The sequence below is a fragment of the Rhodoblastus acidophilus genome, from assembly GCF_025961575.1.
GTDB classification, from domain to species: Bacteria; Pseudomonadota; Alphaproteobacteria; order Rhizobiales; family Beijerinckiaceae; genus Rhodoblastus; species Rhodoblastus acidophilus_C.
This window is the reverse complement of record NZ_JAOQNX010000035.1, coordinates 1-51,078: the sequence shown is the minus strand read 5'-3', so window position 1 is coordinate 51,078 and position 51,078 is coordinate 1. Positions and strand designations below refer to the sequence as shown.

Here is a 51,078-nt window from a genome sequence, read left to right as displayed (position 1 = left end):
TGGGATTCCTCCCTCGCAATCACGAAGAAAGAATCGCATTGTTCAAGCCAGTTGGGAATCCCCCATTGAATCTGAAGCCGCCGAACGCGCTCTAAATGGTTTTCAAGACCGCCCGTGACGGGAGAGGTAGGACTCGCCCCCCCCACCAGACCGTTATGAGCGGCCGGCTTTGGCGTTGCGCGGTCGAGAGAGCGCATCCTTCACACGGGTTGGGCATAAGTTAGAACTGGCGAGAGGGGTAGGACTCGAACGCGCAACAGGAGTGCGATCGGCGCGCCGCTGGTTTCGCCTTGATCCGCTTGTTCTCCGTCCGTCACGGCGCTCTGCGCGGGCTTGGACACGAAAAACCCCGCGATCGGTCTTCACCGTGCGGGGCCTCTGCTCCCTGGCGTCTGTACATCCGAGCTCGCCTTGGAATTGGGAACTTGATGACCGAAGGCTGTGTCAAACTTGTGGCGGTGTTGAAGGGGTTGGCCAACCGTGCGTCACGCCGGACTGGCTGGCGCATAACGCGTCGAGAATGGAGGAATCTTCATTTCCAGCGACCCGGCCGCCTTCTTCAGATGCTCTGGCGAAAATTTCGCATAGACGCGCTTCGTGATCGTCGAGTCAGAATGCCCCAGGTATGAGGCGATCTCCTCCATGTCGACGCCGTCCTCAGCCATCCATACAGCGGCGGTGTGGCGGAACACATGCGGCGTGACGCCCGCGACCTTCGCCCGGCGCGCCGCTTCCTTCACGCCCTTCTTGATGGTCGCGATCTTCTCCCCGCCATGCTCGATCACATAATCGGACATCTTGCCTTCCTTGGCGGACGAGAGCGCGGCGCGCGCCGTCTGCGTCATCGGGACGGTCGCCCTGCCCTTTTGTCTCGCCGTGCGGTCGAGGCTCCCCAGGACGATCAGCCCGCGCGCGAAGTCCACGCGATCCCAAGTCAGCTCCAGCAATGCCGACATGCGGGCCGCCGTCGAGAGCGCCAGGATGATGAACAGGCGCACATGCGGCGCGCTGGCTCCTAGGATGACGCGCTCGGCTTCCCTGCGCGTCAGGTGGCGTTCCTTCGGCGGTGGCAGTTCCGGCCGCTCGATATAGGGCAGCTCTGCGATCATCTTGGAGTTCTTCGCCAATTTCAGCGCGCAGCGCAGGTGTCCACGCTCCGTGCAGATCGTGCCGTTCTGGCGGCCCGCGGCGCAGCGCGCTTTTGCGTATTCGCGGCAGTCCTCCGTGGTGATCGAGGCCGGCTTTTTGGCGCCGAAAAACAGCAGGATGGCCTTGCCGCTCCACTCCATGTTTTCGGAGATGCGCCGGCCTGCGCGATCCTGACGATAGGCAGTCCAGATTTCAGAGACGTCGGGGTCTACGGGCTTGCGGGCGATGGCGACCGCTTCCGCGAATTCGACTGCCGCATCTGCCGCATCGCTCGATCTAAGCTGTCTGCGACTGACTCTCTTGCCGTTTTCATAGCCGGCGATGGCCCAGCCTCCCCTGAGGCGCTGGAGCTTGTATTCGATGGACATATCAAGGCCTCGAGATCGGCAGCGCGGATGCGGATCAGCTTACCCCCAAGCCGGAAAAACGGAAGTCGCCCGGCATTGCACATGGCGCGGACGTGCGCGGGGCTGCACTGCAGGATTTCAGCGACCTGCTCCGGGGTATAGACGCGTGGCCGGTCCATGGCGGTTCCCTCTCGTCTGCCGACCAGGCAAAGATACTCCGCAACGGCGCGAAGCCTGTCTCAACTTGGCGTGAGCGGGAGATGATCACGCAGCGAGATGGCTGGAGCGAATTACGCGCTCATTATATAATTATTCACATCTAAATTTTATCTCTTTCAAAAGACAGCAGATAAAGGTGTTATATTTATGAGAGTCCCTGATATAAATGATAAAAAATTGCTGCAGCTCTTAAAGCTACTAGGAAATCTTACTGCAGTGAAGGTTCCCGTGAATTTGGGAGATGAGAGATTTTTGATTGGGCGTTGTTGGTACAATGTGTGGGCAGCCTCACAAGAAGGTCGCGGGGATATCGTGCACGGTTGGTCCCTTTGGTCGATCGAAAAAGGAATTTTGGGCCAACATCATTCTGTTCTACGGGACAAATCAGGAACACTTTTAGATGTAACACCGAATAAAATCGGATCTCAATATATATTATTTGCAGAATCTGAAAAACATGGATTTGATTATGAAAATTTAAAGTCTTGGCTTAATGTTAAATGCGAAGATAAAGATGCAAAAACATTTATTCAACTGAACAGGGAAGGTAAACCGGTCCGCAATGATATTCTAGATGTCGTCAGGACGAGGATGAGGTTTTCAGACGATGATGAATGCCAACAAATCAGGCAGCTAGTCCCCTTTGCGGGCAAAGGGAATTAAGGCGACTGATCGGTAGTGCGCGACAGACCGCAATAGGATGCGCCCTTTCTGGTGGGAGCCACCGCCGCTGAAGGAGCGATTGACACATCATTTGGCGTCGAATTGCTTTTGCCCGGGCGCGTCATCGATGTACCAATTCAACGTGGTGTGCTCAGAGTGCTCGCAAAGCGCATATGCCGAATTTTTCGGCGCTTGGACCCAACGAACCCTGTGCGTCCCACGATCGATGAAAATCGAGAGGCTGGAGCAACCCACGCCAAGGCCGTCGTACTCGGCAACGATTTCGGTCGCTGTCCATCGCGCAACCGGGATGAATGCTGGTTCGCTGATGCTGCCCACATGATTGAGGCCGATTTGCTCAACGGTTGTGACGACGCACTCATTCCGCGCTCGATAGCATGAGATCCGAGCCGAGTTGTTCGGATATCCGACGCCGTCGCCAGAAATGGTACCAATTACGCTGACCGCATCGCCGACATCCAGAAACGCCTTCTTGGCGAACAAAACTTCATTGTCTGCAGCCATAGCGGAGCCAAAGAGAACGGCAATCGCCGGAAGGAAACGTCCCAGGCTAAACATCTTGCCCCACAGGAATGTCGCGCACACCATCGCATGGTTCTTCAGGGCTGAAAAGGATTCCCGCCTGCGGCCCTCACGGACAGATGGAGCTCGTCACGCCGGCGGGATTGCCACTGCGAAAATGCTTGCGGCGGAGAAGGACGCGCGGCGTACAGCCTTATCGTGGCAAGCGGCTTCCTCGGCGCTGAGCGGGCTATCGAATAGTGTCGCATGGGCCCGATCGATCGCATCCCCTTCCATAAAAGGATCCGCTTGAGCGCGTGGATTTGCGTTAAATCGCGGCGATGAGAGGTGATGACCTCAAGGCCGCGCAAAGCCGCCGCTTCGATGATTTCCTTGTCGGTCGCGCGTTGCTCTTGCGAACCTTCCTGCGAACCGTCGCTGCGAACCAGCTTTTCGCGAACCGTCTCGCGAACCTTGTCCGCAAGAGCGCGCGTCCAGTCATGCGCCTTGGCGCGCTTGCGAATAGCTGTGTCGGTAACGCCGAACTTCGAAGCGATGGCGCGAATGGAAAGCTGACCGGCGCGAAACTCGCGCTCAATCGCTTCCCAGTCAACCGACTTACGATCGTCCGCCATCACCCACCATGCTCAAGCCAAACCCGCCCGGGTTCGCCGAAAAGCTCGCGGGCTTCATCCCTGGCGACATCATCGGCAGCCCTGCGCGGCTCATCTCGGGCAAGGTGGGCGTGTAGACTAGATTTCATCTCGCGCCACCTGCAGTTATCGGAAGCGGTCGAGCGCAGCCGCGAACCCTCCGTCGCCCCGTGGTAGGGCTCCCGCGTCGACGAATTTTCTGAGCTCGGAAGCCATATCCGTGGCCTTGCCATAGTCCACAGCCTTCAGGCCGCCGAATTCGGTGACCGCATCGGGATATTTCTTCTCAATCTCCTGCGCCATGACGCCGATATGGGGCGTCCCGTCGCCCTTGTAGTTGTAGCGATAGACCTGCGTCCCGTCGTAAAGCTCGCCGACCGGGGAAACGTTCTCCTTCAGACGCTCATCAGAGAAGATCGGGCTGAGGCCGCCACCCGTCATAAGCTTGAAAGCGCCCGTGCCAAGCCCGCCCACGAGGCTCTTGCCCATGCTCCCGCCCCAGCCCGAGGAACTGCCGAAGCCCAAAGCTCCGAACAGCGCGCCGAGCCCCATGCCTTGATTGGCAAGATCAGCGCTGGCCTGTGCGTTCCCAATCCCGGTGTAGGCGCCGACGTTCAGGTTCGCCAACGTGTTCTGGTTGGCGTTGAGCATGTTGCCGAGGCCCTTATAGGTGTCCCCGATGCCAGACGCGGCGGTCGCGCTGGCGGTCAAATACGGCTGCAACTGGCTGACATAGTTCGAATAATTCGTATTTGCCGCCTGCTGCCCAAACTTCTGCAACGCCAGCGCCTGGTTGCCGCTGCCCAGCGTCCCGTTGGCCGCCGCCGCCGCGTTGATCGCGTTGTTGCCCTGGCCAACGGTGAACGAATAGCCCGGCATGGCCGTAAGCGCGGCCTGGGCGTTCTGGCTGCCGGCGGCGCCGTTGAGCCCAAGCAGGTCGCCCAGTTTCGAAACGCCTTGCTGCGCGGTTGAATAGTTCTGCAGGTAGGGCTGCAGCGCGGCGGCGTAATTGGTGTTCAGCGCGGAGTCGCCAGCCGCGATATTGCCCTTGGCCGCGCCCAAGCCTTGCTGGATCGCGTTGATCTGGTCCTGAGCGGCCTTGTCCGCCCCGCCGAAAAGACTGTCGAAGAACCCCATAGCTCGCCCCTTCAAGTGTCGGCGCGCAAGGCCGCCCGCACCGCTGCGTCGCGTCGGTCCTTGCTCACGATTTCGATTGCGCCGCCTAATTGGTGCTCGTGCTTATCGCGCCAAACATCGCCGCGGCGGTTCTTGAGCCAGTTCATCGCTGCCCCCGGATCAGGCGGAACATGCTCGACCGTTGGGGCCCGAATGACTTGCCCAGCATGTTGAAAAACCTTCTCGCTCTCGAACGAGTACCCAACAGCGCGCTCGAACAGCGAGCGCTCGACACGGTCGTCGGCCGAAGATTTTCCCACGACGAGTGCGGCCGAAAATTCGGAGTGTAAGGCCGCCCATCTCTTGATCGTCGACGAAGAGACATTGAAGAAGGTTGCGAGGTCGAACGTCGTCGCCCCGAGCGCGCAGAGTTTCTTCGCTTGCGCGACAAATTCCGGTTTGAAATCGGTCGGACGCCCAACTCCCCTGGGGCGACCTGATCCTGCTCGTTTTCCGCCTCTCGGCATTTGAAATACTCCTGCGGAAATCAAAGAGAGGGGCGCGACGGACGCGGGGCTGGATCATTCCGGCCGCAGTCTTCGCCGCCCTCAGCAGGACGGATTTTCTCCACGATGGCGAGGCGCAAAAGCTCGGGCGCCGTCACGCCGGTTTGCTCGGCAGCGCGCTCGATTGCGGCGCGCGCGCCCTTCGGCAGGTACACGCTGACTTTTTCCGGGAAGCGCGGGGCGGCATTTCGAAATGCGGCAGCAAGCATGTGGGCGGATCCTCGAAACCGAACGATTTGCACATTTTGTCCGAGGCCGAGGCGGCGTCTACGGAGAAGCTGCTGAAGTTGCGGACTTTGGAGATTCTGCGGAATTAAATGGACCCTGCGCACGGCAACACCATGCCGGCGAAGTTCACCGCCGCCTTGCGCGCGTTGGTCAGGTGGGCTTGAGTCGCGTCCAGCAACCGGATGAGCTGCGCCGCGTCGCTTGCGTCCTGAACCTGAACAAGCAGGCCGAGGGCGTTCCCCAAACTCGAGACGGCCAGCGCCGATTGGCCGTAACAAATGCGAACTTGACCATCGAGCGTGCGCGGGTCGGGAGGCGGCAGCATTTCAAGCGATCCTCTGCATGGTGGTGGTCAGCATGTCGGCCAGGCCGCATCGCTCGAAATAGGCCGCGACGCTCGGCGAGGCGCGGTCCCCGGCTAGGTAGGCGGCGAGGGCTTTTCCGTCGCCGTCCAGCAGCATGCGCAGCGCCGGCGCCGAAACCTGCCAGGGGCCATTGGCGACACGCCGGCCGATGTCGTGAACGGCGCACCAGCTGCGCACCGTGGATTCGGACTTTCCGGAGATCTCCGCAGCCCGGCGCAGCGACAGCGCCTCGCGCCGATCGTATGGCCGGAGAACGTGCGGCCCGGCGTCGTCACGGGTTTCGAATAGCGTCATTGCACGCTCCTGATGGCAGCGCCGCGCAATTGACGCGGGAAGCGCTCCTGCTCTTTGAACGCGTCGGGGATGGCGTCGTAAACGATGCCCAGGGCTTCCCTGGTCGCCGGCAATTTGAGCCATGCATTCAGCTCGCGCCCGTTGCGCGGCTCGCCGCCTGCGTCAACAGACAGCTGCTCGAGGTCCTGCGCAAACCCATGCAGCATCTGGCGGGTCAGCTCAGTGTCGGAGAGAGCGCTAAAATCTCGCTGGCCTTTTTGTTGGCCGGGAGCGCCGGTGGCGGCCGTGTCGCAGGGCGCGCCATAGTCGGCGAGGAAGTGAAAGGCGACGATCGCCAAGATCGGCTCGAACAGCACCGCGGTTTCAGGGTCGAGCCCCGCGGCGTGCTGCGCGTATTCGATGCGCTTCAGGCGCGCAACAATCTGCTTCATGGTCATTGCCCCTTCCCTTGCTCCTCAAGCGCGGCCAAGCGCCGCTCGAATTCCTGCGTTTCAATGGCCCGCCGGCGGGCCTCGAGCACACTGGCCGCCGCAGTCGCCTCTTCCGGCGTGATGGCGCCGTCCGCCATGGCGCTGATGATCGCCGCCATAGCCGCAGCGACGTCGTCGGCGGTTTCAACCTTGGGCAGCTTCAACTGGATCGGCCGGCCTTTCCGAACCGGCGCAATGCGGTCGACCACGATGCGCGCCGCGGTCATGTCGCCCTCTTTGGCCTTGTCGACGACGGCGCGAATGACGGCCTCGGCCTCATCCTCCATCAGCTTTTCCGCCAAGATGGTGACCTTGTGGCGCGCCCCCTTCGGCTTGCCCTTGGGGTTGCCGGACTGGCCCTTCTTGAACGGCGCGCCGCGCTGTTTTCCCGCTGCATTTTCAGCCATTGAGCGCCTCCTTGGGCGTCGACTGGCCGTAGCGCGCCGCAAACATCTGTCCGCCGCGCTGGACAGATCGCGCCACGGCGCCCAAGCCCATTGAGGCCCTGACCTTGCCCACCGTGGTCGGCGAGCATCCCAGTTCCCGGGCAACGGACCGATCAGAGCGGGAAGGATCAGCAGCGATTGCCGCCTCTATCTGTCCACGCTGGACAGTTGCGGGGATGCTGCCGGCGGCAGAGACAGAAGTTTGCGCGCATGTGTCCTCGCTGGACACATTGGCGGCGGCTTCCATCACGATCCGCTCGAGATCGTTGAAGATGGCGGTTTCGGCCTTGCGATCGTGACATTCACGCGCCCGATAGAACCGGAAGCGAGCGAGCACGTCGGCCGCGTCCTTGGCGACCAGTTCGAATTCGATGAGCCGTTCAACGGTCCGCGCCCGCCAGCAGGCTGCGAGGTCCAGTTCCTCGCCTGAGCGATCCGTGTTCCAGGCATCAGCCAGTTCCAGTCCCCGCGCCTCCCAGTAATCATGCTCGGCGAGCGCCTCAGCGAAAGTCATCGGCAGCGGGTAGGCACAGCGAATGGCCGCATCGATGTGCGCCGGCGGATTGGACCAAGCGTCGCTCCATCCATCCAGCGCATCCGTCCATCTTTCATACGGCGGCTTGCGAACGGTTCGCCACGGCTTCACAGCATCGAGGATGAGACGCTCGCGCTCGCATGGCGCCGTAATCGCCTCCTCCGAGTCGAAGCGCTCGAGCAGCACCTTCCGGCGTGCAACCCGGGCGGCGATCTTTTCCGAGCGTTCCCTGGCGCGGCGCGCTTTGTATCCCGGCTCCCGCGCTTCCATGAAATCGTCGAAGCCATGGAGAACGTTCACGCCATCGGCCGTGCCTGCATTCCGTTCGGCCTCGTCCTGGCTGATAGCCTCTTCGACCGTCATGCCGACTTGAGCCGCGAGGGTCTCAATCCTCGCCCGGGCAGATTGGCGTTCTCCCTCGTGCTCCGTCCCGCGCCACAGGGCGATGACTTTCACGAGTTTGGGGTCGAGCCTTTTCATCGCCCACCCCCATCGAAATGGCGATCACCACGCCCCGAAAAGCGAGACGCCGAGAAGCCAAAAATCAGGGCGCAAGCCGCCCATAGGCGGCGCATTGCGCCTATAGGGGTATGGGGGGACTGAAGCACTACCGGGAAGCAACCATGAACCTCAACAAATTCAACATGATCTGCATAACCAAGAAGACCGTGAAGCGCCAACCGTGAAGACCGGCCGCAATGCCTAGAAGAATATGGTGTTTTTGCCACTTCATGGTTGGAACCGTGAAGAACCGTGAAGCCAACCGTGAAGGGGGTGAAATCAGGCATTGGCGATGTACCTCCGACGTCTGGACGGGGGACCATCTTCGACGACTTTGATTTGCCCCACGGCAAACAGCCGCTCCATGGCCAGCTTGAAATCCTGCCTCTTGTAGCCCTGGCGATCAGGCTGGAGAGCGAACTCCTTCGGCGCGTAATTGCTCGCATGGGCGTTGTCCGAGACGAGGCGATTTTGCTTTGTCAGCGCATCGAGCAGGCTGAGAAAGACCTCGCTCGCGGACGCGCGAAAGCTGCTGCCAATGGCGTCGTTCGGCCGGTTCACGCGGAATGCGCCGTTGCTCCAGACGAGCGGGATTTGATCGTTGCGCGCCGCGTAATTCGCCTTCTTGCGCGCCAGCACGCGCTCATCGTCGGGCGGAACGCCTTCGCACTCTGGCATGGACAGATAGAGCCGCGACCGGAAGGAGTTTGACCAGCCGGTTGAGCCGCCGTCGCCAGTGCCGGACGATATGCCGGATCGGGAGGGATGCGCGCACAACAGCACGGCGCCGTCGATTGCCTCGGCGATGCTGCCGAGCGCGACGGCGATAAACTGGCGCACCTGCCCCCGGTCGTTTTCGTTACCGGCGAAGAAATCCGCCGCGGTGTCGAACACGGCGAGGCGGGCGCCGAAGTCCTTCGACTGTTCCACCATCTGCTTGTGCAGCGGCGTCAGCTCGCCTTTGCCGCTCTTGCTGAACGTCATCAGGATGTTGTCCTGATGGACGCGGGAGACGAATTGGACGTTTGCGAGGTCGGCGGCCTCAAGGTTCATCGCCGCCGTGATGTTCTCCTGGCGGCGAAGCAGCTCGTCCGTGTCGTCCTCGCAATAGAAGCCGATGGACCTGCAATACTCGGCGACCTGGCCAACCCATTCGCCCCCGCAGGCGCACGCTGACTGCAACTGTTGGGCCAGCAGGGATTTACCGAGGCCGCCATCGCCATAAAGGCCGGTGACGACGCCGCAGGGAATCCAATCGCGCACGATCCATCGGCGCGACGGTATGATGTGGCCGAAGTAGTCGGCGGGATTGATGATTTGGAGCGGCGGAAGTGGCCGCTCAACCGACTCGCCTGGCGGAGCATAGCCGTCATTCGGCGACAGCTCCCATTTTGTAACCGTCACGCGGTCGTTGTCCTTGGCGTAGGGCGTCGGATAGGTCGTCATCCAGCCCTCCGCATCAGCAGCGCGTCGTTCATGTCGCCACCGATTTCCGGCGTCACCACGAAGACCTCTCGGTCAGCGGCCCGCCACCTCGCGCCGGTCGCGGCGATCGCGCGCGCATTGGCGCCGCTATCGTCGGTCTCCGCGAAGATGGTGACGGCGTCGACGCCGGCCAGGAGCGGCAGGCTTTCAATCGCGCCAGCTGATCCCAGCGCCCACGCCGGCTTGAAGCCCATCTGACGGCCGGCCATGCAGGTCTCGACGCCCTCGCCGCAGAAAAAGCCGTGCGCGACGCTGGCGTGATCGTCCAGCATCACGGCCGCGCCGCCCACCGGCCCCTTGAACATGCGCCCGGTCTTCTTGCCTTCGCGGTCGAGGAAAATGCGCGTGATCGCCTGCGGCTCACCGGTGTGCAGGTTGCGGAAGAGCGCGACCAAGGCGCCAATGTGCGCATTCCACCGCAGGACGGACCCAGCGAGGTCGTCAGACAAGTCCAGGCCGCGCGACTCAAGATAGGTCTGCGCCAGCGTTCCGCGCGGATCGGTGGAAGCGCGCCAGATCGCCAGGGCGTCCCGCGTGCGCTTGGCGTCGTCTTCAGTGGGTGGTGCTCTCAGGTCAGAAACGCGCCCTGCCGTGGGTCTCTGTTCCCTGTATTTCCAGTCATCTCGCGAAAGTCCGAGGTGGTGCCGCACATGGTCGCGGCAGGTGCGCCAGTCGTCGCCGCAATGCGAGTGGACGAGGAAGCCGTCTGGATCGGTCGCCGACGGTCGGACCGCAAGGGAGCGGTCTCGCTTGCTGTGGCCTGGGCCGGGCGCGAGCACCTGGCCGTTGACCACCTCGCCGCCAAGGGCGCGTGCGATGGTGCGGAGATCGAACATCAGCGCACCTCTTTCGCCATGCCGGCCAAGGCGATCAAGCAAGCCTCGGCTCTATCGATGTCAGATTTGCGGGCAAAAAGTTCGGCCTGGGCGGGCCAACGGGCGATGGCGCGGGCGCGAGCAACGTCCTTGTGTTCCTTGCCAGCCGGGACGCCTGCATGGCGCTTCCAAACGGGCGGCGCGATCATGACGACGGAGACGCCGCAGGCAGCGAGCACGCCCTCAATGGCGCCGCGGCTCCGGCCGAAACCGAAGGCGCCGGCCACGCCATCTGTGGGGCGCGGGCCGATGAGTTCGCAGAACGCGCGATCAGCTCCGGTCTTCCGGATCAAAGCGGCGAGCAGCGGGCAGTTGATGGTGCTGCGGCCCTTGAAGCCGTCCGAGGTCACGGGCAGGTCATGGAGGTTCAGGAGACTGCCAGCCTCGTCCAGGACGGAGACGGCGCCATTCACACCGGGGTCAATGCCGATGATCGTTTTCATGGGCGTGCCTCCAGCAGGTCGAGAACAGCGCCGACGAGCCCGGCCGCCTCGCCGGTGGCCTCCCTGGTGACGGCGCTGCGGAGCGCATCAGAGGGAACGCCATGCTGCAGAGCAATCGACACACAAACCGCCGCATCGCGCGCAATCGCGGTCATCTGCGAGGATTTGGCGGGATCGATGAACACTTCGGCGAGCGCGCCATCGTCGAACCGGCCGACGCCGAGGGTGAAATGCTGGCCCTGAAATTCCAGATCGTGGATCTCGTGGAGCCGGCGATTGGGGAGGCGGATGCGGCTCATCGGGCGCCTCCTACGATTCGAGCGCGCGGCGGCATGCGATCCGCGCCAAGGGTCGCGACGATGTTGGGGCTGAGGGCCGCATAGCGTTCGAGGCGCGGCATCAGGTCAGCGCCGGCTTCGATTTCCCGGAAAGGTTCGAACAACGGGCGCGGGCCGAGGGCGTGGATTCGGCCTGCCAAAAACCGAAGGCGGGTTTGGGTGTGAGGATCGTGCTTCACGCGCGGGTCTCCCCAAATGCCAGTTCCGCGACGACGGCCGCGACAGCGGGGGACAAAGATGCGCGCCGGGAAATTGCCCGAAGGCGTTGAATTTTTACTGTCGAGCGGCTATCTTCCGGATTGATCGCAGCCGCCAAGCAAACGATCTTTTCCGGAACCCGGCTCGCCGCCAGCGAGGCCGGGTTCTCCTTTCTCTGGATCATTATTCGCTGACCTCCGGGCTGCTGTCGGAGGTGACAAGCGTCAGCTTCTTCTGGCTCGCCTTACGCTCGGAGGTGCTGCGCACCGGCCGCCCGATCTTGGACTGCGCCCAAGCGTCGAGTTTCTCCTCGGTGTAGAGAGGCGTGCGAGGCCCAGCATAGAAGATTTCGGGACCGCCACCGACCACCGCCAATTTGGCGAGCGTCCTGGCGGCGCCGAAGCCATAGCGCCCCTTCAGATATTCAGCCGCTTGCTGACGACGAAGATATTGAGGTGTACCCATTGAGCTTACCCCTTCGCAGGTGGAATAAGCTCATGATTTCCGATGTTTTATACCCGATATAGACGCCCGATATTAGATTGAGAAAATCATATCAGGCAGCCCGTGTGGCATTTCTGAGTTCAAAAAGAAGGGTAGTGAGGTTGTTCTCGATTGTCTTCGCTGTGATCGGCGGCGCCTCAGGATGAGTTTCCTTTAGCCATGCATGCATAAGTTTTGCGATGTCCGTTTTTTTTACGTCAGCAGGGAATCCGGCAAACCTTCTGCGCACTTCCTTTTCGATGAGCCACCATGAAGACGGCTTGCCCGCGACACCTGTCTTGTAGATGGTTTCCGACGCGGCCGATGGCGCCGAACACGATGCGGCCGACGGGACAATCTCGTGATTAGAATCAGTTGGCCAGAGCTCGATTATTTTTGCCACTGGAGCCACGAGATGTGACCAAGAAATTTGGCCGTTGCTAAGCAGAGTATCCCCCTTGCACTCTGGCCAGTTTTCATAATCTCCGAACTCCATAATAATTGGTGCTGGCTCAACGGGTTTAAAGGAGCGATCGAACAATTCGGAATCGCTCTCCATTCCCGAGACTTTGATAAAGCAGTCGTCAAACCATTCCAGAGGAACCGCTTGAGCGGGCCCTCCTTCTCTATTTATTCCGTATACAGCTAATGCACCATTCTGGATGGCAGTCATAAGTTCTTTGCTCGCGACCCTCATCCTTTCGATCAGTTCTGCAGGCAGAGCTTCGACGTAATCATCGTCTCCTTGCTCAGTTTCAAAGGTCCCGACCTCGATGCTCTTCTGAGCAGTCGCTGCGTGGGATTGGATGGATCCTCGCTCCATGATCCACTGCACCACAATCCCTAATGGAGCCTTCGGGCGCTTCCACAAATTAGAGAACGAAGGGGCTTCTGTCATTTGGGTACCGCAATTGGATCAATGATTTGAGCGCGCGTGTGATTTGCGCTTGGGTCACGCGCGAACCACACGCCAGATTTTACTTCTGTTCGCTGTCCTTTTCCTCATCTTTCTTCGGCTTATCCGACGTTGATTTCATCGGCGACGCAAATGGCGGCACCGCAGTCGTCTAATTGCCTTTTAGAGTCGCCGAGACTCTTGGCTTGTCCAGCTTCACGACTTTGGCCGCGGCGCTGCGGTTCATTGCAGCGGTGATGGTCGAACCGATCGTCTCCACCGCCCGGTGCATCGGATCGGCGTCCAAGTGCGCGTAACGGTGCGTCGTCGCGGCCTGGCTGTGCCCAAGCAACTTGCCGATGATCGGCAGACCAAGGGACGCGCCGGCGCCGAACGACGCGAAGCTGTGGCGCAAGTCATGAACGCGCAAGCCGTCCAAGCCAGCAGCGCGCGTGACAGCCGCCCAAGGCTTTTTGAGGTCGACGCGGGACGCGCCCTCTTTCTCGCCGGGGATAACATGCGGGTTGCCCTCGATCCGAGGGAGCTTGTTCAGGGCGTCGAGCGCGGCGGCCGAAAGATAGATCGGCTTCGCGCCGGTCTTGCTGTCGGGCAGATGGATAATCCCACGCTCGAAGTCGACATGCTCCCATCTGGCGCCAAGGATTTCACGCAGGCGCGCGCCGGTCAGGATCAAGAGGCGGATCGCGCCAGCGGCGTGCGGATCGATCTTCGTCCGCTGGTTCTCCTTCGGCGTGTGCTTGGCGCCTTTCTTTTTGGCGTCGATTTCCCACGGAACGCCGACCTCTTCGGCCTCGCGCAGTGCGTCGCCAAGGCGGGACAATTCCTCGCTGTTCAGGAACCGTTCGCGTTTGCGCTCGGCGTTGCGCTCGATGCCCTTGGCGGGATTGTCGCCAAATTCGACTTCATCTCGCTTCGCCGCCCAATTCCAAATCGCTGAGAGCAGCGCCAACGCCCGATTGGCCGCGTAAGGCGACGACGCCGACACCTTGCTGTGCAGTCGCGCGACTTCCGAGCGGGTCAGGTCGACCATGCGGCGCGCGCCGATGCTTCGAAGCAAATGGAGGTCGAGGAGGCGCTGATATTCCTCTTGCGTGCGGCCTTTGCGCTTGGTCGCGACGTGCTCCTTCATGAAGCGGTCAGAGGTTTCACGAAACGTCTCCTTCGCGCGCTCCGCCCTCCGGTCCTGCACAGGATCAGAGCCGGTTTCGACCTGGCCAAGAAGCACCTTCGCCTGCGACCGCGCCTCATCCGGCGTCAGCCGCCCATGCTCGCCGATCGAAATGCGGCGCGAACGGCCATGCTGGCGGTACTGCGCGACATAAATCTTCTTGCCCGTCGGGAAGGCGCCGACGCCGAAGCCCGCAAGCTGATCGTCCCATAGGAATTCACGGTCCTTCCCCGCCGGACAAGTCAGGGCGTCAACCGATCGTTTTGAGATGCGGCCTTGGGGCATTGTTGGGGCCTCCTGACTTTTTGGCCCGGTAAGCGCGGTAAGCACCCGGTAAGCAGAAAAAGGATAACTCAGGAAATCCCCGGTAAGCAAGAGCGAACTTCCCTCCGCTCAATGCCAACGTTTTCAGGCAATTCATGATGCAAAAAGTCAGGAGGAAATCTGCAGAAATTTTCGACCTCCAGACTACGAATCTGGGGGGCAGAGGTTCGAATCCTTTCGGGCGCGCCATTAAAATTCAAACACTTGCGACAAAGACGAAGCCGGTCTAAGCGTTCGTTTTCAGTCGGCTATCATCAGGGGTAACGCTCCCTCCTTCCCCTCAATCCTGAGGGAAATCCTCAAGCCCTCCAAATCTTCAAAGGTTGCGTCCGCCGCGCGGCCGTCGGCTCCAGGTGCTTGCCCGGGGCAAACCTACAAGGCTGGATCGTCGCGAATTGGCCGGCGAAGCTTGCGCGCGGTTGGCGGCTAAGCTTCTTCTCCGCGCTGCAGATGACGGCGCTCGGCGCGCTCTTGACGCTGGCGCCCCACACCCTGTTTTCCTTGCATGTGCTCAGCGCATCAGCCTGGGGCCTGACGCCGCTTGAGGACCAGCAACTCGGCGGGCTCATCATGTGGGTCCGGATGCCTCGTCTTCGTCGCGCACAGCCTGGCGGGCTCCATGACGCCTGCATGGGTCCCGCGCGCAATCGCGCAACAAAAGCTTGAAAACCTCGCAAGCGTAACGGCGCCCACCCGCCCGAACGCCGGTTCGGGCTTGATTTCCCGGAGGCGTTCCGTCGTCCCGTTCGCGCGGCGGTATATTGTCGTTTCTTGACAAATGTTTCACCATGAAATGCTTCAATGTCGCGCAGATGTCGGTCCGAGTTTTCCATGTGTTTGTTTCGCCTCAGCCTTGGTCTGAAATGCGTTCTGGCTGCGGCTTTGCTCTTGCCTGCGGCCACGGGCGGCCCGGCGCGCGCTGACGGTTTTTTCGGACTGTTTGGGGGCGAAGCGCCCCCGCTGGCGCCCCGCGCCGGCGCTTTGACCTATCAAGTGGAGTTCCACCCGCTCGACGATTCGCTGACCGACCCCCTGAAGGATGTCGCCAACAGCTGGCGGCTGAGGCAGGAGCCGGTGGACAATGGCGAAAGTCTTGCCCGGCGCGTCGCGGCAGACCTGCCGCGCATGGTCGACGCCCTCTGGGCCGAGGGTTATTATGATGCGACGGTCACCGCCGAGGTCGAGGGTCGGCCCATCGCGCTGGACGGCGCTGGGGTCGAGGCGGCGGCAAGCGCGGCCAACCGCGCCATGGGCCTGCAAATCGCACGCGTGGTCTTCGAGGTCGCGCCGGGCCCGCAATATAAGATCGGCGACATCCTCATCGTCGACGCCAGGACCGGCGCCCCGCTCGACGATCCCGGCCTGAGCCCGAGCCGGCTGAAGCTCGAAACCGGCGATCCCGCCCGCGCCAGCGCCGTGCGCGCCCTGCAGACCCGTGTGGTCAATGTCTTGCGCTCGGAGGCGCGGGCGCTGGCCAGGATCGAGAAAGCCGAAGCGATCGTGCGCCATGCGACGCAGCGCGTCGACATCGAGGTGCGTGTGGTCCCCGGTCCCAAGGTCGGCTTCGGCGCCGTCGCCGTCAAGCACGACGGCGGCATCGACCCCGAGGTGATCCGCTCCTTCATCTATATCGAGGAGGGCGACCCGTTCTCGCCGGAGCGCATCGCCGCCATGCGCCGCTCCATCGGCCAGATCGAGGCGATCGGCTCGACCCGCATTCTCGAATCCGACCATCTCGACGCCGACGGCAATTTGCCGCTCACCGTCGAAACCTCGGAACGCAAGGCCCATGCGGTCAGCCTCGCCGCGCAATATTCCACCGTCGACGGCCCGTCCGTGCGCGGCGACTGGACGTTCCGCAACCTGTTCGGCGATGGCGAGCGTCTGCGGCTCAGCGCCGTCGCCGGCGTCACGCCGGACAATGGCGGCGAAAACAACGTCAGGCTGCTCGACCCGCAACATCTCGTCGGCCGCTTCAACGCCAGTTTCATCAAGCCGGCCTTGTACGGTAGCCACTTCGACTATCTCGCCGACTTCACCCTGGCCCGCGAGGTGACCAAGAGCTATTCGGCGGAATATCTCAACACCACGCAGGCGCTGCGCTATCGCTTCAATGAGACGCTCTCGGTGACCGGCGGCGTCGAGGTCGAGCGCGGAGGCTCCTCCGACCCGTTCGGCAACACCAATTACCTGCTGGTCGGCCTGACCGCCGGCGTGCATTACGACACCACCGACAGCCTGCTCGACCCGAGAAGCGGCGTGCGCGTGCTCGCCTCGGGCGGCGCCTATCCGACCTTCCTGGGCTCCAGCCTCGATTTCTACCAGGGCAAGGCGCAGGTCTCGACCTATTACGCCCTCGACGACGACCAGGACTATGTGCTCGCGGGCCGCATTGGCCTGGGCGCCTCGGGCGGCGCGGGGATTTTGAACGTGCCCGACAACAGGCGCTTCTTCGCCGGCGGCGGCGGCTCCGTGCGCGGCTATGCCTGGCGCTCGCTTTCGCCCATGGGCTACGTTCCGGGCCAGGGCGAGGTCGCGATGGGCGGCGCCAGCCTGTTCGAGGCCTCGGTGGAAGGCCGCATCAAGGTCACCGACGACATCGGCGTCGTGCCCTTCATCGACGCCGGCTCCGCCTTCTCGACCGCTCTGCCCAATTTCGTGGGCGGCGTGCGTTTCGCCGGCGGGCTGGGCCTGCGCTATTACACCGGCTTCGGGCCGATCCGCCTCGACGTCGCCGCCCCGATCAACCCGCAGCCCGGCGATCCCACGGTCGCCGTCTATGTCGGCATAGGACAGGCGTTCTGATGAAGCATTGGCGTCGCATCCTTCTCGCCCTCGCGCTGGTCTTGGTCGCCTCTGGTCTCGGCCTCTACGGGGCGTTGCTGCATTACGCCGGCCCGCGCGCGCCGCTGACGGCGGGGGAAGACCAGAAGGGCCTGCTCGCCTCGGTGATCGAAAACACCCTGTCGTCGCCCGACATGCAGATCCAGATCGAGGCCGTGGACGGCGCGCTGACATCGGACGCCACCATTCGCGGCGTCACCCTGTCGGACAAGCAGGGGCCCTGGCTCAAGCTCGACCAGGCGCGGCTGGTGTGGACCCGCTCGGCGCTGCTCACCGGCAGATTGCTGGTGGACAGGCTGGAGGTGGGCAGGCTGGAGCTTTTGCGGCCGCCCGTGGGCGAGACGAAAAAATCCGAACCCTCGTCCTTCGCCGATTGGCTGAATTTCCAATTGCCGGTGACCGTCGTCCTGCGCGATTTCTCTTTCGCGCAATTCGATCTGGGCGAGCCGGTGATCGGCGTCGCCGCGCGCCTATCGGGCTCCGGCCACGCCACGCTAGGAAGCCTCGGCGATGCGCTCGATCTCGGTTTTGACGCGCGCCGCCAGGATGCGGCGGGCGCGCTGGCGCTGCGGCTGAACTACGATCCGCGCGCGAAGCAGGTTTTCGCCGCCTTTTCCGCGCATGAGCCGGCTGGCGGCCTGATCGCCCATGCCGCCGATCTCGACGGCCTGCCGCCGGTCGATTTCGACCTGAACGGCGCCGGGCCTGTCGACCAGTTCGACGCCAAGGTTTTGTTCAAGGCGGGGCCGCTGGCGACCATTCAGGGCGAGGCGCGCATGGAGCCGCGCGCCGGCGCCCGCGCCCTGCGGCTTGACGTTCGCGGCGCGCTGGAAAAAATCCTGCCCCCCTGGATCGCCCCGGTGTTCTCGGGCGAGACCGCGCTGTCCGGCGCCTTCGTCGTCGCCGATGACGGCGCCAAGAGCGTCGAGCATCTTCAGATCGCGGCGCGCGAAGCCGTGCTCGATCTCGACGGGCGGCTGGCGGCGGACGAGGCTCTGGAGGGGCGTTTGCGGCTGCAATCGCGCGGCGACGACGGCGTGGCCCGCGCCGGCGGCGTCGAGATCGGCGCCTTGGAGCTGCGGCTCGACGCCGCAGGGGCGTTGAAGGCGCCGAAACTGGATTTCAACCTGCACGTCGCCGAGGCGGCTTTGCCCGAGGCGCGGCTCAAGCGGCTCGACGCGCATCTGACCACCCTGCCGAACGGCCTCGTCACCGACCCCGCCACCCGCGTCGACCTGAAAGCCGACGCGTCCGGCGAGGGCCTGCATGTCTCCGATCCGGCGCTGGCGCGCGCCCTTGGACAGGCTTTCTCCCTGACCCTGCGCGGCCGCGCCGCTCCGAATGGCGCGACCGATATTTCGCTGGCCGAATTCAAGTCGGGCAAGGATTCGCTTTCGGCGAAGGGCCTGTTCGGTCCGCGCGCGGTCAAAGGGCGGGTCGATCTCGACCTTGCCGACCTCCAGCGCTTCGCCGCTCTCGCCAAGACCGAGCTGCGCGGCGCGTTCAAGGGACAGGTGGAATTGAGCGGCGATCCCGCCGCGCGCCTCGACGCCAGACTGGCGTTGCGCAGCGACGGGCTGGCGAGCGGCTTTGAACTCCTGGACGGGCTGATCGGCGGCAAGACCGAAATCCGCGGCGGACTCAGCAAGCTCGCAAGCGGGTTCGCCTTCTCCGACCTGACGCTTGCAGGGCGGCAGATTTCGGCGCGCATCGACGGCGCCGCCGACGATGACAAGGCCGATGTGACCTTCAAAATTGAAGCGCCCGATCTTTCGCAGGCGGCCAAGGATTTGGCCGGGCGCGTCGCGGCGCAGGGGCGCCTGACCGGCTCGCTCGCCCATCCCGATCTCGTCGCGGCGGTCGATGTCGAAAATCTTCGCTCGATGGGCCACGCTGTCGCGCGGCTGAAGCTCGATCTGGAGGGACGCGATCTGATCGCCGCGCCGAGCGCGCGTGTGAAACTTGCGGGCGAGGCCGAGGGCAAGCCGGCCTCGGGCCTGGCGGAATTTTCACGTGGGACCGATGGCGTCAGCCGGATCGTCGCGCGGGACATTCGCTTCGGCTCGCTGGCGCTGAACGGCGCGGGCGCCCTGGACACGGCGCAACGGCTGGAGGGCGATGTCGATGTCGTCGCGGGCAATCTCGATGACCTCTCCGTCTTCCTCCGCGAGCGATTGGCCGGGCGACTGTCCGCGAAGATCACCTTGCGCGCGGAGGGCGGCCAGCAGGATGCGGCGGTCAAGCTCGACGCCTCCGGCCTGCGTTTCGGCGCGCATGCGCTCGCCCTGCTGGCCGTCGATGCGCGCGCGCAAAACCTGTTCGGCGCGCCGCGCGTCGAGGGGACCGCGACCCTGGACCGGGCAGAGATTTTGGGCGAGTCCATCCCCAGATTGCGGCTGACGTCCCGGGCGAGCGCGGACGGCAGCGAATTTGCGCTTGTGACGGAAGCGCGCGGCATTGCGCTGGAGGCGCGCGGAAAGCTCGCCGCCGGCGCGCCGGTCAAACTCGATCTGAACGCATTCGAGGCGCGGCGCGGCGCGCAAAGGATTTCGCTGGCCGGCCCGGCTTCGTTCGGGTTTCCGTCCGGCGGCGTGACCATTGGCGGGCTGGCGCTGAAAGCCGGCGCGGGGCGGCTCGACCTCTCCGGTTCAGCCGGCGAAAAGCTCGATCTCACCGTCGCAGCCAGGGCGCTTCCGCTCGACATCGCCAGAATGTTCGCGCCCGATGCCCCGGTCTCCGGCGCGCTGGATTTTTCCGCGCGCGTCACCGGATCGGCCTCGGCGCCGGAGGGGGCGTGGCGGGCGGAGGTGAAAAAACTGACCGCGCCGCAGATGCGCGCGGCGGGCGTGGCGTCGGCGGAGCTGCGCGCCAACGGCGTCCTGCAGGGCCGGCGCACCAGTCTCGACCTGCGGGTCGAGCTGCCGCGCGGCGGAAATCTCACCGTGCAGGGGCAGGCGCCGCTGTCGGCGGATGGGTCGCTCGATCTCGCCTTGCGCGGCGCGCTCGACGCGGCGCTGGCCAACACCATGCTCGCGGACGGAGGCCAGCGCGTCGCCGGAAGGCTGACGCTTGACGCCCGGGCGCAAGGGTCGGCGGCCCGCCCGGCTTTGTCCGGGACGGTCACGCTCGCCAACGGCCTGTTCGAGGACCCGCTCAGCGGCGTGAAGGTCGAGGCCGTCAATGCGGTGCTGCGGGGGCGCGGCGAGGAGATCGTGGTCGAGCGCTTCAACGCCCGCGCCGGCGACGGCAATGTGGACATCAGCGGGGTCGTGCGGCTCGGCGACGGATTTCCCGCCAATCTGCGCATCGGCGGGCGCAACGCGCGTCTCGCCGCCAACGACATCGTGACGCTGGTCGCCGATCTCGGCCTCGATGTGAGCGGTCCGCTGGCGCGACACCCGCGCATCGGCGGCAAGGTCACGTTTTCCACCATCGACGTGCGCGTGCCGGACCGCCTGCCCTCGGCCAGTCGCCCGCTCGACAACACAAGCCACGTCCAGCCGACCGCAGCGGCGCGCGCTCGAATCGCGCTCGACGCCAAGAAGCCGCGCAGGAAGGCGAAGGGCCCCGCCTTCAATGCCGATCTCGACGTCGCCGTGAGCGCGCCCTCGCGCATTTTCATCCACGGGCGCGGCATGGACGCGGAACTCGGCGGAAACATTCGCGTCGTCGGTTCGCTCGAACGGCCCGTGGCGCAGGGCGCGTTCGAATTGCGGCGCGGCCTGATTTCGCTCGCCGGCAAGCAGCTGCAATTCACGCGCGGCAACATCGTCTTCAACGGCGACGTGATCCCGGACCTGGATTTCGCCGCCACCAGCAGCGTCGGCGACATCACCGCGCAACTCACGGTCAGCGGTCCGGCGGAGCAGCCGCGTTTCGCCTTCTCCTCCACGCCGGACCTGCCGCAGGACGAGGTGCTGTCTCGGCTGCTGTTCAACACCGCGTCCAGCAGCTTGAGCCCGATTCAGGCGCTGCAGCTGGCGCAGACCGTCGCCATGCTCTCCGGCCAAGGCGGCGACGCGGTCGACAAGATGCGCCGCGCGCTCGGGGTGGATTCGCTCGACGTGCAGTTCAGCCCCGACGGCAGCCCGAGGGTCGGCTCGTCGCGCTATATCCTGCCGAACGTGTCGGTCGGCGTGCGCACTGGAACCAAGCCGGAGGACAGCGCGGCCACCGTCAGCGTCGACGTCACCAAGCGCCTGCGGGTTCAAGGCGAGGCCGGCGCCGACGGCTCCACCAGCGCGGGCGTCGGCGCGCAATGGGAGTATTGACGCGATAACTCGGTCCACGGAGTCGGCATGCTCCGGCGCGCAGGCCGCTGACGGGCATTCAGCGGCCATTAAAGCTGCTTTCTGAGTCCCGCCACAATCAAGAGCTGCGCTTTTTTGGCGCTTTACGCAATGCGGATGTGTGTCTCCGCGATGTTGGGCGCCTTCCGCTCAACGCCCAGCCTGTCCCGAACGATATTGACGAAGATCGCAGCGCCCAGCGGCAGGATGGAATCATCGAACGCGTAAGCCGGATGATGAATCATCTCGCCGCCCTGGCCGAGCAGGAAATAGCAGCCGGGCCGCGCCTGCAGCATGGTGGCGAAATCCTCCGATCCCATCAGAATCGGCATGTCCGTGATGACCTGCGCCCCCGCTGCGCGCGCCGCCCGCACCAGCGCCGCCGTCGGCGCCTCCGCATTGACGGTCGGCGGACAGCCCATGTCGATGGTGAAGTCGATCGACACGCCCTGGGCCGCGGCGACGCCGGCGCAAATCTCCCGGATGCGCCGACAGATGGTTTCGCGCGCGACGCTGCTCGCCGCGCGGGCGGTTCCGCGCAGGACGACATGTTCCGGAATGACGTTCGCGCTGTTTCCACCCGAGATCATGCCTATGGTGAGAACCCCGCTCTCTGTCGGATCGAGCGAGCGACTCACCACCGTCTGGAGACTCGTCACAAGCTGCGCCGCGGCGACGATGGGATCGGCGCCGAAATGGGGAAGCGCGGCATGAGCGCCCTTTCCGAGCACGAAAATGGTGAAATCATCGCAGGCCGCGAGAATGGCGCCGGTCCGGACCGCCACATTTCCGACGCCGAGCGTGGGCGCGTTGTGCAGGGCGTAGATTTCGTCGCAGGGGAATTGTTCGAACAGGCCGGCGTCGATCATCTCCTGCGCGCCATTCAGCGCTTCCTCGGCCGGCTGGAAAATGAAATGCACGGTCCCCTTGAAATCGGGATCGCGGGCGAGCGCCGTCGCCGCGCCGAGCAGGATGGCCATATGGCCGTCATGGCCGCAGGCGTGGAATATGCCGGGGGTCTGCGACCGAAAAGGCAGTTCTGCCCGCTCCTCGATGGGCAACGCGTCCATCTCGGCGCGCAAGCCGATGGCGCCTCCACGACCGTAGCGACCCCGGAGCGAACCGACCACGCCCGTTCCCGCCAATCCGGTCCACACCTCCATGCCGAGGGATTTTAGAACGCCGGCGACCTTGCCCGAGGTCCGCGCCTCCTGGCGCCCAAGTTCGGGGAAGCGATGAAGGTCGTGGCGCCAGTCCATCATTGCCGCCGCAATGTCGTCCGAGATTCGCACGTCGATCGTCACCGCGCCTGTCTCCGTCGCGGCGCAAAGGGATCAAGCCGCCTCGGGAATACGCATCGGCCAGGCTTTGGTTGCGACGGCTCCGCAAAAGCGTGCGGAAATTCCCAACCGAGCCTGCGCAAGCCGGGCAAGGCGAGACGACGGCGTCTCTGCGCGCGGGCGACCGCAAGCTCAGCGCCTCCCATAGGTTTCGTCGAAGGAATAGCCCGCCCCGCGCACGGTGCGAATCGGATTGTTCTCATCGCCGATGGCGAGCGCCTTGCGCAGGCGCCCGACATGCACGTCGACGGTGCGCTCGTCGATGTCGATCGAAATCCCCCAGACATTGTCGAGCAGTTGCGCGCGCGTGAACACGCGGCCCGGCTTTTCCATCAAATATTCCAGCAGGCGAAACTCGGTCGGACCGAGATGCACCTCACGGTCCGCGCGCCGCACGCGACGCGTCTCGCGATTGAGTTCGAGATCGCCGGCGACCAGGGTCGTCGCGACGCGTTCGGGGCGCGCCCGACGCAGCAGCGCCCGCACGCGGGCCATCATCTCCGGCACCGAAAACGGCTTGACCACGTAATCGTCGGCGCCCACCGAAAGTCCGCGCACGCGCTCGGCCTCCTCGCCGCGTGCGGTGAGCATGATCACCGGCAGCGTGCGGGTGGCTTCGCGCGCGCGCAGCCGCCGGCAGAGCTCCAGCCCCGAGACGCCCGGCAGCATCCAGTCGAGCAGGACGAGATCGGGACTGCCTTCCTGCAACCGCGCTTCCGCCTCGTCGCCGCGCTCGACCCGATCCACCACGAAACCTTCGGCTTCGAGGTTATAGGCGAGCAGCAGCCCGAGCGCGGGTTCGTCCTCGACCACCAGGATGCGTGGCGCGCCATGGGCGTTCAGGGCGGTCGAGCGCGTCTCGTTCATGACCTCGCTCCCTTCATGCGGGACGGGCGAATCCGACGCCGCGCGGCCGGTCGGACGGCAGGACCTCGCCGGTGACGATGAAATAGACGGTTTCGGCGATGTTCGTGGTGTGGTCGCCGACGCGCTCGAGATTTTTCGAGCAGAACAGCAGATGCGTGCAAAAAGTGATGCTGCGCGGATCTTCCATCATATGGGTGAGGAGTTCGCGGAACACGGCGTCCTCCAGCAGGTCCAGCTCCACATCGCGCAACCACACGGCGCGGGCGCGCTCGGGGTCGCGCTGCGCATAGGCGTCGAGCACGTCGTTGAGCTGCGCCACCGCCATTTCATGCATGCCCTTCAAGCCGCCGATCGGACGGGGCACGCGGCCCTCCCCGGCGATCTTGCCGGTGCGCTTGGCGATGTTCTTGGCAAGGTCGCCGACGCGTTCAAGTTCGGTCGAAATGCGCAGCGCGCCGACGATTTCGCGCAGGTCCACAGCAACCGGCTGGCGCCGCGCGATGACCGAGACGGTTTCCTCCTCCACCGTGCGCTGCAGCGCATCGAGCCGCGTGTCGGCGGCGAGCACGAGATCGGCGAGTTCGGCGTTCATGCCGCCCAGCGCCTCCATGGCGTCGGCGAGCATCTTTTCGGCGATGCCGCCCATTTCGGAAATGTGCCGTCCCAAAAGCTCGAGTTCGGCGTCGAAGGATTTGACGGTGTGGGGTTCGACCATGGGGTCCTCCTAACCGAAGCGCCCGGTGATATAATCTTGCGTGCGGGGTTGCCTGGGGGCGGTGAAAATCTGGTCGGTCTCGCCGAACTCGACCATTTCGCCCAGGTACATGAAGGCGGTGTGCTGCGAGACGCGCACCGCCTGCTGCATGTTATGGGTGACGATGGCGATCGTATATTCGACGCGCAATTCGTCGATCAGCTCCTCGATCTTGGCGGTCGAAATCGGATCGAGCGCCGAGCAGGGCTCGTCGAACAGGATGACTTCCGGCTGGATCGCCACGGTGCGCGCGATGCACAGGCGCTGCTGCTGCCCCCCCGACAGCGACAGGCCGGAGGCGTTGAGCTTGTCCTTCACCTCGTCCCAGATCGCCGCGCCGCGCAAGGCTTTTTCGACGCGCTCGTCCATGTCGGACTTGCTGAGCTTTTCATAGAGACGCACGCCGAAGGCGATGTTCTCGTAAATGGTCATCGGGAACGGCGTCGGTTTTTGAAACACCATGCCGACGCGGGCGCGCAGCGCATTGAGATCGAGCTTGGGATCAAGCACGTTCTCGCCGTCGAGCAGCACCTCGCCCTCGGCGCGTTGGCCGGGATAGAGATCGTACATGCGGTTGAGCACGCGCAGCAGCGTGGACTTGCCGCAGCCGGACGGCCCGATGAAGGCCGTCACCTTCCTGTCGTAGAGCGGCACATTCACCGCTTTCAGCGCGCGGTTGTCGCCGTAGAAAAAGTCGAGGTTGCGCACCGACATTTTCTCGGCCTGGGCGCCGACCGCGAGCGCGGCATAGGCGCCGGAATCCGCGACCACAGGTCCGGCCGAGGGGAGATAGGTCTCGTTCATGACGGTCCCTTCACTTCGAGGTTTTTTGCGCGCCGAGAATGCGCGCGCCGATGGAGAGCGCGAGCACGGCGGCGGTGATCAGCAGGGCGCCGGCCCAGGCCAAAGATTGCCAATCCTTGTACGGCGACATCGCGAACTGGAAGATCACGACGGGCAGGCTCGCCATGGGCGCGTTGAGGTTGGTGCTGAAGAACTGGTTGTTCAAAGCGGTGAACAGCAGCGGCGCGGTCTCGCCGGAGACGCGCGCCACCGCCAGCAGCAGGCCGGTGATCAGGCCGGCGCGCGCCGCCTTGTAGGCGACATGGCGGATGATCAACGAACGCGGCAGGCCAAGCGCCGTCGCCGCCTCGCGCAGGCTGCCCGGCACGAGATTGAGCATGTCCTCGGTGGTGCGCACGACCACCGGAACCACCAGCAGCGCCAGAGCGAGCGCGCCTGAAAGCCCGGAGAAATGACCCATCTGGATCACGGTGATCTCATAGACGAACAGGCCGATGACGATGGACGGCGCCGACAGCAGGATGTCGTTGATGAAACGCACCACCGTGGTGATCCTGGAATAGCGCCCGTATTCCGACATATAGGTCCCGGCGAACAGGCCGAGCGGCGCGCCGATGGCCACGCCGAGCACGGTCATGATCAGCGAGCCGACAATGGCGTTGAGCAGACCGCCAGCCGATCCCGGCGGCGGCGTCATCTGGGTGAACACGGCCAGATTGAGGCTCGAGAAACCGTTCCACAGCAGCGCGCCGAGAATGATCGCCAGCGCGGCGATGCCGAGCACGGCCGAGCCGACGCAGGCCGACATGGCTAGGGAGGAGCGCAGTTTGCGCGCGGAGGCGAGGGACATATCAGCGTCCTTCCTGGCGCTTGATTCGGGCCAACAACAGGCGCGAGGCCGCGAGCACGAAGAAGGTGATGACGAACAGCACCAGGCCAAGCGCAATCAGCGAGGACGTGTACATGGCGCCATCGGCCTCGGTGAATTCATTGGCGATGGTCGCGGAAATGGTCGTGCCGGGCCCGAGGATCGAGGCATGGATCTTGTGGGCGTTGCCGATGACGAAGGTAACCGCCATGGTTTCGCCGAGCGCACGGCCCAAAGCCAGCATGACGCCGCCGACAAGGCCGACACCGGTGTAGGGCGCGACGATGGAGCGCATCACCTCCCATTTGGTGCAGCCGATCCCATAGGCCGCCTCCTTCAGCACCGGCGGAACCGTTTCGAAGACGTCACGCGAAATCGAGGCGATCAGCGGCAGGATCATGATGGCGAGAATGATCGAGGCCGTAAAAATGCCGATGCCATAGGGCGGGCCGGCAAACAAATCGTTCAGGACGGGGATGTCGGCGAACCCATTGATCAGCCAGGGCTGTAGCGTCGTCTGCAACACCGGCGCGAGCACGAACATGCCCCAGATGCCGTAGATGATCGAGGGAATGCCGGCGAGCAATTCGATGGCGACGCCGATCGGGCGCCGCAGCACGTGTGGGCAAAGCTCGGTGAGGAAGACCGCGATGCCAAACCCCATCGGCGCGGCGATCAGCAGCGCCAGGAAGGAGATGACCAGCGTGCCATAAATGGCCGGTCCCGCGCCGAATTTTTCCGTGACCGGGTTCCAGGCCTGCGAGGTGAGAAAGCCGAAGCCAAATTCGCCCAGGGCCGGCGCGGAGCCATGGACCAGCGAAACGATCACGCCGCCGAGCAGCAGCAGAACGGCGATGGCGGAGGATTTGGTGAGCACATGGAAGGCGACATCGCCCAGCTTGAAGCCTTTCAAGGCTCTGGCGCGGGCGTCGCCATGCGCCGCCGCGATGTGATCGGACAGAACCGCTTGAGTCATGATCGCCTCTTTCCTGCGGGACGCGCCCAGCGGACGCGTCCCCGGGTGTGGCGGGGAAGAGCCCCCGGTTTGTCAGTCGCCCTTGAAGACGAGCTTGCCGTCGACGCCCTTGATTTCGGTCGCCCAGGTGGTGCGGATCATGCCGATGACATTGTCGGGCATCGGAATGTAGTCGAGGGCTTCCGCGTCCTTCGCGCCGTTCTTGAACGCCCAGTTGAAGAACTTCAGCGCTTCGCCGACGGCGGCCGGGTCCTTCGGCTGCTTGTGCACCAGGATGAAAGTCGCGGCCGTGATCGGCCAGGATTTTGCGCCCGGCTGGTTGGTCAGGATCTGGTAATAGCCGGGCGCGTTCTCCCAGTCGGCGTTGGCGGCGGCCGCCTGAAAACTTTCCACGGTCGGCGAGACCTTGGCGCCCTCCTTGTTGACGAGGTCGGCGAAGGGGATCTTGTTCTGCTTGGCATAGGCATATTCGACGTAGCCAATAGACCCCTTGGTGTTGGCGACGGTGTTGGCGACGCCTTCATTGCCCTTGGCGGCGAGCCCGACCGGCCATTCAACCGCCGAATCGGAGCCGACCTTGGACTTCCAGTCCGCCGAGACCTTGGCGAGGTAATCGGTGAAGTTGAAGGTGGTGCCGGAGCCGTCGGAACGGTGCACGACCGCGATCGGCGTATCCGAGAGCTTGAGGGTCGGGTTCAGACTGGCGATCGCCGGATCGTTCCAGGTCTTGATTTCGCCGAGGAAAATTTTCGCCAGCGCGGGGCCGTCGAGGACCAACTGCTCGTTGCCGACGCCTTCGATGTTGATGATCGGCACGATGCCGCCCATCACCTGCGGCCATTGCACGAGACCGTTCTTTTCCAACTCCTCGACCTTGAGCGGCTTGTCGGATGCGCCGAAGGTGACGGTGTTGGCGATGATCTGCTTGATGCCGCCGCCCGAGCCGATCGACTGATAGTTCAGACCGTTGCCGGTCTGGGTTTTGTAGGCGTCGGCCCATTTGGCGTAGATCGGATAGGGAAAGGTGGCGCCGGCGCCGGAGATGTCGGCGGCGAGCGCGGGGGCGGCGCCGAGGACGGCGGCCACCAGCGTGGCGCGCAGGAACTTGTTCGACATTGCGAGACCTCTCGTGAGGTTTGGGATCCGCCAGCGCCCAAGCAGTTCGCTCGAGACGTTCAGGCGCCCTTCCTTTACGACGACGATGCGAAGCTCACGTGACACACGCTGCCGCGCGTAAATTCAGGCCGGACCCGAGCCTGTCGCAAATCCTTCAATGCCACGGATTATCTTGATTTCACCCATGCTTCGATGGGACAGGCGGAGCGTGTCTTCATGCAGAAAACAACAAGAGCCATCGTCGAACTGGCCATGATCGAGCTGTTCTACGCCAAATCCGAGATCACCCAATCCCGCGGCGGGGACGATCAGGTTTCGCGGGCCGTGGATCATATCCAGCGCGCGCTCGACACATTGGCGGCGATGTCGCCCGGTCTTGGCTCTCTGAACTTCGAGATCGAACCGCCCTCCAGCCTTCGCCAGCACTGACCAACACGCGAAACCTTTCATCAACCATGGCTTCGACGCGCCGGGCGCCCACTGCCCAGGCGAAGCTTTTATGCTATAGGGAATTTAGCCAGAAAGCACGAAAGCACGAAAGGCTTGATCGATGAAAGACAAGAAGACTCTCGGCAAAGCAGCGGTCGAGCTCGAGACGCCTGCGACCACGCCCGCCCCGACCGCCAAGACCGCCAAAACGGACAAGATCGGCAAGGTGAAGACGCAAAAACCGGCAGATGACGCCGAGAAGCCGACCGAAAAGGCCGAGGCCAAGGCGAAGGCCGACAAGCCAGCCGCCAAGGCCGCCTCCGGCGCCAAGGCGAAAACCGAAAAATCCGCTGGCAAACCCGAACCCGTCGCCAAGGCGAAGGCCGAAAAGCCCGAAAAGGCCGAAAAGCCCAAAGAGCCGAAGAAAGCGTTGAATTTCAAGGTTTCCGCCGAATTCAGGCGCGCCTTCAAGAGCTATGCCTCAGCGCATGACATGAAGCTCGGCAAGCTGCTGGAGGTCGCGTTCGAAAGCTATCGCAAGCAGAACGGCGGCTGAGCAAAAAATCCTTTCGGCGCGACAGGTCCGCCGTGTCGCGTCACGCCGCCCGGCTCGCCTCTTTCACGAGACGGTTGATCTCGGCGAGAGGCATGGGCGGCGCGAACAGAAACCCCTGGACGTCGTGAACGCCCTGGCCCGACAGGATCGCGAGCTGCTCCGGCGTCTCCACGCCTTCGACGACCAGCGTCAGATCGAGGCGGCTAGCGAGATGCGTCACCGCGCTGATCACCGCCAGCGCGTTCGGGTCGTTCAGGTTTTGGACGAAAGCGCGGTCGATCTTGATCTTGTCGAACTTGAACATGTTCAGATAGCTCAGGCTGGAATAGCCCGAGCCGAAATCGTCGAGCGAGAGCCGCACGCCCAGGCCCCTCAATTGTTCGAAGATCGCGCAGGTCGCTTCCGCGTCGCGGATCAGGACGGTTTCGGTGATTTCGACTTCCAGCCGGTGCGCCGACAGCCCGGTCGTCGCCAGGGCCCGCGCGACCAGAGCGACGACATCGCAGCGCCGGAACTGAATCGACGAAAAATTGACGGCGACGCGAATCTCCGCCGGCCACAGCGCCGCGTCGCGGCAGGCGCGCTCGAGCGCCCATTCGCCGATCTCGACGATCAGCCCGGTCTCCTCCGCCAGCGGGATGAACACGTCGGGCGAGACCTGGCCGCGCGTCGGATGGCGCCAGCGCAACAGCGCCTCGAACGTGTTGATCCGGTTGCTGCGGATGTCGACGATCGGCTGGTAGTACAATTCCAGTTCGTCATTGGCGAGGGCGGCGCGCAATTCGGTCTCCATCTCGCGCTTGAGCATCGCTTCCGCCCGCATTGACGCGTCGAAGTGACGGAAGCTGGAGCGGCCCAGCGCCTTGGCGCGGTAGAGGGCGAGATCCGCGCCATTGACCATCTCCTCGGCCGTGGCGACGTCGCCCGGAAAGGACGCCGTGCCGACGCTGGCCCCGACACAGATTTCATGGCCCTCGATGCTGAAGGGCGCGCTGACCATTTCGATCAGGCGCGCGCAGATCGCGTCGAGATCGTGGGGTTTGGCGGCGGGCGCGAGCACGACCATGAACTCGTCGCCGCCGAGGCGCGCCACCAGATCGGCGTCGCGAAAATTGGTCGTCAATCGGCGCGCGACTTCACACAAAAGCTTGTCGCCCGTGGGATGGCCGAGCGTGTCGTTGACCAATTTGAAGGCGTTGAGATCGAGGTACAACAGCGAGAACGACAGGTTTCGCGCCCGAGACTCCTCCATGGTCAGCGCCAGCCGTTCGCGGAAGCGCACGCGATTGGACAGGCCGGTCAGGGAATCGAACAGGGCCATGCGTTCGATGTCCTGCGCGGCGCGCCTTGCGGCGGTGACGTCGTCGATGACGATCAGGCTGCCCCCCGCATCCATCCGGTGACAGCGGAACTCGAAATGCCGCGCGCCGAGCGCGGCGACGAAGGAGGCCGACGACGACCCGCTGGCAAGGCTCTGGAATGTCCGAAGGAAGGCGACGCGCGCCTCGCCGTCGAGCCTGGCCGCCGCAGCGATCTCCTCGGCGAGCTGACGCACCGTGCAGCCGCTCAGCTCCAGGGCGATGTCGAACATGGTTGCGAGGCGATCGTTGACGACAGTGAGCACGCCCTGCGCGTTCGCCATGCCGACGCCGAGCGGCATATTGTTCAAGGCGACATCGTAACGGCGTTTTTGCAGGTTCGCCTTGCTGCGGCGAAACAAAGCGACGCCGACCAGGGCGCCAATGATGAGGGTCGAAGCCGGCAGAACCTGCAGCATCGCCAAACGGACCTTCCGGCCAAACGCCGCCGCGCCGCGGGTGATCTCGACCCGCGCGCGCATGTCGCGGCCCAATTGCTGGACATCCACCAGCATTTTCCGGCGGTTCCGCACGGTGGCGTCGTCATTGGCCTGAATGATCGCCGCCTGGGGCGACACCTGCAGGCAGAGTCGCGCGGTGTCCGTCTGATAGGCGATGAACTCGTCGATCCGCAGCGAAAGCTGCGTCTTCTCCGCCGGCGACATCCTTTCGCCGACCCGGGACAGGAGCGCGTTCCGGCGCTGCGCGACCTCTTGCAAATCCTCCTGCAAGGCGACCGATCGGTCGCGCGCGGCCTGCGCATCCTCCGCGACCATGACGCTCATCACCTGGGCGACGGTCTTTTCCACGTCCATGGCGAGAACGTCGGCTTCGTTGGCGACCTCGAAGGCGTCGACGATCGTTTCCGTCTGCCGCCATTCGAGATTGTTGAGATAGAGAGCAAAAGCCGACAGCGTGATCGCGATGAAGGCGGAAGCGCCGAGGACGGCGGCGATCCTGGCCCGGACGGCGACGCGCGATGACCCCATGATCGGACCCGCTTTCGTGAGGACTGGCATTCCAAGGCGATCAGGCCGCGCGGACGTCGGCAATATAGGTCGAGATGAAATCGGCGAGCGCTTCCGCCTCCTGCGCATGGGTCTGCGCGGCGGCGCGCAGCTTCTCGGCTTCGGCGTCCTGCAGGGCCGCGGCCCGGCGCATGCTGGCCATGCTGTCGCCGACGGTTTCAGCCTCCTGCGCGGCGCGTTCCGCCGATTCCGATATCTCGCGGCCGATGTCGCCTTGCGCGCTGGCGGCCTCGGCCACCTGCGCGGCGATCGCCTCCAGCCGGGCGATGGTCGCGCCATTGCTTTCGGCCGAGGCGGCGGCGCCCGCCGCGGCGGCTTCGATCGAGGCGATATGGGCGGCGATCAGACCCGTCGCCGAGGCGGTGCGGGCGGCGAGCGCCTTCACCTCATTGGCGACGACGGCGAAGCCCCTGCCATTCTCGCCTGCTCGCGCCGCCTCGATGGTGGCGTTGAGCGCGAGCAGATTGGTTTGCGCGGCGATGCTTTCGATCAAGGCGGCGGCTTCGCCGATGCCGCCCACGGCCTGCGACAGCCCGCCGACCTGGCGCAGCGCATCCTGCATGTCGTTGCGCGCTTCCGCCGAGACCGCGCTGGACGCGTGGGCGTGATCCTGGATGGCGGATGCCGAGCGCGCCAGCGCCTCGGCGGCCGCAGCCACGCGGCCGATCGCGCCGGCCGCCGCTTGCGCCGCCTCAGCGGCGGTGGCGGATTGCCGCTTTGTGTCTTCCGAGGATTTCACCAGGCTTTGCGCGCGGTCGTTCATTTCCGTCACCGACGTATTGAGCGCCGCCAGGGCGTGCTCCGCCCGGTCGCGAAAATGCGTCGTCGAGGAGTCGAGCGCCTTGGCGCGCGCCAACTCGCGTTGCGCCTTTTGTGCGCTTTCCACGTCGAGCGCGCGCTTTTGTGCAAGCGCGTCGCGGAAACTGACGACAGCGCCGGCCATTTCGCCAATCTCGTCGCGGCGCAGCGAATCCTTGAATTCGACGTCGAGTTTGCCGGCGGCGAGGTTCAGCACGCCGTTGCGCAGCCGGTCGAGCGGCCTGCGGATGTGGATTTCGCAAACATAGACGCCGAAGGCCACGCCGAGGACCACAGTGAGCAGGGAAAGGGCCGCGATGAGAACGGCCCGGCGCTGGCGCCCCGCCGAGACCGCCACACGTTCCGCGCGGGCCTCCGTCAGGGTCTGGTCGCTCAGCGTCTTGACCGTGGTCAGCATGGCCTTGCGGTTGGCGACCGTGGCGTCGTCATCGATCTGGACGATGGCGGCCTTGCGCGAGACTTTTGTGGCCAGGTTCACCGTATCGGTCTGGTAGTCGACGAATTCGGTAATCTGCGCCGAAAGCTTGGCCTTCTCGGCGTCGGACAGGCGCGCGCCGACGCTGGCGAACAGCTCCGTCTTCAGGGCCTTGATCGCCCCCAGCGCGCCCTGCAATTCGGCGATGGCCTTGCGCGACTCGGTTTCGTCTTCGGTGAGCAGCACGCCATCGACGGACGCCACGGCGCGATCGACGGATTGGGAGATATTGGCGGCGAGGACGGCGATTTCGAAGGCGTTGTCGATCCGCGCCTCCTGGTCGCGGTCGATCCAGCCCTGGACGAATGAAAAGCCCGAGACCAGCACCAGCAACAGCGCGAACACGCCAATGATGGCCGCAATTTTCGTGATGAGCCGCATCGAAATGTCTGCAGTTGTTTCGGATGAAAAACGTGTATCTGCAGCAGGTTGCCTATTGATTAAGTCCACTGACATGAAAATGTCACATCAGATAATTTTGGTCGCGCAACGCAATGGGAGACGAAACTTACTTTACGTCACATGCGGGCGCCCGCAAGCCTGCCGGTCTGTTGAACGCTGCGCAAAAAAAGATCATGTTCGGGTGAACACGCGAATTTCGCTCGGAGTCCTCAAATCGCCTGCAATCGGCGCGTGGATATTGCGCCGCACAATCCGGCGCGTCTTGTCCGCCCGCGCGCGCGGGCGTCGAGAACTTCACCAAACGACAATCAAGACGCCAGCCATGAAGGCGAAAGCCGCGAAGACGGAGACGAATTCGATTTGCGCAGCGGTCGGCATGAACGGACCCTTTCCTGAAAAGACTTTCGCGCCGAGGGAGCTTATCGAGGGGCCGTATCCCAGCCCCTCGTCCTCGGCGCGAAATCGCTGCGGCGACGCGCGGCGGCGATCAGAAGTTGATCGTCGAGCGCAGGCCGAACACCGCGGCGTCGCGCACGCGCGCGCCATTGGCGTCGGCCACGCCGCCGCCGGGGCTGACGATGTATTGGAAGTCAGGCTGCAGGCTCCAGCCCGAGACGATCTGCGCCTGGTAGGTCACCTCCAGCGCCGCCTCCGAGCGCCGCAGCACCGGCGCGTTGGAGTCGAAATCGAAGCCGCGCGCATAGTCGGAGACGCGGGCATAGGCAAAGCCCACGCCGAAGGAATCATCCGGGCGCCCGGGCATGACCCCGGCGAAGGTCACGCCGCCGTCGATATAGAAATTGACGGTGTTGCGATCCTGCGGCGCCGCGCCGGCGCGCAGGAACACGCCCGCGCTCTGGCCCGCGTCCTTCCAGACCTGCTGGTCGACAACGCCGTAAAAGCCCCAGTCGCCCTTCAGCACCGCGGGAACGCCATTGCTGGAGGCGCCGCCCAGCGCCGCGCCGACGGTGTCGTAACGCAGATTGGCGAAATTGCCGTAATTCTGGAACGCGCCGAGCTTGACCGTCCCCGCCAAGCCGTCGTCCTTGCCCAGCTTGTAGCGATATTGCACTTCCTCCATGGCGAGCGGCGGATCCTGCAGGCGGAAATTGGTGCCGTAGCGATTGCAGATCTGCGGGTCCTGTCCGCACTGGCCCGCCGGGTCGCCGTCGAACACGGCGGCCAGAATATTGAGGGGATCGCTGTCGGAGCCGAGTTTGACGCGCACGCCGGGGGTGGCGAAGGGATAGCCCGGGCCGCCGCTCGGCAGGTTGACGCCCGTAAAAGCCGGCCAGCCGAAGGTGCCGTTGATGAACAGCGCGCCATATTTGCTGACGAAGAATTCGGTGTCGGCGGCGATCTGGCCGACTTTCACGCCCAGCCGGTCGTCGAAGGCCTTTTGTTCGTACCACAATTCATAGAGACGCACCGTCGGCAGCGCCTCGATATTGCTGACCGTCAGAATGTTGCCCGTATAGACGCGCGACAGGCCCGTACCCTGAATCCAGTAGCCGTTGGCGTGGAACAGGCCGCCCTTCCAACCCGCGATCTTCTCCATGTCGGCGTCGATGGCGAGCTCCACGCGCCCGTCATAGACGACACCCTGGCGCTGGCCGCCGACCGGATTGCCGAGCACTTCGCCAATATAGTTGAGCTGGAGAATGACGCCCTTGTCCGCCAGCTGTTTTTTGGCGTCGGCGATGGGGGCCAGAGCCGGCAGGCTGGTGAGGACCGAGGGCAGCTCCGCGGCGGGGGCGGCCTCCTCCGGCTTGGCGTCCTCGGCCGCGAGGGCGGGGTTGGCGGCGATCAGGGCGAGCAGGCTCGCGCCGACAGCCCAGGTCCATTTGGTCTTGTCGCGCAGTCTTGTCATGATGTGACTCCGGTTTGGTCTTGCCCGGCGCTTCGACTGGCCTGCGCGCACGGCGCCACAAAAATCGTCGGAAACACCTGTTATTGCTGACAAAATCAAGACACGGTTTCGCTCAAGCCCGCAATGGATTTCTCACCACTTGGAATAAATCTAAATTGGCCACGCCAAATTCCCGCCGGGGCTGCGCCCCGGCGGTTCCATCGAAACGTCAATTCAGACGCGCGCACCGGCGCGAGATTGCCCCGGCCCGGCGCTGGCGCTTACCTTATCGGTTCAGGCACTGGTCGTAGCGGATCAGGCATTGCGCGCGCTGCGAGGGATAGCGGGTGTAGGGTCCCACATTCTCCAAACAGTCGGATTTGGTCTGCGCGCAGTAAGCGACCTGTTGCGCGCGCGACGCACGTCCTCCATTTCCCATTGGAACGCCGCTCTCCAGGGCGAAGGCCTGGGAGGCGCTCCCGAAGAGCAGGACAGAAAGAAGCAAGCGCGCGCGCATGGGGTCTCCAAAGATGTGAAGGCACGAGAGAAGCTCGTGGCGTCGCCGTGGCGACACAGACGTGTTAAAAGATGCTGGCTGTCGAAATTCTGTCAGAGTTGAAATTTTGCGACCCTGCGCGCGGACAGCCGCCCTGTCGACCTCGGACCCACCGCAAAATCACCCGTTCTGCGCGGACACGCTGCGGAACCGCCAGACGCTCAGGATGAGAAAAAAGCCGCCGATCGCCCCCATGGCCAAAAAACGCTCCCAGATCAGATCGAAGCCGGCGCCGCGATAGAGCACCGCCTGCGCCACGGCGACAAAATGGGTGGAGGGCGACAGCAGCATGGCGTTGCGCAACAGCGCCGGCATGGATTCCAGCGGCGTATTGGCGCCCGACAGCAGGTTAAGCGGCACGGCGACCAGCAGGTAGAGCAGCCCAAGCTGCGGCATGGTGCGGGCGATGGTGGCGAGAAACACGCCGACGGACGTGGCGAAGAACAGGTAGAGCGCGGCGCCGAGCAGGAACAAAGGCACGGAGCCGTTGATGGGAATGGCCAGCAGGCGCTGCACGACAAAAGTCAGCGACAGCGCGACCGCGCCCAGAATGATCAGGCCGTTCGCCCAGATTTTCGCCATGGCGATCTCGAACGGGGTGACCGGCATCACCAACAAATGCTCGACCGTGCCATGCTCGCGCTCGCGCACCACCGCCGCGCCCGCGAGAATGATGGCGAGCATGGTGGTGGAGGAAATGATGCCCATCACGCTCGAAAACCAGGAGGTGATCAGGTTGGGATTGAAGGCGATCCGCACGGTCTGGCCGATGGATGCGGGAGCCGGATTGTCCTGCCGCGTCGCAAATTTGGCCAGTTCAGCCGTGAGAATCTGTTCGATATAGCCGGCGCCGACGCCCGCCTGCATCATGGCGGTGGCGTCGACATTGACCTGCACGGTCGGGCGCCGCCCGGCCAAAAAATCGCGCTCGAAATTGGGGGGAATGTCGAGGATGAAGGTGAAGGCGCCGACATCCATGAGCCGGTCGATGTCGCCCGCCGACACCTGTTTTGCCGGCAGAAAGTAAGGCGGCAGAAAGGCCCGCGCCAGCCGGCGCGACAATTCGGAATGGTCCTCGTCGGCGACGGCGATGGCGGCGTTGTGCAATTCCTGGGCATGGCTTTGCGCCTGGGCGAGAATGGCCAGGGAAAAGGAATAGAGCACCAGGCCGAGCAGCACGAAATCGCGGAAAAAACTGCGCAGCTCCTTGGCGCCCAACCAGAAGATGTTGCGCAGGGTCTGCATCACTTCTCCTGTTTGCGCAGCAGCAGCAGGCTCAGGCCCACCAGCGCGGGAAAGAACAGGCACAAGCGCGCGAGATGGCCGGCGAGATCGTCAAAATTCAGCCCCTTGGTGAAGGCGCCGACCGAGATCGGCAAAAAATAGGTCATGGGAAAAATCTGCCCCAAAAACCGGCCGAAGCCGGTGATCGAGGCCGCCGGCGTGGACATGCCGGAAAACATGGTCGCGGGCAGAATGGTGAGGATGGTCGCGCCGAACAGAGCGGCGATCTGCGTGCGGGTGAAGGCGGAAATCACCATACCGTAACCGGTGGAAGCGGCGACATAGGCCAGAGCCCCCAGCGCCAGAACGCCAAAGCCCCCCTTGAGCGGCACCGCGAAAATATACAGCGCCATCAGCAGCATGACGAAGAAATCGACGAAGGCCAGCCCGATATAGGGCAATTGCTTGCCCAGCAAGAATTCCAGCCGCGTCACCGGCGTGACATAGAGATTGGTGATCGAGCCCAGCTCCTTTTCGCGCACGATGGCGAGCGCCATCAGGATCGCCGGCATCAGCGCGAGTTGCAAAGCGATGGCGCCGGGAACCATGGCATAAATGGAGTCAAAACTCTGGTTGTAGCGGAAGCGGGTCTCGATATTGGCGGGCAGCGGCGGCGCCGGCTCCATGCCGCGAATGGCGGGATCGCTAACGAATTTCTGATGCGCCGCGCTGAGATAGCCATGGATGGTCTCGGCGCGAAACGGCATGGCGCCGTCGATCCACACCGACACCTCCGTCGGCTCGCCTTTCTTGATGTCGCGGCCGAAGCCCGGCGGAATTTCGATCGTGGCGCTGACCCCGCCGCTTTTCATCCGGTCGATCAGATCGCGGGAATCGGTAATCGGCGGCTGCTCGACGAAATAGGAGGAGCCGCGCACCTCGCTCAGATAGGCGCGGCTATAGAAGGAATTGTCGCGGTCGAGCGCGGCGAAGGCGAGCGAATCCACATCCGTGGTGATGCCGAAGCCGAGCAGCAGCAACAACAGCGCCGGGCCCAGAATCGCATAGGAAAGACGGATGGTGTCGCGCGACAATTCCTGCGCCTCGCGAATGGCGTAAGCCATCATGCGGCGCAGACTGAAGGCGGGATTTTTCGACCGCCCTGCCGGCGAGGCCGCCACCGGCGCGAAGGGCGCGCGCGCCGCCCCCGCCTCCTCGAGACAGGCGATAAAAACCTCCTCCAGATTGGCGGCGCCGCGCGCGGCGACGAGATCGGCGGGCGCGCCCGTCGCCAAAATCCTTCCCGAATCCATCAACGAAATCCGGTCGCAGCGCGCCGCCTCGTTCATGAAATGGGTGGAGAGAAAAATGGTCACGCCCTGCGCGCGCGACAATTCGATCAGCAGCGCCCAAAATTCGTCGCGGGCGATGGGATCGACGCCGGAAGTAGGTTCGTCGAGGATCAGCAAGTCGGGGGCATGCACCAAAGCGACGGCGAGCGACAGCCGCTGGCGCAGGCCGAGCGGCAGATCGGCGGCGAGAGCGTCGACAAAATCGTCGAGCCCGAACCGCTCCAGCAGCGCGCCGATTCTTTCGCGCGCGACCTTCGGCTCGAGGCCAAACAATCTTGCGTGCAGGTCGAGGTTTTGCCGCACCGTCAATTCGCTATAGAGCGAAAAGCCCTGCGACATATAGCCGACCCGCCGCCGCGCATCGACCCCGCTCGCCTGCGCGGTCTCGCCGAACAGCAGGGCCTCGCCGCGGCTCGCTTCGAGCAAGCCGGTGAGCATTTTCATCGTCGTCGTCTTGCCGCAGCCGTTCGACCCCAAAAACCCGAAGATTTCGCCGCGCGCGATCTCGAGATCGACGTGATCGACGGCGGTGAAATCCCCGAATTTTTTGGTGAGCCCCCGGGCCATGATCACCGGCGGCCCGCCGTCGCGCGCGAGCGGCGGAATCGTCAGCTTGGGCCGCGCCGCGCCCTCGGGCAGCAGCGCGACAAAAGCGTCCTCGACGGTTTCGGCGCCGGTCGCCGCCATGATGTCGCGCGGCGCGCCGGTCGCGAGCACCCGTCCCTCATTCATGACGATCAGGAAATCGAAGCGCTCCGCCTCCTCCATATAGGCCGTCGCCACAATGACGCTCATCTCGCGTTCCGAGCGCTGGCGCATGGCGTCGACCAGCTCCCAGAACTGGCGCCGCGACAGCGGATCGACGCCGGTGGTGGGCTCGTCGAGGATGAGCAGGTCGGGATCGTGGATCAGGGCGCAGCACAGGCCGAGTTTTTGTTTCATGCCGCCCGACAGCCGCCGGCACAAACGCCCGGCGAACGGGGCGAGGCCGATGTCCTGCATCAATCCCGAAATGCGCGCCGCGCCCTCCGCCGCACTCTGGCCGTAGAGCCTTGAGAAGAAGGCGATGTTCTCCTCGACGGTGAGATCGGGATAGAGATGTTTGCCTAAGCCCTGCGGCATATAGGCGATGCGCAGGCAGATTTCGTTGCGCCAGCGCTTTTTGGCGATATCGCCGCCCAAAACCTCGACGCCGCCGTCCTGCAAGATTTTCGACCCCGCGATCAGCGCCAGCAGCGTCGACTTGCCGACCCCGTCCGGCCCGACCAGCCCAACCATGCAGCCAGCGGGAATGTCGAGCGACAGCCCGTCCAGCGCCCGCGTCCGGCCATAGGCATGGCGAAGGTCACGCAGGCGCACGACGGGGAGCTCTGTCATGGCCGCGCGCCTCCCCTTCTCCCCTGGCGGGAGAAGGTGGCTCGCGCCGAAGGCGCGAGACGGATGAGGGGTCGCCTGTCCAGATGAACGAACCCCTCATCCGGCGCGCTTCGCGCGCCACCTTCTCCCGCAAGGGGAGAAGGAAGCGTCCCCCCTGCTCCGGGCCAATTCATTTGACCGTCCCCTGCAACGCCTCCGGCCAATTCTGCGCGTCATCGAGTTTCACATAAGCGACGCCGGGCAGCCCACTGCGGACCTCGTCGGCGCGCGCCCGCGCCAGCGTCGGATCGACCCGCACCCGCACGCGGAACATCAGGCGTTCGCGGTCGCTCTTGGTCTCCACCATTTTCGGCGTGAACTGAGCTTTGTCCGCAACAAAACTCACTTTCGCCGGGATGGGCGTATCGGGAAAAGCGTCGAGCACGATGCGCGCGGGATCGCCGAGCTTCACCTGCCCGGCCTGCCGCGCCGGCAGATAAATGTCCATGTAGACATAGGACGTGTCCAGCATCGTAAAGACCTTGCCGCCCACGCCCAGGATCTCGCCGACGTTGGCGAGCCGGTAATGAATGCGCCCGTCGCGCGGCGCGACCAGCGCATTGTCGGCGATGTTCACCCGCACCAGTTCGGCGTCATGTTCGGCCGCGGTCAGCGCCTTCTCGGCCTCGGCGACGCGATGCTCCGCCGCGCTTTGCAGGGCTTTCGCGGCGTCCAACGCCTGCTGGCGCTGGTCGAGCAGTTCGCGGGTGGCGTAGCCGCTCTTGGACAGTTTTTCGGTGCGTTCGAGTTCCCGCTCCGCCAGCTTCGCAGAACTCTCCATCTGTGTGCGTGTCGCCATGGTCTGCTCGACAACGCGCTTGGCCTGTTCGACTTGCGCCTCGCTGCGCTTCAGGCTTTGTTGGAGGTCGCGCGTGTCCATCAACGCGACCACCTGCCCCGCGCTCACCTTGTCGCCCTCGTCAGCGCGCAGCTCCGCGATGCGGCCGGCGAATTTTGTCGCAATGTCGATCGGATCGGCCTCCAGGCGGCCATTGCCCATGGCGATCCAGACCGGAAGGGGCGCGATGCGATGCGCCCGCCAGTAAAGGCCGCCGGCGCCGCCCACAACCAGCGCAAGGACCAGCAATCGCCGCGTCCACACCCGCACACGACTGGGAGGATGATGTTCGATGACCGGCTTGGCGTGGGGCGACAGAATGACGTCCTGCGCCGCGGAGGCCGGCGCCGCCACCTCGATGCCTTCGCCCGTTTGCCGATCCGTCATGGCATGACCTGACAAGAGGAAAGAGTTTTGGGCTTAGCCGAGCCATGTCTTTCGCGCATTGATCTGCCGCTAACGCGGCGCAGCGCACGCCCGCGCGCATGTTATCGCGCCGCGCCGAGGAATAAAACGCAATGTTTTGAAAGAGCTTCCGTCCGCTGGAGCCAACCCCGCCCACATCGCGCGGTTCCTCAGGCCGCGTCGCGACGGGCCTTTCCGCGCGCTCGCGCAATCCAACGCGGCGCATGGGTCAGCAGCCGGGCGCCGCGCCCATAAGTGAACCAGGCCCAGGACCAGTTGACATAGACGGTGAGCCGGCTGCGGAAATCGACCAGCAACATCAAATGGATCAGCGACCAGGCGAGCCAGGCGACAAAACCGCTCATGCGCAGGCCGAACAATTGCGCGACGGCGCGCGAGCGCCCGATGATCGCCATCATTCCATAATCGCGATAGCGGAATCTTTTCGGCCCGGGACGTCCGTCAATGCGGGCGCGCAGCAGGCGACCGACGAACAATCCCTGCTGTTTCGCCACGGGCGCGAGGCCGGGCAGCGGTCGTCCATCCGCGCCGTCAAAACTGGCGACATCGCCGATGACGAAAATCTCGGGCCGGCCGGGCAGCGCGCAGTCGGGCCCGACGCGCACGGCGCCGTTGGACGCCGCCGTCGCCCCAAGCCATTTCGACGCCGGATGCGCCGCCGTGCCCGCGCACCAGACCACAACAGACGATTGCAAACGCTCCGCGCCAATCTGGATCGACCCCGCATCGATAGCGCCGACCTTGGCGCCGACGCGCACGTCGACCCCCAGGTTTTGCAGCGCCCGCAACGCATAGTCCGACTGGGCCGGCGGGAAGGACGGCAGAATGCGCGGCCCGGCCTCGCAAAGCACGATATGGGCGGAACGCGGCTCGATGGTCCTGAAATCGCGCGCCAGCGTGGTGCGCGACAATTCCGCGATCGTCCCGGCCAACTCCACCCCGGTCGGCCCGCCGCCGACCACGACGAATGTCATGAGCGGCGCAATTTCCGCCTTGTCTTCGCAGCGCTCGGCCAGTTCGAACGCCGCCAGCAGCGCCGACCGAATTTTGAGCGCATCGTCAAGCGTCTTCAGCACATGGACGTGGCGCGCCCAGTCGTCGTGACCAAAAAAACTATAGGCCGAACCGATGGCGACGACGAGATAATCATAGCGCAAACGCGCCCCGTCCTCGAGCCGCACCTCGCGCGCGTCGGGGTCGATCCCCACCGCCTCGCCCATCAAAACCGTCACGTTCTTGCAATGGCGCAACACGACGCGGGTGGCGGTGGCGATGTCGGAAGGCGCCAGCGCGGCGGTGGCGACCTGATAAAGCAGCGGCTGGAACAAATGGTGGTTGGTCTTGTCGACCAGCACGACATCGGCGGCGCATCCGCCCAAAACCTTTGCCGCATTCACGCCGCCAAACCCCGCGCCCAGGATGACGACGCGCGGTCTTTGGCTCACGCCGCCGTCCTGTCCGGCGACTGAACGCGCCGCGCCGCGTCGCGCGCCGCCTGGAGGCCGCGCGGAAAACCGGAGCGGTCGCGATAGGAGGGCGCATCGCCGCGCGTCCGCCGGTGGGTTGCGCCCAAGGCCTGCGCGCCGACAATGTCGAGCAGCGTCACGCCGAGCACCAAAGTGAGCGCCAGCCCGACATTGCCGCGCTTGGGATTGTCGCGGCCGAGCCCCGTCAGCAGCGTGGCGATATCGAGCCCGTCGCCGCCGACGCGGCTCCACAGGCCAAGCTGTTTCTCCGGCGACAATGTCGCAACGCCCGCCGCGATCTCGCGAAAGCCGTAGCCCCGCACCAGCGTCTCGCGCCCCTGCATGCCCAGCCCCCGCGCGATCCGTCGCGCGGCGAAAATTTCGGTGAGGCCCAGGCCGATGCTGAACCATCCCAGCATTTTCGCCAGACGGTCGGCGTTGGTGAGCGAACTCGGCCCGGTCGACAGGATTTTGGGATCGCCCGGGTTGCGGCCGAGATTGGCGATAAAAGTCATGATGCGCTCCCGCTATGGTTTGATGACCACCTTGACGCAGCCGTCCTGTTTGTCCCGGAACACCCGATACATGTCGGGCCCCTCGGCGAGACTCACTGTGTGGGTGATGACGAAGGAGGGGTCGATCTGGTCCTCCTCGATGCGGCGCAGAAGGTCGTCGGTCCATCGATTGACATGGGTCTGGCCGGTGCGGATCGTCAAACCCTTGTTCATCAGCTGGCCCATCGGGATCTTGTCGTCGAGGCCGCCATAGACGCCGGGAATCGAAATGATCCCGCCGGGGCGGCAGACATAGATCATCTCGCGCAACGCGTGGGGACGGTCGGTTTCAGTCCCGAGCATTTGCTTGGCGCGATCATAAAGCGTGTCGGGCTGCGAGGGCGTGACATGCGATTCCAGCCCCACGCAGTCGATGCATTTTTCCGGACCTTCGCCATGGGTGAGTTCGTTCAGCCGCTCGATGACGCTTTCCGTCTCGAAATTAATCGGGATGGCGCCGCCCGCCTCCGCCATCTCCAGCCGCTCCGGCAAACAATCGATGGCGATGACCTGTTCGGCGCCGAGCAGCAGCGCGCTGCGGATCGCCATTTGTCCGACGGGACCGCAGCCCCAGACCGCCACCGTATCGGTCGGCTCGATGTCGCATTGCGCGGCCGCCTGCCAGCCGGTGGGAAAAATATCGCTGAGAAACAGAAGCTTTTCATCCGGCACGCCGTTCGGCACTTTGATGTGCGTGGTGTCGGCGAAGGGCACGCGCAGAAACTCGGCCTGCCCCCCGGGAAAACCGCCGGTCAGATGGGTGTAGCCGAACAGCCCGGCCGTGGTGTGGCCGAACGCTTTTTCGGCGAGATGCTTTTTGCGATTGCTGGTCTGGCACAGCGAATAATTGCCGCGCCGGCATTGCTCGCATTCGCCGCAGAATATGGTGAAGGGGACGACGACGCGGTCGCCGACCTTCAGCTTGTTTTTCGCTTCCGCCCCGACCTCAACCACTTCGCCCATGGCCTCGTGGCCCATAATGTCGCCGGGCAGCATGGCCGGAATGTAATTGTGGAACAGATGCAGGTCGGAGCCGCAAATGGCGCAGCTCGTGACTTTGATGATGGCGTCGCGCGGGGCCTCGATGCCGGGGTCCGTCACATTGTCGCAGCGAATGTCTTCCTTGCCGTGCCAAACCAGCGCTCGCATCGAAACCTCCGTGAAGCGCCCTCAACGCGCCGCGGAAGCAAATGTTTCGAGGCGTTTGCGGCTGGCGGCGAGCGCGGCGGCGTCGATCTCCCCTTTGGCCTCAGCCTGGAGCGCGCAGTCCATTAGCGGGAAATATTGTCGGCCGTCATAGGCGACCAACAGCAGATCGACGCCCGCATTCAGCGACTCCACCACACCGTGACAGATGTCATGATGGAACACCGGACTCATGTTGAGGTCGTCAGTGACCACCAGATTTTCAAAACCCCAGTCGCGCCGAAGCAGACCGACCACGGCGCGGGATTGCGACGCGGGTTTGGCATCGAGCGCGTCGACGACGACGTGTCCAACCATGATCGCCGCGCCGCCCGCCAGCGCGCGGAACGGACGCCAGTCGCTCTCCGCCAGTTCCTGCTGCGACGCCTTGGAATGGGCGCGAAAATGATGGGTGTCCTCGGAGATGCGACCGAGTCCCGGAAAATGTTTGAGGACGGGCGTCACGCCGGCTTCAACAAGCCCTTGCGAAAAGGCGCCGGCGATGCGCGTAACTTTCTCGGGATCGGCGGAAATGGCGCGCCGCGCGATGAAGGAATGGAAATCCAGCGCGCCCGCGCTTTCGGCCGGGCGCAGGTCGACGACGGGCGCAAAATCCATCGTGATCCCGAGATCGGCGAGTTCCGCGCCAATCGTCGCGCCCAGATTTTTCGCGCGCGCCTCGCCATTGGGGGCCTCGGCAAATTCGGCTAACGGAGGATGCTTTGGCAGCGGCGGCGACAGATGCGACACCAAACCGGATTCCTGGTCCGTGGTCACGATCAGCGGCGGCAAGCCCGCCTCCTTGCGCAACCTTTGCAAATGGGCGATTTCCGCGCGCAACATGGCGGCGCCCTGAGCGATGTTCTGGCGGGTGACGAACACACCGCCGATCAGCCCATGCGCCGCCAGCGGCTCGACCTCCGCCACGCGCACGTATCCCACGACAAAATGGCGCCCGATGTCCTGCGCCGCCGTGGCGCGCAGGGCGGATATCCTCTGCGCGCGCAAGACGGCGGCGCCCTTGACGCCCGCCAGCACGAGGGGAATAGCGCAAAACAGCGCCAGCAGCGCCCGTCTGCGCCGGCTCGCGGCGACGCCAAGCAAGGCGGCGAGCAGCACGACAGCCCAAATCCAGTCGCGTTGCGCGAAGAGATAGGGATCGTCGATGAACCAGGCGAGGGCGAGCAACGCCAGCGCAATGGGCCAGAGCAGGCCTGCCATGCTTTTGTCTCCGCCTGGGCGCGCGACGGGCGCCCCAAAAAGAACGCGCCCAAGCCTGCGCAAAAAAGTTGGCGCCCTTTTAGCGAAAACCGATGATGTTCGCCATGTCGTCCGTCGGCGCGGCTCTGCCACGCCTGAGCGCATAAAGATTTTGTTAACCACGCCTTGCCAGTTTGGCCCATGGCTCTCGAATCCGACCTTTACCGACCGATCAAACGCCACCTGGAATCGCTCGGTCTTGAGGTGAAGGGGGAAGTCTGCGGCTGCGATCTCGTCGCCCTGTCCGATGGCGCCAGCGAACGCGTGGTAATCGGCGAGCTCAAGCAGAGTTTTACCCTCGAACTGGTGTTGCAGGGGGTGGATCGCGCCAGCGCCTGTGACGAGGTCTGGCTCGCCATCGCCGCCTCAAAACGAGGACGCGGGCGCGAACACGATTCGCGGGCGCGAAAATTGTGTCGGCTGCTGGGCTTCGGCCTGCTCACCGTCGACGCCAACGGGCGGGTTGAGGTGATGGTCGAGCCGGCGCCGTGGAAGCCGAGGCGCGATCCCAAGCGACGCTCTCGGATCGTCGAAGAACACCGCCGCCGCCGGGGCGACACGATCGTCGGCGGCACGACCAAAAAACCGCAGATGACCGCCTATCGCCAACAGGCGCTCACCGTGGCGCAACAGCTCGCCGATGCGCCACGCCGCCCCCGCGACCTGCGCGAGGTGGCGCCGGATGCGGCGAAGATTTTACAGGGCAATGTCTACGACTGGTTTGAGCGTATCGAACGCGGCGTGTACGGGCTCACCCCCACAGGCCACGCGGCGCTGAAAACCTGGGCGGATTATTTAACGCCGGGCTGAGGCTCCCCATCCCATTGCGCGGCGAGCGGCTCAAAAAGATGCAGCAGATCGATGGCGCGCCGCGCAATCTGATCGACGATATCTTCGACGCTCTGCGGCTTCAAATAAAACGCCGGGGCCGGCGGCATGACGATCGCGCCGGCTTCCGTCGCCGCGGTCATGGCGCGCAAATGGCCGAGATGCAGCGGCGTCTCGCGCGCCACCAGCACCAGCTTGCGCCGCTCCTTCAGATGCACGTCGGCGGCGCGGGTGATGAGATTGTCGGCGAGACAATTGGCGATGGCCGCCAGCGTGCGCATCGAACAGGGCGCGACGATCATGCCGCGCGTCGGAAAAGACCCGGAGGCGATTGCGGCGCCGACGCTGTCGATGTCATGCACATGCTTGGCCAAACCGCGCAGCCGCGACAGCGCTTCCGGCGCGACCTCATGGGCCAGCGTCAATTCCGCCGCGCGCGACACCACCACATGCACGTCGGCGCCGCGCTCATTCAGAATCTCGACGATGCGCAGCGCGATGGCCGCGCCCGAGGCGCCGCTGACGCCAACGACGACGCGCGGCCTCATGGCGCCGTGAACTTGAAGCCCGCCGTGACTTGCGGCCACAGCGCGTCGACGCGCTTCTTCACCTCAGGCGACGTATCCAGCTTCACGCCCCATTCCCGACGGGTTTCGGGGCCCATCTTGTTGGTGGCGTCAATGCCGAGCTTGCCGCCCAGCCCCGATTCCGGCGAGGCGAAATCGAGATAGTCGATCGGCGTGTCCTTGATCACCACGACGTCGCGCGACGGGTCCATGCGCGTCGCCAGCGCCCAGGCGACATCGTTCCAGTCGCGGCCATTGATGTCCTCATCCACGACGATGACGGTTTTTGTGTAGCTGAACTGCGGCAGCATGCCCCACATCCCCATCATCACGCGCCGCGCCTGTCCGGGATAGGTTTTTTTGATCGAAACAATGGCCATGCGGTAGGAACAGGCTTCCGGCGGCAGCCAGACATCGACGATTTCGGGCAAATGGCGCTTCATGGTGGGCAGCGCCAGATCATTCAACACCGTGCCGATGACGGACGGCTCATCCGGCGGGCGCGCCGTGAACGTCGAGAGATAGATGGGGTCGCGCCGCATGGTGATCGCGGTGATGTTCAGCACCGGGAATTGTTCGACGTTGTTGTAATAGCCGGTATGGTCGCCGTACGGGCCTTCGGGCGCGGTTTCGGTCGCGGACACATAGCCCTCGATGACGATTTCGGCGTCGGCCGGGACCATGACCGGCACGGTGAGCGCCGGCGCCACATTGGGCCGTTCGCCGCGCAACACGCCGGAAAAGCGCAGCTCCGACACCGTTTCCGGCAGCGGCAGCACGGCGGAGAGGATGGTGGCGGGATCGACGCCGATGGCGATGGCGACCGGCATGTCCTTGCCTTGTTTCGCCCAGAGACGGTGATGGTGCGCGCCGCCGCGATGGGCGAGCCAGCGCATGATCGCCCGCTTCTTGTCCAACACCTGCATGCGATAAACGCCAATGTTGATTTTGGCGGTCTCGTCGGCGGGGGTGTCCGGCGGGCGGGTGATGACCAGCGGCCAGGTGATCAGCGGCGCGGGCTCCCCCGGCCAGCCGGTTTGGACGGGAATCTTGCCGAGATCGATGTCGTCGCCCTTGAACACCTCGGCCTGGCAGGGGGGACGCGACACCACGTTCTGCCGGGTGGAGAGCGCCGCGCGCACCATCGGCCAGCGGCTCAAGGCGTCCTTGATGCCATCGACGGGGGCGGGCTCGCGCAGGGCGGCGAGCATTTCGCCGAGCTCGCCGATGCGCGACAAAGCGACGCCGAACCCGGCGGCGACGCGCTCCTTGGTGCCGAACAGGTTTGTCAAAACCGGCATGCTCGCCGGCCCCTGCGGCGAATAGGCCTTTTCAAACAGGAGCGCCGGCCCGCCCGCGGCGAGGACGCGCCGGTGCAGCTCGGTCATCTCGTGAACGAGGCTGACCTTTTCGCCGACGCGTGCTAAGAGCCGCTCCTGCTCAAGGTATTTTGTGAAGGCGCGGAGATCGCGGAACGGCGGCAGTTCTCGAAAAGTCATGCCCTGTCGTGCTCCAGAGGCCGCGCTGGCGCATTGACGAAAGTCAATGTGACGCTGAACATCTTCTGATACGGATTGCGAACGATAGGTTCGAAATCCGTATTCCGTTCGCGCGAAAATCCGCCTCTTTGGAGGATTTTTGCGCGATCCGTTTCTGCGGATCGCGAAGCGATCTCGCGAAACCGCATGAATGTTGGGACGATGTGGAACGCTAAAGACATACCTCTTTTTCCCGCCGTGGGCGCGGCCGTGCTGCGGCTGGCGCCATTGGCCCCGCTGTCGATGGCCGGCGCGCATCTGGTCAAAACCCTGATTCGGCGTCACCCTTCGCTGTTCTCGCGTCTTGGCGAGCAGGCCGACAAGGTTTTTCTGATCGACCCGACGGACCTGCCCTTCGCCTTCCGGCTGCAGCCGCATCTTGAGGCGCCCACGCTCGAAGCGGTCCGTCGCGAGGACGCCGGATTCTGGGACGCCCGCATCGGCGGCCCGCTCGCGGCCCTGCTCGGCCTCGTCCATGGCGTCTATGACGGCGACGCCTTGTTCTTCTCCCGCGACCTCGTGATCGAAGGCGATACGGAAGCGGTTCTGGCGCTGCGCAACGCCATCGACAACGAGGAAATCGACCTCGCCAGCGAAATCGCCGCTCTGTTCGGCCCGTTCGAACATGTCGCTTCGCTCCCGACCCGAAAAGTCTCTTCCGCCGTCGGCCATTTCTTCGGCGTCGCCCTCACCCGTGAAAACGAGCACCAGGCATGAGCGTGCGCGCCAAGAAACTGGAACTGGTCTGCCCCGCCGGCACTCCCGCAGCCTTTCGCGCGGCGATCGACGCCGGCGCCCACACGGTCTATTGCGGCTTCAACGACGAAACCAACGCCCGCAATTTCCCGGGCCTGAATTTTTCGACCGAGGAGCTCGCGACCTCCGTCGCCTATGCGCATAAAAAAGGCGCGCACGCCCTGGTCGCCATCAACACCTTTCCGCGCGCCGGCGCGGTGGAGTTGTGGCACAAGCGCGTCGATGACGCCGCCAAGGTCGGCGCCGACGCCGTGATCCTCGCCGACATCGGCCTGCTCGATTACGCGTCGAAAAAGCACCCGAACCTGCGGCTGCACCTTTCCGTGCAAGCGGCGGCGGCCAATGCCGACGCCATTTCCTTCTACGCCCGCGCCTTCGGCGTGAAGCGCGTGGTGCTGCCGCGCGTGCTCACCGTGCAGGAAATCGCCGCGGTCAACCGCGATATCGATATCGAGACCGAAGTGTTCATTTTTGGGGGCCTGTGCGTGATGGCGGAGGGGCGCTGCTCCTTGTCCTCCTACGCCACCGGCAAATCGCCCAATATGAACGGCGCCTGCTCGCCGGCCAGCCATGTCGAATATCGCGAGGAAGACGACGAATTGGTGTCGCGTCTGGGCGGCTTCGCCATCCATCGCGTCGGCGCCAAGGAGGCCGCCCCCTACCCCACTTTGTGCAAGGGCTGCTTCACCGCGGGCGACTACAAGGGCCATGTGTTCGAAGACCCGGCGAGCCTCGACGCCGCCGCGCTGATCCCGCAATTGGCGGAAGCCGGCGTCACCGCGCTGAAGATCGAGGGCCGGCAGCGCAGCCGCTCTTATACGGAAGCAGTGGTGCGCAATTTCCGCAAGGCCGTGGACGATTACGCTGCGGGACGCCAGGTCGTCGGCGGCGCCCTGCGCGACCTCACCGAGGGCCAGACGACCACCGCAGGCTCGTACCGGAAAACTTGGCGGTAAGATGACACAAGCAAAATTCTCGCTGACCGTTGGACCGCTGCAGTTCAACTGGAGCGCCGACGCTTTCGCCGATTTCTACGCCCGGATCGCCGACGAGGCGCCCGTGGATCGCGTGGTGATCGGCGAAACCGTGTGTTCGAAGCGCACGCCTTTTTATGAGGACCGCATCCCCGCCGCCATCGAGCGTCTGCAAGCCGGCGGCAAGACGGTCGTTCTCGGCTCGCTGGCCATGGTGACATTGGAGCGCGAAAAGCGCGCCGCCCGCGAGTTGTTCGAACAGACCGCGCTGGAGGTCGAGATCAACGACCTCACCTTGATGAACTGGGCGCGCCCGCCCTTTTCCATCGGCCCGCTGATCAACGTTTATAATGAGGCGACGCTGGCCTATCTCGCGGGACAGGGGGCAAAACTGTTTTGTTTGCCCCCCGAAATCCCGTTCGCCTCCGTCGAAAAACTGGCTCACGCCGCCAATCAATGCGGCGCCGTGCCGGAAATCTGGGCCTACGGCCGCATTCCGCTCGCCATTTCCGCGCGCTGCTACCATGCGCGCGTGCATGGGCTGAGCAAGGATTCGTGCCAGTTCGTCTGCTACAAGGACCCAGACGGCCTCACGGTCAACACGCTCGACGGCCAGGACTTTTTGGCGGTCAACGGCGTGCAGACCATGTCGCACAATTACTGCAACCTGATCCGCGACCTGGACAGGCTGGCGTCGGCCGGCGTGCGCTCGCTGCGCCTGTCGCCGCACACCGGCGATTTCGTCGCGGTCTGCAAAACCTTTGCGGATGTGGCTTCTGGCGCGATTTCCGGCGCGGAAGGTTTGGCGCGGCTGAAAACCGTGGCGCCGGGCGCCGATTTCTCCAACGGCTTCCTGTTCGGCTCCTGCGGCGCGGCGGAACTGACGCCGGCCTGATCCTTCCCAAGGGGACTGGATCGCATTGCGCTCTAACTCTTGCCCGTTTCCGACGGAACAGCGAGCGCAATGCGTTCCTGTCCTGTCTGGACGGCGCCCCTAGATCAAGGGTTTTCTTGGCGTGGTATGAACATTTCGGGTGCGGTCATGTCTCCGGCCTGTGGAT

General features: G+C 64.2%; 49 protein-coding genes and 2 pseudogenes. 10 read left to right on the top strand and 41 right to left on the bottom strand.

Annotated features, from left to right (window positions below; genetic code table 11):
* Positions 1 to 485 precede the first annotated feature (485 nt).
* The gene (locus M2320_RS19970) at positions 486 to 1,517 is read right to left on the bottom strand and encodes a tyrosine-type recombinase/integrase (RefSeq protein WP_264598787.1); all 1,032 of its coding nucleotides are present in this window, start codon (positions 1,515 to 1,517) and stop codon (positions 486 to 488) included.
* Positions 1,518 to 1,531: 14 nt separating this feature from the next.
* Positions 1,532 to 1,675, bottom strand: a pseudogene (locus tag M2320_RS23410) (helix-turn-helix domain-containing protein); the annotation flags it as partial.
* Positions 1,676 to 1,862: 187 nt separating this feature from the next.
* Between M2320_RS23410 and M2320_RS19965 the strand changes: the two are divergent.
* Positions 1,863 to 2,378, top strand: a complete 516-nt coding sequence (locus tag M2320_RS19965; protein WP_264598786.1) for a hypothetical protein — start codon at positions 1,863 to 1,865, stop codon at positions 2,376 to 2,378.
* Positions 2,379 to 2,465: 87 nt separating this feature from the next.
* On the opposite strand, the gene M2320_RS19960 is transcribed toward M2320_RS19965, so the two are convergent.
* From M2320_RS19960 to M2320_RS19870, 19 genes and pseudogenes are all read right to left on the bottom strand, one after another.
* Positions 2,466 to 2,987, bottom strand: a complete 522-nt coding sequence (locus tag M2320_RS19960) for a hypothetical protein (RefSeq protein ID WP_264598785.1) — start codon at positions 2,985 to 2,987, stop codon at positions 2,466 to 2,468.
* 11 nt (positions 2,988 to 2,998) lie between these two features.
* A complete protein-coding gene (locus M2320_RS19955; RefSeq protein WP_264598784.1) occupies positions 2,999 to 3,535 on the bottom strand; it encodes a hypothetical protein in 537 nt (178 codons plus the stop codon).
* 144 nt (positions 3,536 to 3,679) lie between these two features.
* Positions 3,680 to 4,690, bottom strand: coding sequence for a tail fiber domain-containing protein (locus tag M2320_RS19950; protein WP_264598783.1), 1,011 nt, complete (start codon positions 4,688 to 4,690; stop codon positions 3,680 to 3,682).
* Positions 4,691 to 4,701: 11 nt separating this feature from the next.
* Positions 4,702 to 5,196 (bottom strand): helix-turn-helix domain-containing protein, encoded by a 495-nt coding sequence (locus tag M2320_RS19945; RefSeq protein WP_264598782.1) that lies wholly within the window; start codon positions 5,194 to 5,196, stop codon positions 4,702 to 4,704.
* Between the two features lie 20 nt (positions 5,197 to 5,216).
* Positions 5,217 to 5,477 (bottom strand): hypothetical protein, encoded by a 261-nt coding sequence (locus M2320_RS19940; protein ID WP_264598781.1) that lies wholly within the window; start codon positions 5,475 to 5,477, stop codon positions 5,217 to 5,219.
* A gap of 71 nt (positions 5,478 to 5,548) precedes the next feature.
* Positions 5,549 to 5,788 carry a hypothetical protein gene (locus M2320_RS19935; protein ID WP_264598780.1) on the bottom strand — a complete coding sequence of 80 codons (240 nt, stop codon included), beginning with the start codon at positions 5,786 to 5,788 and terminating at the stop codon, positions 5,549 to 5,551.
* Between the two features lies 1 nt (position 5,789).
* Positions 5,790 to 6,122 carry a hypothetical protein gene (locus tag M2320_RS19930; protein ID WP_264598779.1) on the bottom strand — a complete coding sequence of 111 codons (333 nt, stop codon included), beginning with the start codon at positions 6,120 to 6,122 and terminating at the stop codon, positions 5,790 to 5,792.
* Entirely contained in the window at positions 6,119 to 6,559 is a 441-nt protein-coding gene (locus tag M2320_RS19925; protein WP_264598778.1) for a hypothetical protein, read from the bottom strand. Before M2320_RS19925 ends, M2320_RS19930 begins: the two co-directional genes overlap by 4 nt.
* A complete protein-coding gene (locus M2320_RS19920; protein ID WP_264598777.1) occupies positions 6,556 to 6,999 on the bottom strand; it encodes a DUF5681 domain-containing protein in 444 nt (147 codons plus the stop codon). The genes M2320_RS19925 and M2320_RS19920 overlap by 4 nt, the downstream gene beginning before the upstream one ends.
* Complete coding sequence (locus tag M2320_RS19915) at positions 6,992 to 8,053, bottom strand: hypothetical protein (protein WP_264598776.1); 1,062 nt, start codon at positions 8,051 to 8,053, stop codon at positions 6,992 to 6,994. Before M2320_RS19915 ends, M2320_RS19920 begins: the two co-directional genes overlap by 8 nt.
* A gap of 300 nt (positions 8,054 to 8,353) precedes the next feature.
* Positions 8,354 to 9,520: an AAA family ATPase gene (locus M2320_RS19910; RefSeq protein WP_264598775.1), complete on the bottom strand. Its 1,167-nt coding sequence runs from the start codon at positions 9,518 to 9,520 to the stop codon at positions 8,354 to 8,356.
* Positions 9,517 to 10,395: a DUF7146 domain-containing protein gene (locus tag M2320_RS19905; RefSeq protein ID WP_264598774.1), complete on the bottom strand. Its 879-nt coding sequence runs from the start codon at positions 10,393 to 10,395 to the stop codon at positions 9,517 to 9,519. The genes M2320_RS19910 and M2320_RS19905 overlap by 4 nt, the downstream gene beginning before the upstream one ends.
* Positions 10,395 to 10,877: a hypothetical protein gene (locus M2320_RS19900; RefSeq protein ID WP_264598773.1), complete on the bottom strand. Its 483-nt coding sequence runs from the start codon at positions 10,875 to 10,877 to the stop codon at positions 10,395 to 10,397. Before M2320_RS19900 ends, M2320_RS19905 begins: the two co-directional genes overlap by 1 nt.
* A complete protein-coding gene (locus M2320_RS19895) occupies positions 10,874 to 11,176 on the bottom strand; it encodes a hypothetical protein (protein WP_264598772.1) in 303 nt (100 codons plus the stop codon). The genes M2320_RS19900 and M2320_RS19895 overlap by 4 nt, the downstream gene beginning before the upstream one ends.
* A gap of 214 nt (positions 11,177 to 11,390) precedes the next feature.
* Positions 11,391 to 11,597: a hypothetical protein gene (locus tag M2320_RS19890; RefSeq protein WP_264598771.1), complete on the bottom strand. Its 207-nt coding sequence runs from the start codon at positions 11,595 to 11,597 to the stop codon at positions 11,391 to 11,393.
* Complete coding sequence (locus tag M2320_RS19885; RefSeq protein ID WP_264598770.1) at positions 11,597 to 11,878, bottom strand: hypothetical protein; 282 nt, start codon at positions 11,876 to 11,878, stop codon at positions 11,597 to 11,599. The genes M2320_RS19890 and M2320_RS19885 overlap by 1 nt, the downstream gene beginning before the upstream one ends.
* Before the next feature lie 91 nt (positions 11,879 to 11,969).
* Positions 11,970 to 12,794, bottom strand: a complete 825-nt coding sequence (locus tag M2320_RS19880; RefSeq protein WP_264598769.1) for a hypothetical protein — start codon at positions 12,792 to 12,794, stop codon at positions 11,970 to 11,972.
* 169 nt (positions 12,795 to 12,963) lie between these two features.
* Positions 12,964 to 13,842, bottom strand: coding sequence for a tyrosine-type recombinase/integrase (locus tag M2320_RS19875; RefSeq protein ID WP_264598789.1), 879 nt, complete (start codon positions 13,840 to 13,842; stop codon positions 12,964 to 12,966).
* Positions 13,843 to 14,040: 198 nt separating this feature from the next.
* Positions 14,041 to 14,265: pseudogene (locus M2320_RS19870) on the bottom strand (Arm DNA-binding domain-containing protein); the annotation flags it as partial.
* A gap of 396 nt (positions 14,266 to 14,661) precedes the next feature.
* Between M2320_RS19870 and M2320_RS23405 the strand changes: the two are divergent.
* The 3 genes from M2320_RS23405 (at position 14,662) to M2320_RS19855 (ending at position 21,419) form a co-directional block, all read left to right on the top strand.
* Positions 14,662 to 14,970 carry a cytochrome c oxidase assembly protein gene (locus M2320_RS23405; RefSeq protein ID WP_425540700.1) on the top strand — a complete coding sequence of 103 codons (309 nt, stop codon included), beginning with the start codon at positions 14,662 to 14,664 and terminating at the stop codon, positions 14,968 to 14,970.
* Positions 14,971 to 15,135: 165 nt separating this feature from the next.
* Complete coding sequence (locus M2320_RS19860; protein WP_264598768.1) at positions 15,136 to 17,109, top strand: autotransporter assembly complex protein TamA; 1,974 nt, start codon at positions 15,136 to 15,138, stop codon at positions 17,107 to 17,109.
* Entirely contained in the window at positions 17,109 to 21,419 is a 4,311-nt protein-coding gene (locus M2320_RS19855) for a translocation/assembly module TamB domain-containing protein (RefSeq protein WP_264598767.1), read from the top strand. Before M2320_RS19860 ends, M2320_RS19855 begins: the two co-directional genes overlap by 1 nt.
* Positions 21,420 to 21,541: 122 nt before the next feature.
* Here the strand turns inward: M2320_RS19855 and M2320_RS19850 are convergent, their stop codons facing one another.
* The 7 genes from M2320_RS19850 to pstS all read right to left on the bottom strand — a co-directional run bounded on the left by M2320_RS19850 (position 21,542) and on the right by pstS (position 28,162).
* Positions 21,542 to 22,741 carry an amidohydrolase gene (locus M2320_RS19850; protein ID WP_264598766.1) on the bottom strand — a complete coding sequence of 400 codons (1,200 nt, stop codon included), beginning with the start codon at positions 22,739 to 22,741 and terminating at the stop codon, positions 21,542 to 21,544.
* Positions 22,742 to 22,909: 168 nt separating this feature from the next.
* Positions 22,910 to 23,644, bottom strand: a complete 735-nt coding sequence (gene phoB, locus M2320_RS19845) for a phosphate regulon transcriptional regulator PhoB (RefSeq protein ID WP_184429053.1) — start codon at positions 23,642 to 23,644, stop codon at positions 22,910 to 22,912.
* Positions 23,645 to 23,657: 13 nt separating this feature from the next.
* Entirely contained in the window at positions 23,658 to 24,359 is a 702-nt protein-coding gene (gene phoU / locus M2320_RS19840; protein ID WP_264598765.1) for a phosphate signaling complex protein PhoU, read from the bottom strand.
* A 9-nt stretch (positions 24,360 to 24,368) separates the two neighbouring features.
* Positions 24,369 to 25,112 carry a phosphate ABC transporter ATP-binding protein PstB gene (gene pstB, locus M2320_RS19835; RefSeq protein WP_264598788.1) on the bottom strand — a complete coding sequence of 248 codons (744 nt, stop codon included), beginning with the start codon at positions 25,110 to 25,112 and terminating at the stop codon, positions 24,369 to 24,371.
* A 100-nt stretch (positions 25,113 to 25,212) separates the two neighbouring features.
* Positions 25,213 to 26,052, bottom strand: a complete 840-nt coding sequence (gene pstA / locus M2320_RS19830) for a phosphate ABC transporter permease PstA (protein WP_264598764.1) — start codon at positions 26,050 to 26,052, stop codon at positions 25,213 to 25,215.
* Position 26,053: 1 nt separating this feature from the next.
* Positions 26,054 to 27,046 (bottom strand): phosphate ABC transporter permease subunit PstC, encoded by a 993-nt coding sequence (gene pstC / locus M2320_RS19825; RefSeq protein ID WP_264598763.1) that lies wholly within the window; start codon positions 27,044 to 27,046, stop codon positions 26,054 to 26,056.
* Between the two features lie 72 nt (positions 27,047 to 27,118).
* Positions 27,119 to 28,162, bottom strand: a complete 1,044-nt coding sequence (pstS, locus tag M2320_RS19820) for a phosphate ABC transporter substrate-binding protein PstS (protein ID WP_264598762.1) — start codon at positions 28,160 to 28,162, stop codon at positions 27,119 to 27,121.
* Positions 28,163 to 28,378: 216 nt separating this feature from the next.
* Here pstS and M2320_RS19815 point away from each other — a divergent pair, with 216 nt between their 5' ends.
* Positions 28,379 to 28,591 carry a hypothetical protein gene (locus tag M2320_RS19815; RefSeq protein ID WP_264598761.1) on the top strand — a complete coding sequence of 71 codons (213 nt, stop codon included), beginning with the start codon at positions 28,379 to 28,381 and terminating at the stop codon, positions 28,589 to 28,591.
* Positions 28,592 to 28,712: 121 nt separating this feature from the next.
* Positions 28,713 to 29,147 (top strand): hypothetical protein, encoded by a 435-nt coding sequence (locus tag M2320_RS19810; RefSeq protein WP_264598760.1) that lies wholly within the window; start codon positions 28,713 to 28,715, stop codon positions 29,145 to 29,147.
* Between the two features lie 40 nt (positions 29,148 to 29,187).
* On the opposite strand, the gene M2320_RS19805 is transcribed toward M2320_RS19810, so the two are convergent.
* The 11 genes from M2320_RS19805 to M2320_RS19755 form a co-directional block, all read right to left on the bottom strand.
* The gene (locus M2320_RS19805; RefSeq protein WP_264598759.1) at positions 29,188 to 31,494 is read right to left on the bottom strand and encodes a putative bifunctional diguanylate cyclase/phosphodiesterase; all 2,307 of its coding nucleotides are present in this window, start codon (positions 31,492 to 31,494) and stop codon (positions 29,188 to 29,190) included.
* A 40-nt stretch (positions 31,495 to 31,534) separates the two neighbouring features.
* Positions 31,535 to 33,208, bottom strand: a complete 1,674-nt coding sequence (locus M2320_RS19800) for a methyl-accepting chemotaxis protein (RefSeq protein ID WP_264598758.1) — start codon at positions 33,206 to 33,208, stop codon at positions 31,535 to 31,537.
* 508 nt (positions 33,209 to 33,716) lie between these two features.
* The gene (locus tag M2320_RS19795; protein WP_264598757.1) at positions 33,717 to 35,099 is read right to left on the bottom strand and encodes a carbohydrate porin; all 1,383 of its coding nucleotides are present in this window, start codon (positions 35,097 to 35,099) and stop codon (positions 33,717 to 33,719) included.
* 265 nt (positions 35,100 to 35,364) lie between these two features.
* The gene (locus tag M2320_RS19790) at positions 35,365 to 35,595 is read right to left on the bottom strand and encodes a hypothetical protein (RefSeq protein WP_184429036.1); all 231 of its coding nucleotides are present in this window, start codon (positions 35,593 to 35,595) and stop codon (positions 35,365 to 35,367) included.
* A gap of 159 nt (positions 35,596 to 35,754) precedes the next feature.
* Positions 35,755 to 36,879: an ABC transporter permease gene (locus M2320_RS19785; RefSeq protein WP_264598756.1), complete on the bottom strand. Its 1,125-nt coding sequence runs from the start codon at positions 36,877 to 36,879 to the stop codon at positions 35,755 to 35,757.
* Complete coding sequence (gene rbbA / locus M2320_RS19780) at positions 36,879 to 39,587, bottom strand: ribosome-associated ATPase/putative transporter RbbA (protein WP_264598755.1); 2,709 nt, start codon at positions 39,585 to 39,587, stop codon at positions 36,879 to 36,881. Before rbbA ends, M2320_RS19785 begins: the two co-directional genes overlap by 1 nt.
* Positions 39,588 to 39,756: 169 nt before the next feature.
* Complete coding sequence (locus M2320_RS19775; RefSeq protein WP_264598754.1) at positions 39,757 to 40,851, bottom strand: HlyD family secretion protein; 1,095 nt, start codon at positions 40,849 to 40,851, stop codon at positions 39,757 to 39,759.
* Between the two features lie 188 nt (positions 40,852 to 41,039).
* Positions 41,040 to 42,335: an NAD(P)/FAD-dependent oxidoreductase gene (locus M2320_RS19770; RefSeq protein ID WP_264598753.1), complete on the bottom strand. Its 1,296-nt coding sequence runs from the start codon at positions 42,333 to 42,335 to the stop codon at positions 41,040 to 41,042.
* Positions 42,332 to 42,871, bottom strand: coding sequence for a hypothetical protein (locus M2320_RS19765; protein ID WP_264598752.1), 540 nt, complete (start codon positions 42,869 to 42,871; stop codon positions 42,332 to 42,334). Before M2320_RS19765 ends, M2320_RS19770 begins: the two co-directional genes overlap by 4 nt.
* A gap of 12 nt (positions 42,872 to 42,883) precedes the next feature.
* Positions 42,884 to 44,059, bottom strand: a complete 1,176-nt coding sequence (locus M2320_RS19760) for a zinc-dependent alcohol dehydrogenase (protein WP_184429027.1) — start codon at positions 44,057 to 44,059, stop codon at positions 42,884 to 42,886.
* Positions 44,060 to 44,080: 21 nt separating this feature from the next.
* Entirely contained in the window at positions 44,081 to 45,316 is a 1,236-nt protein-coding gene (locus M2320_RS19755) for a glycoside hydrolase family 3 N-terminal domain-containing protein (protein ID WP_264598751.1), read from the bottom strand.
* 180 nt (positions 45,317 to 45,496) lie between these two features.
* Here M2320_RS19755 and M2320_RS19750 point away from each other — a divergent pair, with 180 nt between their 5' ends.
* Entirely contained in the window at positions 45,497 to 46,165 is a 669-nt protein-coding gene (locus M2320_RS19750) for a DUF2161 domain-containing phosphodiesterase (RefSeq protein WP_264598750.1), read from the top strand.
* Here the strand turns inward: M2320_RS19750 and M2320_RS19745 are convergent.
* Both M2320_RS19745 and M2320_RS19740 read right to left on the bottom strand, forming a co-directional pair.
* Positions 46,147 to 46,731: a UbiX family flavin prenyltransferase gene (locus M2320_RS19745; protein ID WP_264598749.1), complete on the bottom strand. Its 585-nt coding sequence runs from the start codon at positions 46,729 to 46,731 to the stop codon at positions 46,147 to 46,149. The two genes, M2320_RS19750 and M2320_RS19745, sit on opposite strands and share 19 nt — an antisense overlap.
* Positions 46,728 to 48,248: a UbiD family decarboxylase gene (locus M2320_RS19740; RefSeq protein WP_264598748.1), complete on the bottom strand. Its 1,521-nt coding sequence runs from the start codon at positions 48,246 to 48,248 to the stop codon at positions 46,728 to 46,730. Before M2320_RS19740 ends, M2320_RS19745 begins: the two co-directional genes overlap by 4 nt.
* Before the next feature lie 186 nt (positions 48,249 to 48,434).
* On the opposite strand from M2320_RS19740, the gene ubiT reads away from it, so the two are divergent.
* The 3 genes from ubiT to ubiV are packed head-to-tail and all read left to right on the top strand — an operon-like array spanning position 48,435 to position 50,912.
* A complete protein-coding gene (ubiT, locus tag M2320_RS19735) occupies positions 48,435 to 49,004 on the top strand; it encodes a ubiquinone anaerobic biosynthesis accessory factor UbiT (protein ID WP_210304534.1) in 570 nt (189 codons plus the stop codon).
* A 17-nt stretch (positions 49,005 to 49,021) separates the two neighbouring features.
* Entirely contained in the window at positions 49,022 to 49,999 is a 978-nt protein-coding gene (gene ubiU, locus M2320_RS19730) for a ubiquinone anaerobic biosynthesis protein UbiU (protein ID WP_184429074.1), read from the top strand.
* A gap of 1 nt (position 50,000) precedes the next feature.
* Positions 50,001 to 50,912, top strand: coding sequence for a ubiquinone anaerobic biosynthesis protein UbiV (ubiV, locus tag M2320_RS19725; RefSeq protein WP_264598747.1), 912 nt, complete (start codon positions 50,001 to 50,003; stop codon positions 50,910 to 50,912).
* Positions 50,913 to 51,078 lie beyond the last annotated feature (166 nt).

Excerpts from the sequence above, each read along its gene's own strand:
- M2320_RS19755 (WP_264598751.1), bottom strand. The coding sequence starts at position 45,316 with ATGGCAGGCCTGCTCTGGCCCATTGCGCTGGCGTTGCTCGCCCTCGCC.
- M2320_RS19935 (WP_264598780.1), bottom strand. The coding sequence starts at position 5,788 with ATGCTGCCGCCTCCCGACCCGCGCACGCTCGATGGTCAAGTTCGCATT.
- M2320_RS19815 (WP_264598761.1), top strand. The coding sequence starts at position 28,379 with ATGCAGAAAACAACAAGAGCCATCGTCGAACTGGCCATGATCGAGCTG.
- M2320_RS19785 (WP_264598756.1), bottom strand. The coding sequence starts at position 36,879 with ATGCAGACCCTGCGCAACATCTTCTGGTTGGGCGCCAAGGAGCTGCGC.
- M2320_RS19955 (WP_264598784.1), bottom strand. The coding sequence starts at position 3,535 with ATGGCGGACGATCGTAAGTCGGTTGACTGGGAAGCGATTGAGCGCGAG.
- pstA (WP_264598764.1), bottom strand. The coding sequence starts at position 26,052 with ATGTCCCTCGCCTCCGCGCGCAAACTGCGCTCCTCCCTAGCCATGTCG.
- pstB (WP_264598788.1), bottom strand. The coding sequence starts at position 25,112 with ATGTCGGTGCGCAACCTCGACTTTTTCTACGGCGACAACCGCGCGCTG.
- M2320_RS19860 (WP_264598768.1), top strand. The coding sequence starts at position 15,136 with ATGTGTTTGTTTCGCCTCAGCCTTGGTCTGAAATGCGTTCTGGCTGCG.
- M2320_RS19805 (WP_264598759.1), bottom strand. The coding sequence starts at position 31,494 with ATGGGGTCATCGCGCGTCGCCGTCCGGGCCAGGATCGCCGCCGTCCTC.
- M2320_RS19875 (WP_264598789.1), bottom strand. The coding sequence starts at position 13,842 with ATGGTCGACCTGACCCGCTCGGAAGTCGCGCGACTGCACAGCAAGGTG.
- phoB (WP_184429053.1), bottom strand. The coding sequence starts at position 23,644 with ATGAACGAGACGCGCTCGACCGCCCTGAACGCCCATGGCGCGCCACGC.
- M2320_RS19885 (WP_264598770.1), bottom strand. The coding sequence starts at position 11,878 with ATGGGTACACCTCAATATCTTCGTCGTCAGCAAGCGGCTGAATATCTG.
- M2320_RS19905 (WP_264598774.1), bottom strand. The coding sequence starts at position 10,395 with ATGTTCGATCTCCGCACCATCGCACGCGCCCTTGGCGGCGAGGTGGTC.
- M2320_RS19945 (WP_264598782.1), bottom strand. The coding sequence starts at position 5,196 with ATGCCGAGAGGCGGAAAACGAGCAGGATCAGGTCGCCCCAGGGGAGTT.
- M2320_RS19965 (WP_264598786.1), top strand. The coding sequence starts at position 1,863 with ATGAGAGTCCCTGATATAAATGATAAAAAATTGCTGCAGCTCTTAAAG.
- M2320_RS19970 (WP_264598787.1), bottom strand. The coding sequence starts at position 1,517 with ATGTCCATCGAATACAAGCTCCAGCGCCTCAGGGGAGGCTGGGCCATC.
- M2320_RS19925 (WP_264598778.1), bottom strand. The coding sequence starts at position 6,559 with ATGACCATGAAGCAGATTGTTGCGCGCCTGAAGCGCATCGAATACGCG.
- rbbA (WP_264598755.1), bottom strand. The coding sequence starts at position 39,587 with ATGACAGAGCTCCCCGTCGTGCGCCTGCGTGACCTTCGCCATGCCTAT.
- M2320_RS19750 (WP_264598750.1), top strand. The coding sequence starts at position 45,497 with ATGGCTCTCGAATCCGACCTTTACCGACCGATCAAACGCCACCTGGAA.
- M2320_RS19810 (WP_264598760.1), top strand. The coding sequence starts at position 28,713 with ATGAAAGACAAGAAGACTCTCGGCAAAGCAGCGGTCGAGCTCGAGACG.
- M2320_RS19890 (WP_264598771.1), bottom strand. The coding sequence starts at position 11,597 with ATGATCCAGAGAAAGGAGAACCCGGCCTCGCTGGCGGCGAGCCGGGTT.
- M2320_RS19960 (WP_264598785.1), bottom strand. The coding sequence starts at position 2,987 with ATGGTGTGCGCGACATTCCTGTGGGGCAAGATGTTTAGCCTGGGACGT.
- M2320_RS19745 (WP_264598749.1), bottom strand. The coding sequence starts at position 46,731 with ATGAGGCCGCGCGTCGTCGTTGGCGTCAGCGGCGCCTCGGGCGCGGCC.
- M2320_RS19765 (WP_264598752.1), bottom strand. The coding sequence starts at position 42,871 with ATGACTTTTATCGCCAATCTCGGCCGCAACCCGGGCGATCCCAAAATC.
- M2320_RS19795 (WP_264598757.1), bottom strand. The coding sequence starts at position 35,099 with ATGACAAGACTGCGCGACAAGACCAAATGGACCTGGGCTGTCGGCGCG.
- pstS (WP_264598762.1), bottom strand. The coding sequence starts at position 28,162 with ATGTCGAACAAGTTCCTGCGCGCCACGCTGGTGGCCGCCGTCCTCGGC.
- M2320_RS19915 (WP_264598776.1), bottom strand. The coding sequence starts at position 8,053 with ATGAAAAGGCTCGACCCCAAACTCGTGAAAGTCATCGCCCTGTGGCGC.
- M2320_RS19880 (WP_264598769.1), bottom strand. The coding sequence starts at position 12,794 with ATGACAGAAGCCCCTTCGTTCTCTAATTTGTGGAAGCGCCCGAAGGCT.
- phoU (WP_264598765.1), bottom strand. The coding sequence starts at position 24,359 with ATGGTCGAACCCCACACCGTCAAATCCTTCGACGCCGAACTCGAGCTT.
- pstC (WP_264598763.1), bottom strand. The coding sequence starts at position 27,046 with ATGACTCAAGCGGTTCTGTCCGATCACATCGCGGCGGCGCATGGCGAC.
- M2320_RS19900 (WP_264598773.1), bottom strand. The coding sequence starts at position 10,877 with ATGAAAACGATCATCGGCATTGACCCCGGTGTGAATGGCGCCGTCTCC.
- M2320_RS19800 (WP_264598758.1), bottom strand. The coding sequence starts at position 33,208 with ATGCGGCTCATCACGAAAATTGCGGCCATCATTGGCGTGTTCGCGCTG.
- M2320_RS19855 (WP_264598767.1), top strand. The coding sequence starts at position 17,109 with ATGAAGCATTGGCGTCGCATCCTTCTCGCCCTCGCGCTGGTCTTGGTC.
- M2320_RS19895 (WP_264598772.1), bottom strand. The coding sequence starts at position 11,176 with ATGAGCCGCATCCGCCTCCCCAATCGCCGGCTCCACGAGATCCACGAT.
- M2320_RS19775 (WP_264598754.1), bottom strand. The coding sequence starts at position 40,851 with ATGACGGATCGGCAAACGGGCGAAGGCATCGAGGTGGCGGCGCCGGCC.
- M2320_RS19740 (WP_264598748.1), bottom strand. The coding sequence starts at position 48,248 with ATGACTTTTCGAGAACTGCCGCCGTTCCGCGATCTCCGCGCCTTCACA.
- M2320_RS19910 (WP_264598775.1), bottom strand. The coding sequence starts at position 9,520 with ATGACGACCTATCCGACGCCCTACGCCAAGGACAACGACCGCGTGACG.
- ubiV (WP_264598747.1), top strand. The coding sequence starts at position 50,001 with ATGACACAAGCAAAATTCTCGCTGACCGTTGGACCGCTGCAGTTCAAC.
- M2320_RS19790 (WP_184429036.1), bottom strand. The coding sequence starts at position 35,595 with ATGCGCGCGCGCTTGCTTCTTTCTGTCCTGCTCTTCGGGAGCGCCTCC.
- M2320_RS19950 (WP_264598783.1), bottom strand. The coding sequence starts at position 4,690 with ATGGGGTTCTTCGACAGTCTTTTCGGCGGGGCGGACAAGGCCGCTCAG.
- ubiT (WP_210304534.1), top strand. The coding sequence starts at position 48,435 with ATGAATGTTGGGACGATGTGGAACGCTAAAGACATACCTCTTTTTCCC.
- M2320_RS19930 (WP_264598779.1), bottom strand. The coding sequence starts at position 6,122 with ATGACGCTATTCGAAACCCGTGACGACGCCGGGCCGCACGTTCTCCGG.
- M2320_RS19760 (WP_184429027.1), bottom strand. The coding sequence starts at position 44,059 with ATGCGAGCGCTGGTTTGGCACGGCAAGGAAGACATTCGCTGCGACAAT.
- M2320_RS19920 (WP_264598777.1), bottom strand. The coding sequence starts at position 6,999 with ATGGCTGAAAATGCAGCGGGAAAACAGCGCGGCGCGCCGTTCAAGAAG.